This is a genomic window from Verrucomicrobiota bacterium (assembly GCA_027622555.1).
Classification (GTDB): domain Bacteria; phylum Verrucomicrobiota; class Verrucomicrobiia; order Opitutales; family UBA2995; genus UBA2995.
The window spans coordinates 1-41,578 of record JAQBYJ010000046.1; the positions used below are offsets into that span (position 1 = coordinate 1).

A 41,578-nucleotide genomic window follows, 5' to 3' on the forward strand; every position below is an offset into this window, starting at 1 on the left:
TCCTCAATTCGTTGTGCAGAGGATGGAGGCTCTGCAGGCCTATACGATCATGTCAATAAGCGGACATGGTGAGATTGCCCCGAAAAATGGAGACCCGTTGTGCTTAGGTTATTTTATTATACCGTTATTGTCGGGGTATCAATCTGGTTTGGTTTCTGGAAAGAACTGTTAGTACTCTGGATAATTCCCTTGTTGATAGTGTTACCGGCTATTGTTCGGTTCAGCGCGATTTGTGAACACAAGTACGATATTGCAAGCGGTAAAATCGAAGAATCAACCGCAACGATAATCCCTTTCTGGTGGGAGCGATTATTGTTCCCACGGCTTCATTTCAATTACCACATCTACCATCACTATTATCCCGGGGTTGCATTCACGCATTTACCGGAAGTGCATCGCATTTTTCAAAAGGAAGGCCTGGTTGATGAAAGCAATATTTTTCGAGGTTACCATGCCTATTTCAAGCACCTGCTTGAACGCTAGTTTCTCCGGCCCCTTCTATTTGTGAAGGAAATGGACCGTTTCCATTATTTACACGGAACACAAAAGGAACCTATAGTTTCTAAAAATTTACCCTATGGATCGAAGAAATTTTGCAAAACTGGCTGCTTTATCCTTGAGCTTTGGCTCTAAAAAGGTGTCTGCAGCGGACAGAAAACGTCCCACCTGGACCAGGCCCTTGTCTGTGCATATCTTTTCAAAGCACCTTCAGTTTCTGGATTATCCTGAAATGGCAAGCGTGGTAAACAAGCTCGGCTTTGATGGTATTGAACTATCAGTTCGCCCTGGAGGCCACGTGGAACCCGAACACGTTGAGCGCGACTTGCCCAAGGCGGTAGAGGCGATCAGCGATAAAGGCTTACTTTCAGTGATGATGGCCTCGGGGATCAACAATGCCTCCGACCCTTTGAATGTTCAGGTCCTGAAGACGGCTGCCGATCAAGGAATCAAATACTATCGGATGGCTTATTATGATTTTGCAGCTGGGAAGTCCTGGAAGGAAAACCTGGATGGTCATCGCAAGGACATGGAAGCCTTGGCGGAGTTCAATGAGAATTTGGGCTTACATGGTGCCTACCAAAATCATTCAGGTGCACATGTGGGATCCTATATTCCCGACATTGTCTATCTTCTGGATGGTCTGGATCCTCGATGGTCGGGATGTCAGTTCGACATTCGTCATGCCACTGTCGAAGGGGGTAGGGCTTGGCCTATGGGTGTTGAATGGCTCAAAGATTACCTATCGACCATTGTAATCAAGGACTTCATCTGGGCAGTCAGTCCGAAGACCGGGAAGTATTCTGTTCTGAATACACCGTTGGGAGAAGGTATGGTGGACTTTGTCAGCTATTTCAAATTGCTTCGCAAACTGGGCGTTCATCCAACTGTTTCCATGCACGCCGAATACGACCTGGGCGGTGCGAACCACGGCGATCGTGAGATCACTATCTCTAAAAAGCAGGTTTATAAGGCATTAGAGAAAGATCTGAAGGTACTTAGAGATCTTTGGCAAAAGAGTGCCGAAGCGTGACTAAAATCTACATGAGATTTTTTTTAATCTGCCTTCTGTTACCTGTCTTTCTTGATGGCGAGACCTACCATCTACGCGACGACAAACCGCTCTATACCGAGTTTCTCGACAAGGACTTTCCGTTTCTTGAGGCAACGGTGGATTTACGCGGAATTGCTCCGGCAGGAAACAAGGATAATCTGGTTCCTCGCGCAGTCATTCTTCCATTGGAAGACGATATTTATGTGTGTTTCGATACCGAACTTCTACGCGTGGCCGCGATATGGCAGGGCGATTTTGTGACTTTGGATGGCTTGGCTATTTTATCTTACGAGGTTCCGTTGCGCAAGATGGGCGGGGGGCAAAAGAAACTTCCCAAACCGATCGGGAAGATGATCGCATCCACGGGTTTATACCCCGGTTGGTTTAAGAAAGGAGAAGAGCGATTTGAAGATCCGCGCTCTCGCTGGATAGATGAGAACGAGCTCGGGAGGGGTCCTCTTCCACCTGAGTATGGGGAGTGGATCGGGGTGGAAGATTTAGGCGATTCAGCGTTGCTTCATTATTCGCTATTTGGAGGGGAGGTAAGTGAACATTTCCGCGTCGAAAATGTTGGCAATGAATTTGTTGTTGTTCGCACGCTGCTTTTGGAAGGTGTTAAAGAAACGGTCAGTTTGGTGGTTGATGACAAGGGGACAAAGTCGGATGGGCCCAGCCTCACCGAAAGTTCTGGTGAGGGTGTTTCCAAGGAACTCATGATGGTTAGCTATCCGGTGAAGCAGAAAGATGAAGGCTATCCTCGCTTCGCTCCTTTTGATTTCAGCACAAGTAAATTCACCAAGCATTGGCCTGACTCCATCACTACGGAGATGGAACCGGGGAAAGCACAAGGTTCTTATGCGGTGGATCATTTGCGGATTCCTTACCCCAATCCCTGGGAGCGTCGTGTTCGACCCTATAGCATCGATTTTTATCCGAATGGAGATGCGATCGTGGTTACTTATGATGGAGATGTGTACCGCTTGGCCGGGCTCGGATCCCATGACGATGCAGTCGGATGGACCAAGATCGCCGCAGGGTTCCACGAGCCCAATTGCATTAAACTTCGGGGCGACGATATTTTTGTGTTTAGCCGACTAGGTATTACCAAATTGGAAGACCTGAATGGAGACGGCGAAATCGATTTCTATCGGATGTTCTGCAATCGCTTTACTCAAAGTGGCGATACTCGTGACTTCCCCATGAGCCTGGTGCTTCGGCAGGACGGGAGTTGGATCATCAATAAAGGCGGCCAGCAGGAGACGGCCTACTCGCCGCACAGCGGACGGGTGCTAAAAGTTTCTGCCGATGGAAAGCAGATCGATCTTTGGGCCTATGGTTTCCGTAATGGATTTTTGAATTCAATTCCTGAACGGGATGACCTGATCGTTGCCAGCGACCAACAAGGTAATTGGGTGCCAACCACTCCTTTCCACATTGTCAGAGAAGGAAGCTTTTTGGGATTTCAACCGGGGAGCCCTGCAAAGGAAACTCCCATTCAGCCACCCGCATTGTGGCTGCCTCACCGGGTTGCCCAGTCAGGAATTGATCCGCTATGGGGTAGCGACTCTCGATTGGGTGCCCTCTATAAATCCATTCTTTATATCGAATTTAAACGACCCAGCCTCATAAAAATCTTCATTCCTGAAGAAGGGGAAATCATTCAAGCCGCCGGAGTTGCAATGGGTCTCGATTTCGAGGTGCCGCTATTAAAAGGAGCGATTAGCCCTACCGATGGAATGGCGTATATGGTTGGTTTCCAAATCTGGGACTGCTTTGCTCCGCGACTGGAGGGAATCTGCCGCTTGCGCGTTTTGAAATCCACCGATGAACATCCGACCCAGGCCAAGGTTTTTAAAGAGGGTGTCTTACTTCGTTTCGCCGATGAACTCGATCCCCAGGTTGCTCTTGATCCTGCCAGTTTCAATGTTAGCTCATGGGAATACATTCGCAAACCTGACTACGGTTCAGCCCATTACAAAGCGGACGGAACCACCGGCGCTGATGTTCGTTACGTGCATTCGGTTCTTTTGACAGCGGATAAAAAGTCAGTGTTTATCGCCATTGATAACATGACCACAACCATGCAATTGGAGGTTCAACATCTTTTGACCGGAGAATGGAGTTCGGTGTATTTTACCATTCATGAATTGTCCGGGGTTTCTCTCGTTGATGAGGGCTTTCCTTCCACTAACTTTCAGCAGCTCTTTGCCTCGGCACCTACTCCTCGGGATGTTAGCACTAAGAAGGCCGTTGTATCGGAGGCTCGAGGACTCGAAGTTGCGACCCTCTACGGATGCATCGGGTGCCACTCCTTGGATGGATCCACCGAGGGGAAGAGTGGACCGACCTGGGCAGGACTCTGGAGAAGTAAACGAACTTTGACGGATGGCCGTAAGGTTGAGGCAATGGAAGAATACCTTCGAGAATCCATCCTTGATCCGGTTGCAAAGATGGTGGCTGGATTCGATGGCGCTGAGGCCGGTATGCCGCCTTACCAAGGAATTCTTTCCGATGAGGACGTCGAGTCCTTGGTGATTTACATTCGGTCACTTCATCGGCTATAAACCAGGCTTATGAAAAAGCCCCTGGCACTATTCTCCTTCTTTCTGATTCTCTACCACCTTGGCTTTGCGGAGCTCCATGTCGTTGAGACGGATGCACACATTGAAATCACAAGCGATGGTAAAACAGTCCTGACCTACCACAAGGCGATCATGCCTCCGCCTGAGGGTCAGCCGAAGATTTTTGAGCGCAGTGGATTTATCCACCCAATCAAATCTCCGCTGGGAGGAGTGGTTACCGGGATTCATCCGGACGACCATATTCACCACATGGGTCTTTGGCATGCCTGGGTGGAGACGTCTCACAACGGACGAAATCTGGACTTCTGGAATTTAAAGGAGGAAACCGCCACCATCCGTTTCGTGAAGACTCTCAAGATGGTTGAGAATAAAAACCGCGTGGGCTTCATCGTCCGACAGCATCATGTTGCGTTGGCTTATGAGGGCCATCCCGAGCAGGTCATCCTGGAAGAAGATTTCTCGATTCTCGTCAGTGTTCGGCAAGGCGCGTATGTGATTGATCATAAAACCAGGCAAACCAATGTGAGTGATCACGCCCTTGAGTTGCCAGCCTACCGCTACGGAGGACCACTCGCTTATCGTGCACCTGGCGCTTGGGACAAGACTAACAGTAATTACCTTACTTCAGAAGGTATGGATCGTAATAACGGACACGAAACCCGAGCCCGTTGGTGCGCGATGTATGGACCTACCGACTATGGCGATGCGTCCATTATCATTATGGGTCATCCAGAAAACCACGACGCTCCGCAACGCCAGCGAATCTGGCCGGAAACGAGTAATAATGGAGCCATCTTTTTCAACTGGGTGCCGATTCAGGAATTTCCCTGGAGTTTAGAACCCGGAGTGAAGAACGAATCGAATTACCGGATCCTGGTCACCGATGGTAAACCCGACAAAGAACGAATCGAAAGAGCATGGAACCAATACGCTAAAAATTGATGCGCTATCTACTTATACCCTCACTTGTTTTTCTCTCCGCCAGCATGTTGATTGCCGGCGACGTCTCCACCGCAGTGCGTGCGGCAGTTGAGCCTTTCATCGATGCCGGGGAAATTTCCGGTGCCGTGACCTTGGTCGCGCATAAAGGCGAAATAGTCAGTTTTGAAACGATGGGGGTCTCCGATCTAAATTCCGGACGAGCCATGAGGAAGGATGACCTTTTCTGGATTGCTTCCATGACGAAGCCGATGGCTGGAGCAGCCTTAATGATGTTGGTCGAAGAAGGAAAGCTAAGTGTGGATGATCTCGTCGAAACACATCTCCCGGAATTTAAAGACCAATGGATGATCGGTGAAAAGTCCGATGACACGATGACTTTAAAACGACCCGCCAGGAAGATTACGGTGTTGGATATTCTGACTCACACCGCGGGTGTGCCCAACACGGACGAACCGCGAGGACATACTTCCCTCGCTCAGTTGACGGCGCTGGTGTCTCAAAGACCTCTGGAGTTCGAACCTGGGAGTCGCTGGAAGTACAGCACCGCAGGCACCAACACCGTAGGACGCATTGTTGAAGTAGTCTCCGGCCAGCGTTTTGAAGAATTTCTGCAAGAGCGAATTCTTAATCCCCTGGGAATGACGGACACCACATTCTTTCCTTCAAAGAATCAGGTCAAGCGCCTGGCCAAGTCCTATTTGAAAAATGATGAAGTTAGGGAGCTGACCGAAGTAAAGGTCCACTTTGTGATGGGTGAGCTGTGGGATACGAAGCGGACGGTTAAACCGGGAGGCGGCCTTTTTTCTACCGCAGACGATCTTCGGCGCTTTTACCAGATGATGTTGAACGGAGGCATCTACAACGGACAGCGTATATTGTCGAAAGTATCGGTTCGGGAATTAACAAGGACGCAAACAGGCGAAATCAAAACAGGGTTTACCGATGGAATGAGCTGGGGACTCGCCTTTCAAGTGGTCAAAGATCCTCAGGGAGTAACTGCGATGCTGTCTCCGGGTACTTTCGGCCATGGTGGAGCGTATGGGACACAAAGCTGGGCGGATCCTGTAACCCAAACGATATACATCCTTATGATTCAGCGCCGCGGGTTTAACAACGGGGATAACTCGCCCGTGCGCAAAGCCTTCCAGGAAGCTGCTTTCAGGGCTCTTCATTAACTTTCCCGTCTACCAATTTATAAGGGTAAGAATGACTTCCAGGTCATTCTTCGGGTGCATTGGATTTATTGGAGGAAAAGAATCTCTCTACTCTAAAACCGCTCAATCAATTGCGGTCGGTAGTAATCAAATACTGCCGGGATGTCTTCGTGTTTCTGCGTCAAATTTCGAGCTTCGTCCGGAAGCTTCACTCCCTGATCTTTGAGGTGTTCCAATGCATTGAGGGCGTGAACCGTTAAAAACAATTCGTTACCGGGAAAGGCGGCGTATTGAAGAAGGGTTGTTAAGGCCCTCTCCTTGTGCGTTTTTCTAGTGGTCATTGAGCCAAGACATTCTGCGGCGGCTACGGCAACAATTGGTTCCGGATCCCTCAAGGCCTCGACAATCAAATGTTCGTGCTCCGCATAAACCGCCGTGTTTTTCGATCCGAGCATTTGCATGATTGCCCAGTAGCGAACAGGTGAATACGAGTGCTTGAGCTTGGCTGCAAAGTCTTTACCAAGATCAATTTCTTTCAACACCGACACACCGAAACCTGGTGCATTTTTCAACATGGCCCGACCGGACGCGACTGGAGAAATGCCTTCTCCGGCTATTGCTTCCTTTTGGATTAAAGCCTCTGGAATAAATCCTAAATCGGCCGTTCGGGTCAGATGTTGATCAAGCGCCTTGCTGAGTTTTCGTTTGATCGCCTGGTGGTCTTTCGAATTCGCCAGGTTATGGATGCTGTGGTAATCGTTATCCAGGTCGAAGAGTTCTTCCCGTGGGTGTGGTTGCCAGAATTGGGATTGAACCTCATTGAGTTGTCCGTCCTTGAACATCTGATTCCAGACTGCGGTGGTCGGCGTCCTTTGCTGATAGAGCACATACTGTCCGTGGGGGATGTGGGTGTAATGATTTCGGATATAAATATAACGACCGTCCGTAATGGTACGAGACGAGTCCGGGCGTTCGTCCATCCGACCGCGAAACCCGAAAGAATAATCGGGATCCTCAGTTTGCTGTTCTCCACCGAATGCGTGGCCGTGGTAGTAATCTGGAATGGTTACTCCTGCGAGTGATAAGAGGGTGGCCGGAAAATCTATGAATCCAACCAGACGGTCAGTGGTTTTCCCCTCCGCGTATCCTTTGGGAGCCAGGTGTTTCCATTTGTCGGGGAAATGAACAATCAACGGAACATGTAATCCACTCCAGCCCGCATATCGTTTGCTGCGCGGCATACCCGAACCGTGATCGGCCCAGTACCAGACGATGGTGTCGTCCGCTACTCCGGCCTCTTCCAGCTCCTTCATTCTTGCGGCAAAGAAATTGTCCGCCTCGGTCAGTCGATCATAGTACTGTGCCCAGTCCTTGCGAACTTCGATGGTGTCGGGATGGTAGGGTGGAAGTGGCACCTTGGCTGGGTCGTGATGCGGATTCTCGTTGTCGTTTCGAATTTGGCTTTCATGCGTCTTAGTATAATTGAAGATCGAGAAAAAGGGCTTTCCGTCGGGCCGGTTTTTCCAGTGGGCTGTGTTTGACGAATCGTCCCAACCTTTGTTGTCCGTGGTAAGGTTGTAATCCTCCTTCGAATTGTTGCTGGTGTAGTACCCTGCCTCTTGGAGGTAGTTTGGGTAGAACTTTAACCATTCCGGAGCTGGAACTCGCGAGCGCATATGATGACTGCCGGTTGATGGCGGATACATGCCCGAAATGATCGTTGTCCTGGCCGGTGCACAGACGGGAACATTCGAGCTGGCTTTGGTGTAACGAAACGCACGCTTCGCAAAGGCGTCCAAGTTCGGTGTGGTCGCATACTCATCTCCGTAGCTACCCAAATGCGGACCGTGATCCTCGGTGGAAATCCAAAGGATGTTGGGTTTTTCTGCCCCAAAAGTTGGAATAAATCCTGCCAGAAGCAGAACAAAGAGGAAAGCTATTCGAGTATGCATTTTTGGAAAGGCTTGAATTAGATAGCGATCCTCAACGCCTGTAAAACGGGAAAACTAAAAAACCGCTTTTGAATGTTCCGTTACTTTTTAGAACTCCAAACAGTGAGACATTCCAGATTGGCAGGTCTTACATTGCGGATCCTACTTATTGTGTAGGCCAGAGCGATAAAGGTTCCATTTACAAGTGCCGCTACCCAGTATGTATGAATATTCAAAATGAGTGCTTTGGGAAGCAGCCCCAAAAATCCTAGTCCGATATAGATATTCAGTAGGATGGCAAAGGACATGGCAATTGTAGCAGATCTTCCATCCACTCGATTCGAAAAGAATCCCAGAATAAACAATCCCATGAGGCAGCCTCCGAAAATGCTCGTTACAATGAGGCTCACGTCATTCATACTTTCCTTCTCAATTTTGCTGAAGATGATAGCGCCCAAAATCACAAGTGTGGTGACGACCCCAGCGATGAGCCGGGCTGCGACCAGATAATAACGATCGTCTCGTTTTTTTGCTAGATGAGGCTTCATCAAATCAATAACTGAGACCGTTGAGATGGCATTGATTCCGGAGTCGAGACTACTCATGGCCGCGGCCAATACGGCTGCGATTACAATCCCGGCTACGCCTGCCGGAACTTTGGTGAGAATGAAATAGGGCAGGACCTGGTCGGCCTCGAGGGCTGCCACCGTTTGATCCGGGAAGGTGGAGTAATAGACAAAGAGGGAAGTGCCCACAAAGAAGAACATGATCCACATGGGAAGTGCGATGGCGGAATAGATTGCGGTTGCCTTTCGCGCCTCGCGCATGGACCTGGCTGAAGCATAGCGTTGCACAATGTTTTGATCGCCACTGTAGATCATGAGCCAGTTGATGATACCCAAGATGGCCACGGTCCAGAAGGTCCGTTCGTACAGATTCCAATCGAAACTGCCGAGACTAAATTTGTTATTGGCCTGACCCACTTCGATGATCTGACCAAATCCTCCTGGTAAGTCGAATGCAATCAGGATAAAGCAGACCAATCCTCCGACCATGAGAATGACGGCTTGTATAACATCCGTCCAGATGACTGCTTCAATACCGCCGGCAATCGTATAAAATGCTATAAATAGGCCGGCGCCAATGATCACCCATTCGATGGGTGCCCCGGTCAGGAATTGAATCGGTAGTGAAACAAGAAAAAGAATCTGGGCCATCCGTATCAGTTGCAGCACAATGAAGCTGAAGGTTCCGTAAAGACGCGGGGCCGTCCCGTACCTCTCCCCCAGATACTCAAAAGCAGACGTGAGTTTGCCTCGTCTGAAAAACGGAATGAAAATCACAATGGCCAGAATAGCCACGAACGGCAGCATGAGGTTAATGGTCAGTTGCCGCCAATCCAATACATAGGCCGCAGCGGGCAGTGCCAGAAATGTGGCGGAGCTCACGATGGTTCCCAACATGGATAGTCCAATAACCCAGCCCGAGAACGCACGGTTGCCTACGAAGTACTTTTCGGTCGTGTCGTTGCGTCGACTAAAAAATATCCCCATCACCACCATGCAGATCAAGTAGATCGCTACGGCGGTAATATCCAGGGGTCTGATCGCAATATTCATTCAATGAGTGTTCACAAATTCCAGGTTGAAATTGTGGAGTTGTCTTTAGATTCAATTAGCAGATATTTGTTTTATATGGAACGTGAAATTTGTAACCGGGCGACAGGCTGCCCTGGATTATTGTGAGTTGTTTCAACGGGAGCCTATGGCGATTACTCGATTATCGATTTCACTATTTTGCTTTCTGGTTACAAATTTACTCTCTTATTATTTTGAGTTAGTCTAACCAAAGTACAGGATCATGTGTTATAATCGAAGGTATTCCACCATGTTTGCATAGAGGATAAATGAAGGTACTAATAATAGGTGGCACCGGCCTCGTCAGCACTGAGATAAGCAACCAGCTTCTTGCAGGCGAGGTCGATCTCACCGTTTATAACCGGGGTGAAACGAAGTCGCGATTAGTCAGCGAGCCAAAAACTATCCGGGGTGATAGAACGGATCACGCACGTTTTGAAGAGGCAGTTCGGAAATACGGCCCTTGGGATTGCATCATTGACATCCATTGTTCGGATCCTGCTGACGCGGATAGCATGCACCGGGCCGCTCGAGGCGTTGCCACGCAGTTGATATTTTGCAGCACAACCAATGTTTATCCGAAGCCGGCCGCACGCTATCCGGTCAATGAAGATGAACCCCTCGGTGCCAAGTTTAAAAACGGCTTGGACAAAGCTCAGTGCGAGGCCATTCATTTCGTCGCACACCAACGCGGTGACTACAATGCGACGGTTTTGCGACCAGGCCACACTTATGGAGATATTGGCATGATTCTGCATTCATTGGGGAGCAACAGCAGTTTTTTAGATCGGATGATGAAAGGGAAACCGATTTGCGTTCATGGCGACGGTTACGGGTTGTGGTCAGCGTGCCACGCGAGCGATGTCGCGCGGGGATTTGTGTCAGCGTGTAATAATGAGAAAAGTTACGGTGAAGTTTACAACGTAACGAGTGATGAGTGGATCACCTGGAGGCAGTATTACGAGGTTATCGCTGAGTGTCTCAAAATCCCGGAACTGCATATTATCTACATTCCTACCCACGTTCTAACCGAGATAAATCCCCAGCGATCAGCCCAATGCGAACGAAGCTTTCAGTATCCCGGAATTTATGACAATTTACGGGCGCGTGAAGATCTGAAATTCCGTTGCGAAATTTCGTTGCGGGAAGGATTGGAAAGGAATCTGAGATGGTTGATCAGTGGACAGAAAATAGTGCCATACGAAGAGGACCCGGAGTATGATGAGATACTAAACACATTTCTGGAAGGCAGGTGGAAGTCAGTGGTTTGAAAATTGGTTGAAAGAATCGTCGTCCTTGGCGGGCGTAAACGCGTTCTTTTAGGAGGTCCTTGAAAAAGTCGGCAAGCCTCCTTTAATTATTTTGTAATCTACGATACTCTCCCGGCGTTGCTCCATAGCGTTCGCGGAAGCACTTGATATAGTATTGAAGATCGGTATAGCCGCAGAGCGCAGCTATATCGGTTATGTTATAACTGGATGAATCCAGGAGTTCCATACTTCTTGATAGTCTCACTTCATTGAGAAAGGAAATGTATTTAGTCTTTCCGTAAGTTTTGAAGATACGGGATATGTGATTGGGGTGGACGTGGAAGTGGTCGGCCAACTGTTCACGCGAAAGGGTGGATTCCGACCAGTGCTCCATGATGTACTCGCGAATCGCTTGCCACAGTCCTTGCGCCTGGGCCGGTTGATGCGCTTCGCTTGCCAGCAAGGCGTCCCAGGTGAGATACAAGATGATTTCCAACAAGTTGCTTACATAGCGTTCACCCAGGCTCGAGGGATTGGGTTGTTGCAGCAACTGGAGTACGTGATCTTCCCGGATATGAAGGACTCGATTGCTTTGCCACTTGGCGAGGTATTTGAGATTCACTTCTCCGTTTTTTACGGTTCGTTGTGTGATGGTTAATCGAAGAAAAGATTGACCAAAAATAATACCCAAAGATTTGTATGTGACTTCCGGGATACAGCTAATCCAGGTACTGGAAGCCAGGAAAATGCTGTTGCCGCGACTGATTTCGAAAGTAGATTCTCTTCCACCCTCGATAGTGAGGAACTTACCTTTCCCGGAAAGTCCCAGAATAAGTCGACAGGCCCGGCCTTCCGTATAAGCGGTCGATTCGTTGCTGGGCTTCTTGCCTTCGAAGATTTGATAACAGGATCCCAGTCGATTCGGTTTCAAGAATGGGCTTAAAGCGCTTTTGATCAACGCCAGGTGATCCGTTTTACTCTGCATGGGATGGGTTATTGATAGGGCATAAACTCAATTCAAGACTATTTCATTTCCCCTGTTTTAAATAAAAATAGCCTGCGTGTTACAAATTTCACTGCTGGATACTTTTTTTACTGCCTACCTTTTCAAGGAAAACTGCATGTAACTTTAACTCTGCTTTTTACCCGGCTCAGAAATCTTTGATAACTTCAATGAGGTTATTTAAATACAAACGAGCAGTGGATTATGAAGCATTCAGGATCATCAGTTTCTAACTCGTTACTCCAAAAGACCTATTCTAATTCTTATCAAAATGAAAAACTACAATACCCTGTTTCATCGAATCGTATTGCTTTCGATACTGTTTGTCGCCCTATCCGGGCTTGCTCACTCCGCATTTTCTCAGAGTGATGAAAATGAAATTGTGGATCTGGATCCATTCACCGTCTCTGACAAAGATGTGTTGGGATATTCTACAACCTCATCTTCATCTGCCTCCCGTATTGCTGTTCCAATCACGGATATTGCGGGATCTGTTGTGACCATCAATGAAAAGCTGATTGAAGACACGGCAGCGGTGACGCTGGGAGACACGTTCAATTTCATAAGTGGCGTAACTGCGGGAAATGCCGGGGGAGGACTGCAGGAAACCAAGTCGATTTCGCTTAGAGGTTACACAACCACCGGTGCTTTGAGGGATGGAATTCCAGATTTCAATTACACGAACAATGGCGGTTTCGATTATTCACTCTTACAACGTGTGGAAATCGTGAAAGGACCTGCCGGTGTTCAGTTCGGGCAGCACAATCAAGGCGGGGTAGTTAATATCGTTAGTAAGCGTCCTTTGCCTGTTTCCATGACGAAGGCGGATGTGATGTTTGGTTCCTTTAATTCATGGCGGGCCAGCGTGGATCATTCAAACGTGATCGAAAAAGATAATGGCCGCCTTGGTTATCGGGTATCCGCCGCCTTTACCAATACCGATGGTGCCGTCGGCTTGGCTTCCGAAACGAATAAACCTGAATCTTATTTCATTAATCCAAGCTTTTCCTACCAATTTGAAAACGGATTGAACCTGTGGGTTTCGGGGATCTTCGTCGATGATACTTCCAGTCGAGTTGCCAATACCGTATTCATGTTTGGCACGCCTGATGGTAAAGGCGCAGCCATTAAGGATTTTGCCGGAAGTGCCAGCGTAGCGGTGCAAAACCTTCAATTTAACGAGTATCAGACCTATGAGGCTGGCTTAACCAAAAGTTTCGATATGGGCGAGGTCTTAGCCGACTTTCGCTTTGTTGCCCGGTCTGGACATCGTGAGGATACGGGGAACAGGACGCGAGCCAATGGAAATACCGTGTTTATCGACAAGAATGGAAATCGGATTCCCGATGGCCGCCCCAGTGTGGGAAGAGATCCTACCATGTTTGGGCAAATTAATAACAATCTTTCCCGCTTTGGTCGTCAGGGATTGCGCTACAATGCCGGTGGGCCGACTGAAACCGACTGGTCGGTTTTTGCCGCCGACTTGAATCTTTCCTTCGATATTGGCCCCACCAAACACAAGCTCCTTTTTTATTCCCAATTGCAAAGCGTGGATAGTAAAGGCGAGGGTCAGGATATCCGTATCAACAATGTGGGCACCTTACCTGCCGACATTCGTCAGCAATTCAACTTTGATACCGGAATTCCGGGGCAAGGTATTGTTGAAATCTGGCCGAATGTTCCAGCCGGCCTGGGGGACTTGAGGGAAATTGCGTTGGAGTACTATGATGTCTTCATCACCAATTCAAATGATAGCGAGCGCGATTTGTGGAATGCCGCTGTTATTGATAGGATGTATGTATTCGATGATAGACTCATCCTGTCTGCGGGTGTTCGTTATGATGAAGACGAATCGTTCTCCAAAAGCACTGTAAATAACAACGTACGCGCCCCGGTAACAGAAAAGGATAACACAAACACCACAAACTACGGTCTCGTCTACAAGCTCTTGCAGAACGATGACAGCCAGATCTCTTTTTTCTACAACAATGCGGAAACCTTCGTCCCCGTGTTTGCCATTGATCGGCGTTTGGCTACATTTGGGCAACGGTTTCCCAATCGCACCGTTGGGACCGATGAACTGGGGTTGAAATTTAATTACTTCAATAGCCGTGTGGTCGCCACATTGGCCTATTTCGATACAGTGGAGGACAATGTACTTGTGGGTATCCGTGACGAAGATGGCAGCGTTACAGGAGTAAGTGACACATCCTACAACGCGCCAGCCGGAAGTCAGTCTACCAAGGGTTTTGAAATGGATGTCGCAATCAACCCGGCACCCCAATGGAATATTCTCTTTTCCTATTCCGACGTGGATTCCACGATTTCCTCAGATGGATTACCGCTTTGGGGGGTGCCGGATTCCACCTTAGCAACGATGGTAAGGTATGAGTTTGCTGATGGTCCTCTGGATGGATTCTCAATAGCAGGTATGTATAATTATTGGGGGGACAGTGTCCTTAATCGTGCATCGAACTTCTCCATCCCATCGGGCGATAAGCTCGGTGTGGTCTTCGGCTACGCAATGGACAAATGGACGGTTCGTCTGCGAATAGATAATCTGGAGGATAACGTCGACCTTCTGCCGAGCACTTGGTGGACAGGTGTTGGAGCTAATTGGGAACGAAATTGGCGTCTGAGTTTATCTTATCGGTTTTAAGAATGTTGCTGATCCTTCCTTTAAAACCAGAGCCGGTCGCCTAATCCGATGTACTCCCTATAGGCCAATTACTGGCGGATAATTGCGAGTTTATTTACTACTCCCACTGGTAACGTTGCTTGTGTAACAATTGATTCTATTGCAAATTTGTAAGCAGCCATTCTATGATGCCAAATACACCTCAATCTGAACAATCGCTCATGGAAGACAGGTATGATATAGTAGTAGTCGGAGCTGGAATGGCTGGAATCATGGCTGCCCTTGCGGCGAAGACTTCTGATAACCGCGTGTTAATTATTGAACCAAGCAATGTGCTGGGTGGCCAGGGAACAGTCGGGGGGGTAGCGGGTTTTTGCGGAGATTCGGAACGAGTGAACCATGAATTTGCCGAATTGATAAACCGCTTGGGAAAACATGGTTTGATAAGTAAGTATAACCCTACTGCGGATAGGCGCGAATATGACTTGGAGTGGTGTGCTTTTTTTCTTCAAGAGATTGTCTTAGAAAAGGGTATCGACATCCTCCTTCATTCCAGAGTGATCAACGCCTGGGTGGCTGATGGCAAAGTCGATCGTCTTACTCTTTCCACGGCCGGGGGTATTATGGAATTTACTTGCGGATTTGTAGTAGATGCGTCCGGGCAATGTCGAGTGGCTACGCTTTCTGGATTCCCCGTTGTTCATGAAGGGGCGAATAAGCAGTTACCCATGAGCCTTTATTTCACAATGTGGGATACTGGGAAAATGGTTGAGCCCTTTCTTTCTGCGGATTCCGTCGTATGGGAGAATGAAGAGGAAATTCCGATGACTTCTCTGCATGTTTTTCCTACTGGTAAGGTGGAGGTGAAAATGAAGGTGGTTGGATTTGATGCGGCGGATGGATTTAGCCGATCCAAGGCTGAAATGCATGCCCGTCGTCACATGATGAGCCTCATTTACTTCTTGCAGACCAAAGGTTATGGAGGTGTTAAGCTGGACCGCCATGTGTTGGCATCCGTTTCCCGGAGCATCGGCATACGTGAAGAAAAGCGCATTGTGGGAGAGCATGTTCTCACTGAAGACGAAGTGAGCCGTGGAACCGTCTTCCCGGATGCAGTTGCGGTAGGGACTTACCATTTCGACTATCATTGGCCGGATAAAATGCAACGCGCCGGTACAGGAATCACCGCCATGGTTGAACCCTATCATATTCCGTTGTCCTGCATGGTTCCCAAAGGATCGAGGAATTTGCTTGTTACAGGAAGAGCCGCGTCGGGCGATCAACTTGCACTGAGCTCCTTCAGGGTTATGGCAACCGTGGCCCAGATGGGTTTTGGTTCGGGGCACGCAGCGAAATTGTGTGTCGAACGATCCTGCGATCTGAACCAATTGGATTTTGCGGAATTGCACCAACGGATTGAGAGTGGGGGTCAGTCTCTCGACTTATCAAGTTATGGCGACTACCTGCGTCAGAGTCTTTTGACCCATGAATATATTTTCAGAAAACCCCAGGTGTTTGAAAAGTGCCATGCTCCCACCTTATTGTTGTTGAAGAACAACCGATTCCTCACCGCATGGTTTGCCGGATCTGGAGAAGGTCATTCGGATGTCGGCATTTGGCTTTCAGAACGTTACCAGTGCGCCTGGTCCGAGCCCCGTCTTGTGGCCAAAGTCAATGATCAGCCTCACTGGAATCCAGTATTATTCCAAGCACCCGATAGCTGCGTGCATCTTTACTTCAAGACTGGTGTGAGTCCACGTGATTGGAAAACCTGGCGAATTATTTCTACGGACGAAGGAGCTTCATGGAGCGCTCCAGAAGCGTTGGACAGTAAGGAAAATCTCAACAGTCCGGGGCCGGTGAAGAACAAGCCGATCATTTTGGCCGACGGAACCTGTCTTGCTCCCAATTCGATTGAAGATGAGAAGACCTGGTCGGTCTTCGTGGATCGCAGTCACAATGGAGGAATGACATGGGTCCATTCACCGCTTCTCTCTTGCACTGATAAAAACGCTCTGCAGTCAGCGATTCCCTCACAACCTCCTGAAGAAATCGACCCGGTCAGTTTACCCGGCGAGGGTTTTATTCAACCCACGCTTTGGGAATCAGCACCTGGAACTGTTCACATGTTGGTTCGATCCAGCTATGGAAAGGTATATCGCAGTGATTCCCTGGATAGAGGTAAGACTTGGGCGCCCCTTTATCGGACCGATTTACCCAATAATAATAGCGGGCTGGATGTAGTGAAGTTGCAGGACGGTACACTGGTTCTGGCATCGAACCCCATATCAGGCAATTGGGACCAAAGGACACCGCTTAGCCTGGTTGCTTCATTTGATAATGGAGAAACCTGGGCGCATCGTCTGGATCTCGAATCTGCTGAAGGTGAGTTTTCTTACCCAGCTATTATTTCCACCGGAAGAGGCATCGCCTTAGCCTACTCCTGGAACCGTGAAAAAATCGCATTCTGGCATGGATCCATTGAGCAGATGACGGACCCTGAGCTGGTTGAAATGCGAAATAAAATTCTTCATACCGGAGTAGTTTCCATGGAGGCATGAAACAGCCAATCATTTTCGAATTTCGGATAAATTGAATGATACACCAAAAGAAAAAACAACGCCATCAGCACCATGAGTCACAATCTGTTTAAAGATCCCATTCGTGGAATAATCACGCCTTTACTTACTCCGTTGGATTCAAACGGGATCGTTGATTTTCCGGCTTTCGAGAAACTGGTGAATCATGTGGTTGATGGTGGAGTTGACGGGGTTTTTGTGTTGGGGACCACTGGGGAAGGGCCATGCCTGAATTTGTCCCAGAGATTCGAAATTATAAAAGCGGCCAAGCAATTCGTTTCTGGAAAGGTGCCAGTCCTGGTGGGCGTAACCGATACCGTCTATGACACGAGTGTTCGATTGAGTCACTTCTCTCAAGAGATGGGCGTGGATGCGTTGGTGATGACGCCGCCACCTTATTTTTCATCCTCTCAGGACGAACTTCTCGGACACTTCAAGACTTTATCTTCCGTCTCCGAATTGCCCTGTTATCTCTATAACATTCCGTCTTTAACCAAGACGGTGATTGAGCCCGAAACCATAGTTGAGGCCAGCAAACTTCCCCGAATTGTAGGCGTCAAAGACAGCTCCGGCGACCTGGCCTATTTCAAAAAAGTCAGGCAGGCGACAAAAGAGCTCGATGGAATCTCTCTGTATATGGGACCGGAAGAGTATCTGGTCGAAGCCATTGGGGTAGGCGCAGACGGAGGCGTGCATGGCGGTTCCAATCTTTTTCCGCATTTATATACCTCTCTTTACCAGGCAGCGGTTGAGGGGCAAAAGGAGCGTGTGGAGGAATTGAGTCGCATCGTATTAAATATCGGCTCTCAGCTGTACGCGCTTAGCCAATTTGAAAACCTCTGTATCCGGGTGGTTAAATTTCTTCTTTCGCGCTTCGGAATCTGTGGCGAAACCATGGCGCCTCCCTATTTGGGGTTAAGTGCCGAAAGTAAACGCCTCGCTGAAATCCGATTAGAAGAAATCCTCTCGGAATTGGAAAAAGCCGGTATCCCCGTACCTTCCCTGCCCGCAGCAAAATGTTAAATTATCCAACGAAGGTTCAACATTCCCCATGACCTGTTTAAAATCTACTTTCTTTTACTCCGCACTATTAGGGCTTTTGTTTCTAAGTATTTCTTGTGGCAAGAAGGACCCCAATTATCCGCATCCTGCCAGCAATCCCAACTCTGCCCTTATGTTGAGCCTTCCGGATGTTGGCCTCGAAACTGAAAACATCGATTACTCGCAACTGCCTCAATTGACCGGAAAGCACGCCGTTGTTTCCCGTGGAGACAAGGTCTGGCACTACCGCCTGCATACTTACCTGGTTTATTTTGCGGATCGCTACTGGTGCATGTGGAGCCATGGGCCTATTGTGGAAGACAAGCCAACTCAACATATCCGATTTGCCACCAGTAAGGACGGAATTGCATGGACCGAGCCAGACATTTTAGTGGGATCATCAGACCAGCCGGGATTCCGGCATATCGCGCGAGGCTTTTGGCTTCGGGGAGATGGGAACTTGCGGGCATTGGCCAGTCATGATGAGGCGCTTAAAGATGGGCACACCCACTTCTTTGGGGAAAGCCTGGATTTGCGATCCTACCTGTGGAATGCGAATGAAGGCCGGTGGGATTTTGAAGGAATCGTTTTTGATGATACCATTAACAACTTCCCCCCGAAGAAGTTGAAAACAGGAGATTGGATGATGACTCGAAGAACTTCCAGCCGGTCCATCTCTTTCCTGGTAGGCGGGCAACACTCGATCAGTGATTGGCGGGTCGTTCCCTATTCGATCAAGGATCGGGAGGATGGTCTGCAACCCGAAGAACCTTTCTGGTATGAACTTCCTGATGGACACCTGGTTGCTCTTGCCAGGGACAATGCCAGGTCCGGTCGGTTACTTCGATCGTTCTCAGTTGACGATGGCAACAGTTGGACCGCTCCGGTTCGCACGAACTTTCCCGACGCCACCAGCAAGTTCAATGTCCTCCGGATCAGCACGGGTCAGTACGTCATGGTAAACAACGCCAATCCCGAGCGGCGCAATCCCTTGTGCTTATCCGTCTCCGAGGATGGCCTTGTATTCACGGCACTGGGCATTTTGCCCATTCCGGATCATATAGAGGGCGTCGAATGGGAAACCGATTCCAGTTACAGTTCGACCACTTACGAATCGCTTCAGTATCCTCATGTGATTGAACATAAAGGAGAGTTATTGATAGCTTTCTCCCGTAAAAAACAAACCGTTGAAGTGGTTAGCATTTCCTTGGCCGAAATCGAAAAACTCCTGCGAAACTAAAACCGCATACGCCATGATTATCCTATTTCCTCCCGGCAAGTCATTTCAGTGGGTCGCCCTTATGCTGGTTGGATTGCTTCTGGGGCTAATGGGTTGCAAGCCACCTGCCGGTGATGTGAAGAGCATGGCTGCCAAGCCAAACTTCGTTTTAATCGTGATTGATGATCTCGGGTACGGTGACCTTGGCAGTTATGGAAGTAAGCTCCACAAGACACCCCATATCGATCAACTGGCGGAAGAAGGCATTCGGTTTACCGACTTTCACACCAATGGGCCGGTTTGCAGTCCCACGAGGGCGGCCTTGATGACGGGTCAATACCAACAGCGAAGCGGTATCGAATCGGCTATCGGGTTTGTAAAAGATGAGGGAGTTCCACTCAGCAAGGTTACCATTGCTGAAATACTTTCAGAGCATGGATACGCTTGCGGTGTGGTCGGGAAATGGCATTTGGGTCATGTGGATAACTTCGGCCCCAATGACCAGGGGTTCGGCCTCAGTTATTGTTCAAACAACAGCCCGGACTACCATTCCCACGTTTCAAGAAACGGCGAGGTGGATTGGTATAAGGATCACGAACTTCATCCGGAACCAGGCTACATAACGGATTTGGTCACGCGTCATTCAAATGAATTCATCGAAGCACATAAAGAGGAACCATTTTTCCTCTTTGTGTCGCATCCAGCGGTGCATTTCCCTTTTCAAGGACCTACAGATCCTCCCTTCCGCAAAGAGGGAAAACTCTGGCATGGCAACGAGCGCGTTACAGGACAGGTTCAGCCTGATAGCAAATACGGACCGTTGCCGCCGGAGAATTATAAGCGAGCCTACAAAGATATGTTAGAATCCGTTGATAGCAGTGTGGGCGCTATTGTTGAAAAGATAGACGAGCTGGGTTTGCGCGAACGTACTCTGATCGTGGTCACCTCGGACAACGGCGCCTATTCCTGGGTGGGAAGCAATGGTATCTACCGCGGGCAGAAAGGGGATCTGTTCGAAGGTGGTCACAGGGTGCCCGGCATTTTTAATTGGCCGGGAAAGATTCCAAAAGGATCCGTGAGCGAAGAGATCACAACGACCATGGATTTGGCACCCACCTTTGTGTCGCTGGCCGGAACTCCGGATTCAGAGAAACAGGCATTTGACGGAATTGATATCAGCCCTGTCCTTTTCGACCAGGTTTCGCTTCCACCGAGAACTATTTTTTGGAGGTTCAACAATTCTTACACCGATAGCCATGCCAGAGCGGTGCGCGAGGGTAATTGGAAATATGTCGTCGAAGAAGGCGAAACATACCTGTTCAACCTATCCGGAGATCCGGGTGAGCAGGTGAATCTTGCCCTAGCGAATCCAAACTTGGTTGGGCAAATGGAAAAAGCTTACCTGTCCTGGGAACAAGACGTAACCAATGGAACGCCGGCAAATTAGCGTGGATATCCCTATTTCACAGTCTCATCGCGATCAGTATCGGAAGGAGGGCTTTTTTGTCCTGGAATCGGTTCTTTCGGAAGCGCATCTCAATTTACTGCGGACCACTGCGTCCAAAGCGGTTCAGCAGATGGAAGCGCAGATGGATCGAGAAGGTACAGATACACTCGGCATCAATCACCGTGGAAAACGGTACTTTGTTGGGCAGACCTATGCCGATCATCCGGAACTAGGTGAGTTTATTTTTAGTGATCTGATGGCTGACATCTGCCGAGCCACTTTCGGAGATACCGCCTACTTTCATAGCGATCAGTTTGTAATCAAATGTGGGGAAACTGGCATGAGCTTTTCCTGGCACCAAGATGGGGCTTATGTGAAGGCGCGCATCGGTGATCACACGGAGTGTATCACCTGCTGGTGCACGCTCGACGATGTCAACGAAACCAATGGGACAGTCTATATCCTGCCGGCGAGTCGGTTTGGAAAGCGTGAGCTCGTTGACCATGTGCGTGATCCCCAGACTAATGATCGTATTGGCTATCACGGTGACGATCCAGGTGATCCTATCATCGCGTCGGCTGGAAGCATAGCGGTGTTCTCCAGTTTGGTTTTTCACCGAAGTGGGGCGAATTTAACCGGTCAACAACGACGTGTTTATTTGGCCCAATACGCTCCCGAAGCGATTCGAAACAAAGCAGGTGAATGGCCTCAGTATTTTGCAGAACCGTTTATTAAAGATGGAAAGGCCTTAAAAAGGTAGTGCTACTTTAGATTCGTCTCAGGAAGTCTTCCCGATAACCCAGAGGTTTTAACTCCTAACCACAACGTGTATGATCTTGATTCCGAAGCCCAAAATTATGCTGTTCATAACTGACCCCGGTTTCCTTTTCCAGTCATTCGTTGTGTCCGGAGGCATGCAATGAGCCTTAACTGCTACAGAAAGTTCGGCCGATTGCCTGCTCTGATCCTTTTGCTTTCATTGGGCTGTTCAAGCGGAACAGCTTTGTTGCCTCCCATGCTGGATTTACCAGGTGTTGGCACAGCGACAGAGAAAATAGATTTTAAGACATTACCGGTGTTATCTGGGCAGCATGGATTGGTCAACAAAGGCGAGGCACCCTGGTTGTTTCGTTTGCATAGCTACCTGGCATTTTATGACGGCAAGTACTGGTGCATGTGGAGCCATGGCCCGGTTGTGGAAGATAAACCTTCCCAGCATGTGCGCTATGCCACCAGTGCCGATGGCCTGCATTGGAGTCAGGATGATTTCATAGCTCCTCTACCTGCCGGGAAAGGGGAGCGCTACATTTCCCGGGGATTTTGGCAGCGTGATGGTAAGCTAATCGCCCTTGCCACCCTCGATGGGAAATTGCCCAGGCACAACACGCCCTGGTCGTCCGATTTAAAATTGCTGGGTTTTGAATGGGATTCGGCAAATGCTGCCTGGAAGGAGCCCATCGTCATCTTTCCCGACACCCTGAGTAATTTCCCTCCCGAAAAAGTGGGCGATGGAAAATGGTTGATGATGCGCAGAGATCACAAGCGTTCTGTTTCCGTGTTGTTTGGTGGTCTCGAATCTCCATCCGATTGGGAGGTGGTGCCTGCGGTTAATTACAAGTTGGAAGGCAGTAATTTCCAGGCGGAAGAACCGGACTGGTGGGAACTTCCAGATGGGCGATTGATGGGCGTTTATCGCGACAACAGCAACTCCATGCGATTACATCGCGCTATTTCCACCGATATGGGCCGCAGTTGGTCCAAGCCCGAAAAAACAAATTTCCCGGATGCAACTTCCAAATTCTTTGGAATGAGAACTTCCCGTGGATTTTATATCCTTGTCTCCAATGCCAACCCGATTACCAACGCGAGTCCTTTGGGGAGAAATCCACTCTGTCTTTCGGTATCCGACGATGGCATCACATTTACCCGGATGGCTCGTCTGCCGATACCGGTCACACCCGAAGGAGGGCCTTTCGATACCGACCACACATCCGGCACATTGCAATATCCGCACGTATTGGAAAAAGACGGACACCTTCTCGTTTCTTATTCACGGCATAAGACGGTTATCGAGACTGTAAGAATCAGCCTAGATGAAATCGAACGGTTGCGCAGTGGAAAACTGGCTTACTGGCCCTTGAAGTAGTCTTAGCCCAATCATCATTGTTAACTCGTTTAAAATAAATCGACTCCCCATGAACATCTACCCTGTATTCAAAATCTCGATGAGCTCCCTGTTCATCTTTTTCTTCGGCAATCTACTCATAGCTGCTGCGTCCGATCTTTCTTATCCGGACGCAAAGACCAACTCCAAAAGTGCCTTGATGCTGGACCTGACTACAAGCGGCAAAGACCCCGATGCCATTGTGTATGAGAATCTGATCCACCTCCCGGCCCAACCTTCAGTTGTAAGTGACGTGCGCTTAGCGGGAGGATTACGCGTCAATCAACACGCTTATCTGGCCTATTTTGGTGGGCGTTTCTGGGCTATGTGGAGCGATGGGCCGGGCGAGCCCAGGGTGTCTCCGGAAAAGCACTGGAATGTGGTACCCGGACACGACCGTCCCTTCACGAGAGTTTCGTATGCGACCAGCAAGGACGGATTAAACTGGAGTGAGGTTAAGGATCTTTCCGGGCCGCCACGAACGAATGGCTTTGGCTGGATTGCCCGTGGGCTGTGGGAGCGCGATGGCCAACTGATTGCCTTGGCCAGCCACTTCAATGCTCCCGGCTACGATGGGGAAGGACTGAGTCTTGAAGGTTGGCGATGGAATAATGGTTTCATGCGCTGGGAGGAAATCGGGACGGTTCTCGACGATGCCATGAACAATTTTCCCCCGAAGCGATTGCCCAACGGAAAATGGATGATGACGCGGCGGGATCACCAACGGCAGGTATCCGTGATGTTGGGTGGAGTTAGCTCACATAGCGATTGGACCATCAAGCCATTGGCAACTTACGATGGAGCAACCCAGCAACCTGAGGAGCCTTACTGGTATGTGCTTCCGGACGGGAAAAACCTCGTGGGGCTCTTTCGCGACAATGCGCAATCGAAACGTATTATGCGGGCCTTTTCCACCGACAACGGAGAAAGCTGGACGCCTTTGGTTACCACGAATTTTCCTGATGCCCGGAGCAAGTTTTTTGCTCTAAGAACGTCCCACGGGTACTATGCATTGGTATCCAATTCCCGGCCCGAGCGTCGCGATCCCCTGACCCTGGCCATCAGTCGGGACGGATTGGTTTACACTCACTTGTTTTATTTAGTTGGAGGCAGGCATATCGACTATCCTCATATGATCGAGCACGACGGCAACTTGTTTATCTCCTTCTCAGGTGCCAAGCAGACAGTGGAAGTTCTCAAGGTGTCGCTCGATGCCATTGACCGATTAATCGAATAGGTATTCAGTAGTCTGTGGGGCGAATGGTTTCCCGCGGCGTCTCAACTTTGTGTCTCAAAAAAACTGCATTTGCCGGGCGTCGGTTTGTTTGGGTGTGCCTGGAGTTGGGGTCGGCTTAAGGGAAACACCGTCGAACAGTTTTTGGCTTTTGGCTTGGGTCGATTTGTTGAATCGGGCCGCCTCTGCGCGAAATTCTTCTGCCGTGCGTTGAAGCCAATCCAAGCGGCCTTTCAGGTCCCTTTGAATGTATTTGAAATCGTTGCGGATTTCGCGGGCAAGTTTGGTGGTATCGGCTTTGGAGAAAGCGAAGGCTATGTGGCGTTTGGCTGCTCGCAACGCCTGGCGAATGGGACGGAGGTGGGATTGATGGTAAGCGGCCAAGTCATTCAAGCGGGCCAGGCCAAGCGAAGCATTCAGGCCCGTTTCATCCATGTCGCACACCGCTTCTATCCGTTGAAGACCCTCCAGGTCGCCTTGGTGGTAGGCAGTTTGCAATTCGTTCCAGCGACGATCGCGTATACCTTCTTCCATATCCGAACGATCGGGATGCAGACGCTTGGCGAGCGTTCGAAACAGGGTCTTCAAGGAACCCTGAGTGTCGCGATGCGTTCGCGGCTTGGGCGCGCGGATGTGTCTTGTGCGGCGGGATTCAAATTCTTCAAAGTCATCGTCCTCCCAGTCATCGTCATCACCGAAAATGTCCTCGAACACCGAGTCAAAAGCATCGCGCAGCTCTTTGTCCATTGGATCCTCCAATTCCTCGTCTTCTTCCCCGTCGTCCGGTTCAGGCGGCACAAACAGATGTAAGGTGCCTTCCTTCTTCCGGCGGAAAAGTTCCTCGTGAACCTCCATTAGTTTTTCGGGAATGTAAAACTCGCACATCCGCAACTGCTCGACGATGAAGTCGAGGTTACCCATCTCCTCCTGCAACTCGCGGATGCGGGTGAGGTCCACCCCGAAATGGGAATTCAGCCAGCGAGTGTAAGCGTTGGTTTCGACTTCCTCAAAGTGGGTCAACCGCTCCTGTTTCTTGCGGAGTTCCGTGCGCAGACGGCGACAGGTGGCCAGCGCTTTTTTTATAAAAGGTTCCTGATCCAGGGTAAGCAGGGCTGTTCCGTTCGGATGGGATTTTTTCCGCTTGTGGGAACGTTGTTTCGCCTTCTTCCGGGCAGGACGTTTTCGTCGGGACATGGTCGTAGGTTTGAAAAAGAAGGAATTGAGTTCAACCGGAAAATGGGAACGGCCTGAAAAAACCATGTTCTCCTTGTTCGGTGGGATTTGAGTCTCCTCGATACAATAAGAAATCCGGTAATTGCATTAAACTTGAGTTCGATGCAATAAGCGGTGGTCTTTTAGAATGCAAACTTGATTCCACCGACCGGAATTTCTGGACTTGCTGCTAATTCTATGACCCCCGATCTTGCAGTTCACCTTCGAACCCTCTGAACTAGTCACCTATGGCTCAACTGGAACATATTGAAGCGATTGAGAAACGGCTTTGGTCGGCGGCGGATACGTTGCGGTCGAATTCCAATTACGCGAGTAACGAGTATTTTATGCCGGTCATGGGGTTGATCTTTTTGCGGCATGCCTATAGCCGGTATCTGGCGGTGAAGGATGGGATTGAGGCCGGGCTGCCAACGGAGGCCTACGAAGCGGCGATCCGGCAGGTGGTGGGTTCTTTGTCCACCCAGTCGCTGGTGGCGACGAACAAGGACAAGTATGCGCTGATCCGCGACGGGGTGCAGGTGAGCTTTCGCAATGAGATGGGCGAGCGGGTGAAGGAGCGGCTGCGGTTGATCGACTTCGAAGATCACCGGAACAATCATTTTCTCTGCGTGCGGGAGTTGTGGGTGCGCGGCAGTCTTTACCGCAGGCGGGCGGACATCGTGGGGTTCATCAACGGATTGCCGCTGTTGTTCATCGAGTGTAAAAACATCCACCACAACCTGAAGGCGGCGTTTGAAAAGAATTTTTCGGACTATCTGGACACGGTGCCACACCTGTTTCACCACAACGCGGTTGTGCTCTTCGGTAATGGCGAGAAAGCCAAGGTGGGCTCCATCACCAGCAAGTGGGGGCATTTCCACGAGTGGAAGCGTCTGGCCGAGGAGGAGCCGGGGGTGGTCGATATGGAGACCCTGTTGAAGGGCGTGTGCAAGCGGGAGAACCTACTGGACCTGGTGGAGAATTTTATCCTCTTCGACGAGTCGTCGGGCGAAACGAAAAAGATCCTGGCGCGCAATCACCAGTTTCTTGGAGTGAACCGGGCGCTGGACGCGGTGCGCGGGCGCAGGGAACGCATGGGAAAGTTGGGGGTATTCTGGCACACGCAGGGCGCAGGCAAGAGCTACTCGATGGTCATGTTTACCCGCAAAGTGCACCGGAAGCTGGGCGGCAATTTCAGCTTTGTCGTTCTGACCGACCGGGACGACCTGGACACCCAGATCTACAAGACCTTTGCCGGTTGCGGGGTGGTGGACCACGACCGCGATCCCTGCCGGGCGGCGAGCGGGAGGCACCTGGGCAGCCTGATGCAGGAGCACAAGGCCTATGTGTTTTCGCTGATTCAGAAGTTTAACCAGGAAGTGGACCGGAAGGTGGGCTACACGCCGCGGGACGACATCATCGTGATCACCGACGAGGCGCACCGCACCCAGTATATATTAAGAGATGATGCGGAAGCGCTGGTTAACACGGTTAATTGTGTGGGCGTAATGGGTCGTGGTATTGCATTACAGTTTAAAAATCAGTTTCCAGATAACTTCAAAGCCTATGCAACCGCTCATAAGGATGGTCTGCTAATGCCAGGCCGAATGTTTATTCACGAGACTGGGGAACTGACGAATCCCAAGTATATCATCAATTTTCCCACCAAAAGGCATTGGCGTGGTAAAAGCCGGATGGAGGATATTGACTCAGGGCTAGAGGCACTAGTTGCGGACATTCGGCGTTTCAATATTAGATCCATTGCCATTCCTCCTCTGGGGAGCGGACTTGGCGGATTGGACTGGAGTGATGTCAGACAACGGATTGAAGTAGCCATGCAGTTCATTCCTGAGGTGGAAGTGCGACTCTATGAGCCGAGTGGCGCCCCGGAAGCTGACAAGATGGTCCGTAATCGGGAGGTGTCGAAAATGACTGCTGGGCGTGCTGCGCTCGTGGAACTCATTGATCGCTACCTGAGTGGTTTGTTGGACCCGATGATATCTCTTTTGGAAGTGCACAAGCTCATGTATTTCATGCAAGAAGCTGGGCAGCCGCTTCGTCTGAAGTACGAAAAAGGTACCTACGGCCCATATGCTGCCAATCTGCGACATGTTCTCAATCATGTGGAAGGTCACTTGGTTTCGGGCTATGCGGACGGAGGTGACAATCCTGAGAAGCAACTAAAATTGGTTCCTGGAGCAGTTGAGGACGCACGGAATTTCTTGGAAGATGACAGCGCCACCCGTGAAAGATTCACAAAAGTATCTGAGCTTGTAGAAGGTTTTGAATCGCCCTTCGGGCTCGAGTTGTTGGCTACTGTACATTGGATAGCTAAAAACGAGAAGGCCAATTCGTTCATAGACCTGCAGAAAAAGACCTATGACTGGAATGATCGCAAAAAGCAATTCAGTCCTCGGCAGTTGGAGTTAGCCGCAAATGCTCTATCGCGGCATGGATGGATTTCGGATTTTGGGAGGAATTAAAACGGGTCAGAGGAATTAAAACGGGTCAAACTCACAATCCTAACACGGGTTCCATCCTCCGGCCAGCTTTTGAAGTGGTTGGTTTTTCAATTTTCGATTGAACCACCTGGTTTTCCCTACAGCAACGAAGTGGGATTGCCTGTTGAGTCGTATGATGAAACCGAATTTCAACAGCGAGCTGAGGAAATTTTCCGGCATGTCTTTAGAGCTTATCCGGAGATACCTTCGCCGGTATACCACTCGGATTCGGCGGCATGACTGGCAGCGTAAATAAAAAAGCCCTATTCGGAAAATTTTAGGGCTCGAATTGAAGGATAATTATTTCTCGCTGTTGGTGGATATTACCGCAGTATTTATTGAATGAATGATGAGTCATTTCATTTGGAGAATGCTCCAATCATTGAGGCAATAGTCGACATCGATTGTGATTTACGGCCCGATTTTGACCTGGCTGTAAACGGGCCAGCCATTAGAGAAGTTCTAAAAGACTCCTATCCTAAGATGCGGCATCAAATTTTCCAGGAGCATAAGGTTTCGCACTCTCAGAATTCTCCTCCAAAAGTTGACGTTCGCAAAGGTGTAAAGGCTTTACAGTTCCAAAGTGAAGACGGGAAACAACTCGTTCAGTTTCGCACGAATGGATTCTCTTTTAACAGGCTGGCTCCCTATGACGGATTGGACAAATATTTACCTGAGGTTAAAGCAAAGTGGGAACTTTTCTCAGAGTTGGTGAAGCCAGTCCAAATTCGGAAAATTGGTCTGCGTACCATAAACCGTATCCTCCTTCCACTTGAGGGTGGAAAAGTTAAGCTAGATGACTTTCTTAAGGTTGGACCTCGATTGCCGGATGAAGATACTTTAACCTTTGTTGGGTTTCTGAATCAGCACATGGCGCTGGAAGCTGGAACAGGGAACCATGTTAATATTGTCCTAACAACCCAGCAATCCACAAAAGAAGGATTACCTTTAATTCTTGATATTGATGCGTTCCGCCCATGTCAGTCAGATCCACCACCTTGGGAGAAAATTTTGGAAATAATCACTTCACTTCGGAGCTTGAAAAATCGCGGTTTCCGAAACACCTTAACAAAGAAATGCCTGAACCTTTTCTAGCTATGGCTTTGGCCGGATACGCCGCACTTCAACCACTTAGGCGGTCTGGCTCCGCTGTGTCACTTGAAGCGAAGGCCGCAAAAGAGTATGCCTCGGTTGTGTATGACCATGTCGAAAGCTCTTGGGCGCTTTTTGGGAAAAAGGAAGCGATCATTACCAAAATTCGAGAATTTGGGATCGAATGTGCTGAAGCCGATTGGGATGGTTACGATGCTGAACCTGTAAGTCAAAATGCGCTTGAACGGGCAGAAGTTTTTATCCGCTCTCTGCCTGAGAGTATTTCAATGCCTGAAGTCTCTGTGGAGCCAGATGGAGATCTTTCATTTGATTGGAATCCGACTTCCACCAAGACTTTCTCTGTTAGTGTAGGTTCGTCAGATCGTTTTGCGTACGCATGGTTCGATGGCACCGATCGTGGACACGCAGTGGCTCGTTCCAGTAACGGAGAAGTGCCTGCCCGCATTCTAGAGGAAATCCAGCGTATTACCTGAAATGAGCCTTCCTTCCGGGTTGCCTGAAGAAGTTGCGGATGAGGAGCCATTGGCCCGTTTCCTTACTTCCTCAGGGCATTTTAGTAATTTGAAAGTAAAGCAGGCAGCTTTTCTTCCAAGCCCCAAGGATGGCCGCACGTCTGTTTTCCGCCATGGGGTGGAACCTAAAACCGGATTAGAGTCCATTGGGCATCTTGAGATTGGAAGTGAACGGAATTTGTATGGTGCCGGTATCGTTAAAGCGAGTGATGTCCGAGCAGTGAAGCTGGATGTCGAAGCGATAGAACCACCGCCCCGTCATGCGGATATTTTCGATTGGCCTTGGATGAAGGATGATCGTGAGTTCGGGAAGGCGCAACGAAAGGAAATGGCAATATTGCTGGCACAGAAGTCTGACTTGGTGCGATTTTCCGAATAACCATTTAGATTGGCGCTGGTCTGGTGGTGTCGTTCGTGTGGCTGGTTATGAGGTAAATTTTGACGCCTTGTTGAATTAAACTCCCGCTCGATGCAATAAAACCGGGCCTTATTTTATCGAAAGACCGTTGGATGCATTAAGAATTCTAAAAGTAGATTTCGATTACCCCATCGGGTAGGGGTACTTCTCCGAAATCTTATCGATTTCAGCAAGTGCATCTTCGCTTAAGGTCATGCCTTCAACTTTCAGGTTCTCCTCCAATTGCTCAAGGTTGTTAACTCCGAAAATGGTGGATGGCACGAAGTCGTGTTGCTTCGACCAGGCTAGGGCGAGTTGGGGGAGGGTGATACCTTCTTTTTCGGCGACACCTTTGAGTTCCAAAGTGGTGGCCAGGCTTTTGTCGTTTACGAACCGTCGGGCCATTCCCTTTTGGCGTTCGTCTCCGCGTTTGATGTAGTGAGTGAAACGGATGCCGTCTGGTAGTTCTTCCACATTGTATTTACCTGTCAGTACACCTCCCGCGAGTGGAGAATAGGGGAGAAGTCCGATTTTTTCCCGTCGGCAGATATCGGCGAGGGCGTCCTCAAAGCGACGGTTGTTGATGGAATAATTGTTTTGAATGGTTTGATAGCGCGCAAAGCCATTGGCTTCGGAGACGGCACGAGCCTTCATGGTGCCCCATTCGTTTTCGTTGCTGCTGCCGATTATGCGGACCTTACCCTCGTGAATGAGTTCGGTCATGACTTCGAGGATTTCTTCGTACCCTGCATCGTGATCGGGCCAGTGAATTTGATAGAGGTCAATGAAGTCGGTTTGCAAGCGCCGGAGGCTTCCTTCGATGGCGGTACGAATGTTATGGCGATCAAGTGCGGTTTTGCCGTTCCGGACAGGAGGAACAAACCAGGCATGCCCGGCTCCGGTGACTTTCGTAGCAAGTATGAGTGAATGGCGCGGCTTGTCTTTTAACCAGCGGCCCACGATTTCCTCGGTTCGATGCACCCATTTTTCTTCTGGAGGTACGGGGTATATTTCGGCTGTATCAAAAAAGTCGACACCGGCTTCGTAAGCACGGTCCATGATTTTGTGTGCCGTGGTTTCGTCGCAGGACGAACCGAAGGTCATGGTTCCGAGGCACAATTCAGAAACAACAATGCCGCTGGTTCCTAATCGGTTTCTTTTCATTATAAAGATGGTAGTAAAGTTTGGAAAATCTTGTGTTTCACCCTACTTCCTTTTCTAACCCAACCGAACCAAGAGGTTGGTGAGTTCTTCCTTTTTCGCAACCGACTCAGCAAGCTGGGCTCTCGCTCCCTCGACAATATTGGCGGGAGCATTGCTCATGAATTTCTCATTCTTCAACTTGGACTCTCCTGCCATAATGGCTTTGTCGATTTTCTGAATTTCTTTTTGCAGGCGCTCTTTCTCGGCTTCGGGATCGACCGAACTGGTCAGATCGAGATAAACGGTTCCCAACTCTGATACACTGGCAGGAAGATCTTTGTCTTCGGAGCTTGCTTCAAAAGATTCCGCTCCGATTTGCTTCAGAAGCGAGCCCTTGTTTCGCTCGATCAAGGCAGATGCGGTTTCTGAAGATTTGTAGAATAAGGAAACATCACGTTTATTGCCTAGATTGAACTCGGCTTTGAGTGCCCGCGTTTTGGAAATGAGTTCCTCCAATTTGTCCACCTGGCCGGCCGCTTCTTTGTCCAGGTGAAGTGCACCTGCGGCAAACAGTTTACCCAGCTCCTCGGATGTTTCGATTTGGTTTTCCTGGAGCAGCTTGTCGTTTTGTGCGTAACCCAACTGACTCCATAATTCTTCGGTGATAAAGGGAGTCAGGGGTTCGAGCATCAACAACAGTTGGCGTATAATCAGATCCTGAATCCCTAGGACGTTTTGCTTCAGGTCCTCCTGAGAAAGCTTGGACTTGGAGACCTCGACATAGGTATCGCAAAAATCACTCCAGAAAAATTCATAGAGAATATGAGTGACCTGATTGCATTCGAAGAGGCGATAGCTATCCGCCAACTTTTGGTTGGTTTCGAGCAATCGACTCAAGATCCAATGATCATAATCATCAAATAAATCTCCGTTGATTCGATTCAAAATAACTTCAATGGACGAGTTGTCGAAACTCGCTCCGCTCATCTGACGGAAGCGGCAAGCGTTCCAAAGTTTGTTGCAAAAGTTTCGGCCGATTTCGATGCGTTCTTCGCTAAAAAGGATATCCTGACCACTCGGTGCTATATTGATTATCCCGAAACGGACTCCATCTGCTCCGTATTTTGCGATAAGATCGAGCGGGTCTGGGGAATTCCCCAAGGACTTGGACATCTTACGTCCTTTTTCGTCGCGGATGAGGCCTGTTATGTAGACATCCTTGAACGGAATGCGGGCGCGGAGCTCCTCTTCGGTGAGGGATTTTTTTTCATCACCCATGAATTCGAGGCCAGCCATGATCATACGGGCCACCCAGAGAAAGATGATGTCAAATCCCGTTGCGAGCACGCTGGTTGGGTAGAAAAACTCCAGGTCCTTCTTTGTGTCCTCGGAATCGCCGGGCCAGCCAAGTGTAGCGAACGGCCATAGCCAGGACGATGCCCAAGTATCCAGGACGTCTTCCTCCTGCTCCCAGTTTTCGGGATCGGAAGGTCCATCCACAGAGACGTGGATGTGATCCGGGTTATCGAGGTCGACCTCAGATCGGTCGATACCTTTCTTGTACCAAACGGGGATACGGTGTCCCCACCAGAGTTGTCGGCTGAGGCACCAGTCGATGTTGTTTTCCTGGCCATGGTTTAGCCAATGAAGGTAAACATTCTCCCAGCGTTTGGGATGGAAATTTATGATACCCGATTCAACGACCCGTTTTGCTTCATCCACCTTCGGGTAGCGCAGCCACCATTGTTCGGTGAGGCGAGGTTCAACCGGGACATCGGCGCGTTCCGAGAATCCGACATTGTTGTCGTATTCTTCCTCACTAACAAGGAGACCCTGTTCATCCAACATTTTGACGGCCAGTTTCCGTGCGGCAAACCGGTCAAGACCCACGAAAGGTTCGCCTGCCAATTCGTTGAGGGTTGCATCCGGATTGAGTACGTCGATGACTTCTAGGTTATGACGTTTACCGATATCGAAATCGACCTGGTCGTGAGCCGGTGTGACCTTCAAACAACCGGTTCCGAATGTTTTGTCTACGGCCGCGTCGGCGACTATGGGAATGGGTGTCTTGGGAAATGGACGGTAAACGAAGGTACCAATGAGATGTTGATAGCGCTCGTCCTCCGGATTCACCGCAACCGCTGTATCGCCCATAATGGTCTCTGGACGGGTGGTGGAAATCTCCAGGTGAGTCAGGGGAGAACCATCTGCCTTGGTTGAAGGGTTGACCAACTCATAGCGCATCTTCCACAGCTTACTTTTTTGTGGTTTCATGATGACTTCCTCATTACTGAGGGCGGTCAAACTAACCGGGCACCAGTTGCTCATACGCAGGCCGCGGTAGATATAACCGCGTTGGTAGAGCTTAACGAAGGCGGTAAGTACTGCGCGCTGATAGCCCTCGTCCAGAGTAAAGGCAGTTCGGTCCCAGTCGCAGGATGCGCCGAGCTTGCGCAATTGGTTCAAAATGATACTGCCGTGCGTTTCCTTCCATTCCCAAACTTTATCTACGAATTTTTCTCGTCCGAGATCTCTGCGATGAAGTCCAGCCTTACGGATTTCCTTTTCAACTTTCGTTTGAGTCGCAATTCCAGCGTGATCGGTCCCGGGTTGCCAGAGTGCGGCTTTACCTTCGAGTCGGGCACGCCGGATGAGCATATCCTGCAGAGTATTATTGAGGATGTGGCCCATGTGTAGCATCCCCGTTACATTCGGAGGTGGAATCATGATTGCAAATGGTTCACGGGAATCATCGCGTTTGCCTTTAAATGCACCTGTTCTTTCCCAGGTCTCGTACCATTTGGATTCGACGGAGGAAGGATCGTAAGCTTTGGAAATCTCAGCCATAAGTTGTATAAAAAATCGAGGACCTTAGCGAAAGGCGTTCTTCCTTTTAGTCAAAGGAAATTAAGGGGCGATGGGCCTGCTCAAGACGGTTCGCGGATTAGTATCTGCAAATCGTAACCGTCCTTGGCCCTGCGAATTTTTACCAGACCTCTGTGTTTCTTAATCGTCTGGCAGGCCTTAAAAAATTTGAGACTGATGGCTTCCGGCAGCGTCCTGGAATTGGATGAAGGAAACGTTTTTTCTTCTTCGATGCCAGTGCCTCTTACAGTTATTTGGGCCCCTTTACTTAATTTCCCTTCAACCAGAATGTTCAGCTCGCCGTTCTCTTGCTTCAGGGCTTTATACATATGATGGATCATGTCTCTGAGCCCCTCTTCAAGTTTCATGGCATCCCCGTTGAAAGGGTTAAGGTTCGCCCCATATTTTACGGTGACCTGGTTGAGATTGAGGTCCTGGACAATGCGATTGATGATCATTCGAACGTCCGTGGACTCCAGGTTCTGTTTACCCATATCATTGAGTCCGAATAAATCGTCTGCCACGTTTTCAAGGCGACCAACCTCTGCCTGAATGGTTTTGATAAAATCTGCCGGGATCGGTGCGTCTTTGTCTTTTACGCCGAGAAGTTGTGCGAAGGTTTTTAAAGAAACCAGCGGATTCCTGAGTTCGTGAGAAAGGATGAGTCCCAAGGTATTGAAAACGGTATCCAGTTCACCGACTTGCTCTTTTTTGTTGATATTGAGCCTTTCGGTTATGTTTTCGTATCCACCAATTATCCGATATTCGGAGTTGGAGTAGGGGAGCACTCGAGTGAAGATACGGAAGCTGGATTGTTGCGCCTCAGCGATTGAATCGCTCGCCCTGCCTGTTTGGGCGGCCTGGTAAAGAGCTTCTTTCAGGCCTAGAGGAATGGGATCTCCTACCTGCGTTTGCCAGACCACTTCGCCTTGTGCATTTGCGATGACCCATTTCCCTGGAACAGACTGAAGAAGAAGCTGCGCTCGCTGTATATCGTGTTGAATGGAATTCTGACGGCGACTCAGGTTTAGGCACGCTCCAAACTGCTCAGCAATGTTTTCCAGATCTTCGAGTATTTCCCGGGAATACTTTTCCCCATCGTTTCGTTTGCCGGTGAAAATCCAACCATTTAGTCCACCATCAAAGAACAGTGGAAAAACCGCTTCGGCCTGCATTCGCTTGAGGTTATCGCGTAAAAATAATTTGTCGGGCTCGTCCAGAATGTTCTCAACTGTGTGAAGCCGAAGAGTGATCAAATTCTCCCTTAGCCATACTACAAAAGGATGGGTGTCTGAATAGCTTAAGCCATTTACATCTCCGAAGACCAAATTGCCGGCGAGGAGTTCAAATTTTTCGCCGCTCTTAATGAAGGCTCCGGACCTTGGTATGCGGAGATGGTTTTGAATCAGCTTTAGAAAGTGAGTGCCAAGTTCTTTCTCGCTGCCAATCCTGGCCAAGATTTCACTCGCATAATCGAAAGGACGATAGGGGGGAGCTGAATGGGCAGGTTTTTCAACCTCATTCAAGGTTTCCAGACGAATTATTTTGTCATGAAGGAATCTGTTTTGTTCTTCCAGGTTAAGAATCTTCTGGCTGTGTTGAGTGATCTCTCGGAGTTGTACCTCCTTGGCTTCCTTGTCGACTATTGCAAAGTAGTTGTTCTCAACCGCTTGTTGGTAGGGCACCGTTCCAGGGGTTCCGACTGCGATGATGTGAATTCCACTGCCGGGTTCCTGATAGGGCGGTGATTTGTCCTGAAACAGATCATACACAATGGTGCATGGTCTTAGTCTTTCAGCCATTCCACGAATGTCCTGTGAACGAGATACCTCAACGTCGCCAAGGTCGTCCAACAACCTTGACCAAGTATCTCTTAGTTCGCTGTCAGCTGTTACTAGGAATATTCGTGGCATGGGTTAAAACCAATCGCAAATTTGGTGCCTACTCCGGGTTCGGACTCGATACGTGTAATCGCGTCGTGCTCATTGAGGATTTCCCCACTTACAGTGAGGCCTAAACCGAATCCGTGTGTTTTTGTAGTATAAAAGGGTTTGAAGACATTTCTTCTGATTTCTTCCGACATTCCTTTGCCATTATCCTCTACTTCAATCCATACTTTTTCCTGACTACTGTAGACACGAACGATTATTCGTTTCTTGTTTTGGTCCTGATCAATGGCGTCGATCGCATTCAGTAAAATGTTTAGCAGCACTTGTCTGAGTGAACTTGGATCCGCCATAACCGAGTCTACATCGACAACAAAATCCTTGGTCATTTCGATCCCTTTTTGGCGACCCTTGGAGGTTACCAGGTCTAGCGCGGCAGATCCTATTTCGCCCAGGGATACAGCGGTCATCGTGCCTACCGAAGGTTTGGAACTGTCGAGCAGGCTCTGACACAGGTCTTCAATTCTCTGAACTTCTTCCTGAATAATTCCTGAGAACTCCTCACGGAACGAAGGCTCGTTATAGCGGACAGGAAGTAGCTGAAAAAATGTTTTAATGGCAACCAATGGGTTGCGGATCTCGTGAGCCAGACTGGCTGCAAGTAGGCCAACAGATGCGAGCTGTTCGGAGTTTCTAACCTGACGAACGATTTGGCTATGCTCCAATAATGGCCGGAAAGTTTCGCACAACAATTTCAGAGTCTGACCATCGGAATAAGTGTATGGATTTTTGGATGCCGGTCGGCCCAAGCCTACCATAAAGGCCACGTTTTGTTCAGCATCTTCCAATACCACCAGCATGATTCGAAGATTATTTTCTTCAAAGAAAGTCTTCAGGCCCTTGACGGCCCCAATTTCCCGAACGCGCTCCATGCTTTCATAGGATTCCCAACCATGCTGAACGAGGTGATTAACTTCGTTGCTGCTCATAGCCATTTTGACGTTCTCATACTCGAGATATTCTTCATTCGGCATAAATACAGCCGCATGGTCGGTGCCAGCCCATTCCATCAGAATTTCCTGGAACCGTGCCTTAATCAATTCTTCATCCGCGTGTTCTTTTCCTAAATCGTATATGCGTTGAAGCGCGAGTTCGTTGGAGGATTTCTTCTTCTCTATAAAACGTTCCAGGAATTGCTCCAATAAATTGTTTCCCGGATAGATGCTCAATAGAACCACAACCAAGGCGAGTACCTGGGCGTAATCGTCGGAAAAAACTTCACCCGTTATTCGTTTGATCACAAGAAACTCCAAAATTCCTGCAGCCAGGATGACCAAATATTTGATCGAGGTTGCGGTTAGGTACCGCGGCTCGTAGATCCTCCGATTGGTCATGGTGAATCCCGAGATGCTGTAGTATCCAACTACCAGGATTGGGGCCAGTTTCATCAGTTCGGTAGCGCCCATGGCTCCACTTCCAGTGGTGAATATGAATGCCCCCAGGGCGAACAAACATCCGGTCGCGAATACTTTTAGGTCTAGTTTCACAATACCGTCAGCGACCTTAAGGGCGCGGTAGGATTGAACGCCTAGAAATATGAGTGAAACCAGAGAATATATCCCATGAATGTACCACCCCCAGCCGAAAAGAAGGCCACCTCGCACAGACCCAGGCTTTAAAAACCAATCGGTTTCAGTCAACCAGAGGCCCGCCAGTCCAATAATAAAGTAGGGGGCGGTTTTCTTGAAGAGCCCACCCAGGTTAATATTGGGCATTACAATGGATTCTTTCAGACAGAAAAATGCCCATGGCACCATTCCGCCGAATCCCACCATCTTCCGAATCCAAAACACAGCCTCTGTTGCCGACGAGTAGTTGTGAGCGGTAAATGAGCCCACCCAGAGGGTTGTGATAATACTTAAAAAGCCAAAACTTCGATTTATTGCCCGGTCCGGATTGGCCAAGAATATTAATAGCCCCACCAGGACGTTGGTGCCGGCCGCCAATACTAAAATGATTATAGATTCAAACGAAGTCACAGTATGTAAAGTATCTAGTCAGCAGTTAGAACGACGGTCGAGTTATTGTTTCCAATTCCATGGCAATTCATGATGGCCGTTTTGGGTTTGAGCAGGCGAGGAGTTTTTGACAGGACGAGGGAACAATCAGGATCTTGAAATTCCAGATTGGTGGTGGGCGGTATGAGGCCTGTTTTAAGTGTTATCGCGGTACTAATTAATTGAATGGCACTGGCTGCTCCAAGAGGGTGCCCGATCGTGCCCTTGATCGATCCAGCGGGTATTGAATGGATCCAGTTTCCAAATACCGATTCAAGCGCCTGGGATTCACTGATATCCAGTATAAAATGTCCAGGCCCCCAGGTGGAAATATAATCGACAGATTCCGGTCTCATGCAGGCGTTGTTTAATGCATTTTCGATGACCCAGGCGTAACCGTCTCCTGGCGCATTCCCGAGATCTTTCCCCGAGGAGTATCCGCGTATAGTCGCATAGGAAGGGCGTGGACTGTCCATCGATTCTAAAATCACATAACCTGCACCTTCACCTATAACGCCTAATTCACGAAACACGTCGAATGGTTTTCCAGAAGTTGCGGGATCCTCATACTCAGGAGAAGTCAGTCTCGCAGTCGTTAATTCGGCCATTGGGTGCAAGATCAGTGGTGCTTCTGCACCACCACAAATCGCTATTTTTGCCTGGCCGGATGCGATCAGCTCTGCCCCGGCACAAATCGCATCGCCTCCTGAACAGCAAGCATTCTGAACGGCGGAAATCCTTGTTCGGGATGGAATGAATCGCGCAATGGATTCGGAAATGGCAATGGGGGAATAAGAAAAAGTAGTAAACGGCATAGCCGCCTTTACTCCCTTTTCAGGAACCCGTCGTATGGTCTTAGCGACATGGTCTAAATCCATAAGGGCGGTCCCCGTTATGATCGGAACTTGTCCGACGTTTTCCCATTCGGCCGGACTTATAGCAACGTCTTTCAATGCCATTTCCGCTGCTGCAAGGCCGAGTTGAGTATGACGCGGGAATCGGTTGATCTTTGCTTCCGCTCTTACATATTTGTCCGGGTCAAATCCTTCCACCGGGCATCCGATCGCTTTTTCCAGGCCAAGTTCTTCCAGGTGCGGCAAGTATTTGGCGGTTGATTTTCCTGAGATCAACCCGTTCCAGAATGCCTCGAGGCCAATTCCGCAAGCAGCGATGACTCCAATGCCGGTAATTTTAACCTGCTGCCTCATGAATATCGACCGGGTGCTATCAAATTCAAGGGGTCAAAGAAGTCTTTGAATTTTCGAATTAGCGGCGGCATTTCTAAATGTTCCATCTGGTCTATTCCAGCGCGGTAGGGAGGGAATCCCTTTTCAATGAGGGCTTTTGTCAGTCTTTCCAGTGCATTCCTTACTTTATTTGCTTCTGTGGTTTCAAAATGTAATGTGATGATGGCACTAACCGATCGTTCCACATTCACTATATAGGTGATAGAATATTTATATCCTTCACTGTCGAAAAGTGCTCTTAATTCCTTGGTTGCATTCTTCGATGGAGGGAGCGTTGCATTTAAATATACCGCTAGTTCTTTGGAAAAGTTTGGGTTATCACCCGGCATTTTTAGGCTTAGAAGTCCGATGTTTGTCGGATTGCCTTCGCTCAATGCGTGTAATTCGCCCAGAGAGTCGAAGAAGATTCCTAGATTCCGAATGAAGGGAATTGGTATCCGTTTACCCCATGTGACAATTTGGGCGATTTTTTCCGGGGAAAATGAGTCGAGTCTCGTGGATGAGGAGATGAGCTTTTTCATTTCTCGAATCATCGCCTTAGTAACAGCTTTGCGCCCATGGATAGCAGCAACCGCCTGAAACCCGGCGGAGCCAACTTGATTGATGACTTCGTTAATTTTACTGTCTGGGAGTTCAGGAAATTTAGTGGCAATCAATCCCTTCATAACATATTCTTTTCTTCCAGGATCGCCTATGTGGGTAATTTCGTTAAGAAGCTTATTTCGATAAAGTGTCTTCAGGTCGTCTATCAGGACATCGAGGTCAGAATTCTGTATAGACAAAAATGTGCCTGACTCCTGTTTGGGAAATATCGAAAACCATCCTCCGAGGACTATCCCGAAATTTGATTGAAAGAAGAGTCCTTCCCAATTGGGCCCAATTCCGTCCGGATGAGACTTGGACCACAATCGGCTGTCTTGCCGAATAATAGTACCATCAATGGTAAGTATCTCTAAACCGTGAAGGTCGTTCGAACGTGTTCGATAGTATCCGATTCCTCGTTCCAGACAATTTCCAATAATACTGGTGTCACTACCGCCGGCCGTAACGTTGAAAGTAAACTCAGGATAGTTGTTTTTTAAATACGTATAAAGATCCTTCTGAGAAACTCCTGGCTCAACATAGACTTTATTAGAATCTGGCTCGCAGGGGCCCATGGTTCGAAGTCGTTCAAGGCTTACAATCACACAGCCATCCCTTACGGGAAGGTGTGCTCCATAACCCCAGTTTTTTCCGCGACTGACAGGGTAGAGAGGAATCCCGTTTGTCTTTGCGATAGAAACTACCTGAACGAGGCAATCGCGTGTACCGGGTTTGAGGAGACAAGGAACTGCCCTGGTCGTCCCGCTTAGTGTCGGCTCAATCTGGTCGGGTGGTACGATTTCCAAATCATCAACCTCTGCCCAGATGTGAAGCTGACTCATCAATTGGGGTTCCATGTTTTCAAAGACAGGCAAATGCTTGTACCCAGGCCTTCCTCAGATTTTACGGAAATGGTTCCGCTATGAGCCTCTACGATGCGTTTACAGATGATAAAGCCTAGCCCGGTTCCTTTTTCGCCCTTAGTTGTGAAATTGCCCTGCTGCATTTTGTTTATGGTTTCCTGGCTCATTCCACTACCGTTGTCTGTGACAGAAATGACCGCTTTGTCTCCCCCTGATTCCACACTAATTTGTACGGTGGTTGGCTCATCGTCCCCCGGTTTATTTGCGTCTAAGGCATTACCGATAAGGTTTTGAAAGAGTCTGGATATTTCCGAGATACTGCCTGAGAGCGAGAGGCTGCTATCTCCCTCTATTATTATGTTTTTGCTGTCGAAGAAGATGTCGGATTTTACTTTCTTAACGGCGTCTATAATTGAGAAAATTTCAGCACCTTGGTTCCCCTTGCAAACTTCTTTCCAAGATTGTGCCAGCTCTCTGCAGTAATTGGCATTTCTTTCCAGTGTCTCCGCATAAGCCAATGCATTTTCCAAAGGAATTCCTTTAGCTTCATTTGCGTTTTTTACTTCGTGTAACAGGAGAGAGCTATACCCGAGTGAGCCTGCCCCGAAAAATGGGAGACATGTTGTGCTAAACAATGCATAAAATGAGAACAATGAGTCAAAGACGAAAGTATACGAAAGAATTCAAGGACAACGCCGTATCGCTGGTGTTATCGGGACGAGCAGCGATAGAAGTGTCGCATGATCTTGGAATCGACATTTCCACGTTAAACCGCTGGAAAAAGCTATATCTGGATGAGCAGGATATCAAACACGATGGCCTTGGCG

Annotated in this window: 30 protein-coding genes; 19 read left to right on the forward strand and 11 right to left on the reverse strand. The window is 49.0% G+C overall.

Features of this window, described 5'->3' with window-relative positions; genetic code table 11:
• Window positions 1-99: 99 nt before the first annotated feature.
• From O3C43_13050 to O3C43_13070, 5 genes are all read left to right on the forward strand, one after another.
• Window positions 100-483, forward strand: a complete 384-nt coding sequence (locus O3C43_13050; GenBank protein ID MDA1067420.1) for a fatty acid desaturase — start codon at window positions 100-102, stop codon at window positions 481-483.
• A 94-nt stretch (window positions 484-577) separates the two neighbouring features.
• Window positions 578-1,531 carry a TIM barrel protein gene (locus O3C43_13055; GenBank protein MDA1067421.1) on the forward strand — a complete coding sequence of 318 codons (954 nt, stop codon included), beginning with the start codon at window positions 578-580 and terminating at the stop codon, window positions 1,529-1,531.
• 11 nt (window positions 1,532-1,542) lie between these two features.
• Entirely contained in the window at window positions 1,543-4,116 is a 2,574-nt protein-coding gene (locus tag O3C43_13060; protein MDA1067422.1) for a cytochrome c, read from the forward strand.
• A gap of 9 nt (window positions 4,117-4,125) precedes the next feature.
• Window positions 4,126-5,076, forward strand: a complete 951-nt coding sequence (locus O3C43_13065; protein MDA1067423.1) for a PmoA family protein — start codon at window positions 4,126-4,128, stop codon at window positions 5,074-5,076.
• Window positions 5,076-6,251: a serine hydrolase gene (locus O3C43_13070; GenBank protein MDA1067424.1), complete on the forward strand. Its 1,176-nt coding sequence runs from the start codon at window positions 5,076-5,078 to the stop codon at window positions 6,249-6,251. The genes O3C43_13065 and O3C43_13070 overlap by 1 nt, the downstream gene beginning before the upstream one ends.
• A 92-nt stretch (window positions 6,252-6,343) precedes the next feature.
• Here O3C43_13070 and O3C43_13075 read toward each other — a convergent pair whose 3' ends face one another.
• Window positions 6,344-8,182, reverse strand: a complete 1,839-nt coding sequence (locus O3C43_13075) for a sulfatase-like hydrolase/transferase (protein ID MDA1067425.1) — start codon at window positions 8,180-8,182, stop codon at window positions 6,344-6,346.
• A gap of 80 nt (window positions 8,183-8,262) precedes the next feature.
• On the reverse strand, window positions 8,263-9,780 hold the full coding sequence (locus O3C43_13080) for a sodium/solute symporter (protein ID MDA1067426.1): 1,518 nt from the start codon (window positions 9,778-9,780) through the stop codon (window positions 8,263-8,265).
• A 287-nt stretch (window positions 9,781-10,067) separates the two neighbouring features.
• Between O3C43_13080 and O3C43_13085 the strand changes: the two genes are divergently transcribed.
• Entirely contained in the window at window positions 10,068-11,069 is a 1,002-nt protein-coding gene (locus tag O3C43_13085) for an NAD-dependent epimerase/dehydratase family protein (protein MDA1067427.1), read from the forward strand.
• Window positions 11,070-11,151: 82 nt separating this feature from the next.
• Here O3C43_13085 and O3C43_13090 read toward each other — a convergent pair whose 3' ends face one another.
• Window positions 11,152-12,033 (reverse strand): helix-turn-helix transcriptional regulator, encoded by an 882-nt coding sequence (locus O3C43_13090; GenBank protein ID MDA1067428.1) that lies wholly within the window; start codon window positions 12,031-12,033, stop codon window positions 11,152-11,154.
• 289 nt (window positions 12,034-12,322) lie between these two features.
• Here O3C43_13090 and O3C43_13095 point away from each other — a divergent pair, with 289 nt between their 5' ends.
• The 8 genes from O3C43_13095 to O3C43_13130 all read left to right on the forward strand — a co-directional run bounded on the left by O3C43_13095 (window position 12,323) and on the right by O3C43_13130 (window position 24,376).
• Window positions 12,323-14,710 (forward strand): TonB-dependent receptor, encoded by a 2,388-nt coding sequence (locus O3C43_13095; protein MDA1067429.1) that lies wholly within the window; start codon window positions 12,323-12,325, stop codon window positions 14,708-14,710.
• A gap of 164 nt (window positions 14,711-14,874) precedes the next feature.
• The gene (locus O3C43_13100) at window positions 14,875-17,250 is read left to right on the forward strand and encodes an FAD-dependent oxidoreductase (GenBank protein ID MDA1067430.1); all 2,376 of its coding nucleotides are present in this window, start codon (window positions 14,875-14,877) and stop codon (window positions 17,248-17,250) included.
• Between the two features lie 72 nt (window positions 17,251-17,322).
• Window positions 17,323-18,291 (forward strand): dihydrodipicolinate synthase family protein, encoded by a 969-nt coding sequence (locus tag O3C43_13105; protein MDA1067431.1) that lies wholly within the window; start codon window positions 17,323-17,325, stop codon window positions 18,289-18,291.
• 28 nt (window positions 18,292-18,319) lie between these two features.
• The gene (locus O3C43_13110) at window positions 18,320-19,549 is read left to right on the forward strand and encodes an exo-alpha-sialidase (protein MDA1067432.1); all 1,230 of its coding nucleotides are present in this window, start codon (window positions 18,320-18,322) and stop codon (window positions 19,547-19,549) included.
• Between the two features lie 13 nt (window positions 19,550-19,562).
• Window positions 19,563-20,975: a sulfatase gene (locus O3C43_13115; GenBank protein ID MDA1067433.1), complete on the forward strand. Its 1,413-nt coding sequence runs from the start codon at window positions 19,563-19,565 to the stop codon at window positions 20,973-20,975.
• The gene (locus O3C43_13120) at window positions 20,956-21,735 is read left to right on the forward strand and encodes a phytanoyl-CoA dioxygenase family protein (protein MDA1067434.1); all 780 of its coding nucleotides are present in this window, start codon (window positions 20,956-20,958) and stop codon (window positions 21,733-21,735) included. Before O3C43_13115 ends, O3C43_13120 begins: the two co-directional genes overlap by 20 nt.
• Before the next feature lie 159 nt (window positions 21,736-21,894).
• On the forward strand, window positions 21,895-23,121 hold the full coding sequence (locus O3C43_13125; protein MDA1067435.1) for a sialidase family protein: 1,227 nt from the start codon (window positions 21,895-21,897) through the stop codon (window positions 23,119-23,121).
• A gap of 49 nt (window positions 23,122-23,170) precedes the next feature.
• A complete protein-coding gene (locus tag O3C43_13130; protein ID MDA1067436.1) occupies window positions 23,171-24,376 on the forward strand; it encodes an exo-alpha-sialidase in 1,206 nt (401 codons plus the stop codon).
• 54 nt (window positions 24,377-24,430) lie between these two features.
• Here the strand turns inward: O3C43_13130 and O3C43_13135 are convergent, their stop codons facing one another.
• Complete coding sequence (locus O3C43_13135) at window positions 24,431-25,567, reverse strand: hypothetical protein (protein ID MDA1067437.1); 1,137 nt, start codon at window positions 25,565-25,567, stop codon at window positions 24,431-24,433.
• Between the two features lie 365 nt (window positions 25,568-25,932).
• Between O3C43_13135 and O3C43_13140 the strand changes: the two genes are divergently transcribed.
• The 4 genes from O3C43_13140 to O3C43_13155 all read left to right on the forward strand — a co-directional run bounded on the left by O3C43_13140 (window position 25,933) and on the right by O3C43_13155 (window position 30,090).
• Entirely contained in the window at window positions 25,933-28,068 is a 2,136-nt protein-coding gene (locus tag O3C43_13140; protein ID MDA1067438.1) for a type I restriction endonuclease, read from the forward strand.
• A gap of 360 nt (window positions 28,069-28,428) precedes the next feature.
• Window positions 28,429-29,181: a TIGR04255 family protein gene (locus tag O3C43_13145; protein ID MDA1067439.1), complete on the forward strand. Its 753-nt coding sequence runs from the start codon at window positions 28,429-28,431 to the stop codon at window positions 29,179-29,181.
• On the forward strand, window positions 29,163-29,672 hold the full coding sequence (locus O3C43_13150) for a hypothetical protein (GenBank protein MDA1067440.1): 510 nt from the start codon (window positions 29,163-29,165) through the stop codon (window positions 29,670-29,672). The genes O3C43_13145 and O3C43_13150 overlap by 19 nt, the downstream gene beginning before the upstream one ends.
• Window position 29,673: 1 nt before the next feature.
• Complete coding sequence (locus O3C43_13155) at window positions 29,674-30,090, forward strand: hypothetical protein (protein ID MDA1067441.1); 417 nt, start codon at window positions 29,674-29,676, stop codon at window positions 30,088-30,090.
• A gap of 162 nt (window positions 30,091-30,252) precedes the next feature.
• Here the strand turns inward: O3C43_13155 and O3C43_13160 are convergent, their stop codons facing one another.
• The 7 genes from O3C43_13160 to O3C43_13190 all read right to left on the reverse strand — a co-directional run bounded on the left by O3C43_13160 (window position 30,253) and on the right by O3C43_13190 (window position 41,281).
• Entirely contained in the window at window positions 30,253-31,272 is a 1,020-nt protein-coding gene (locus O3C43_13160) for an aldo/keto reductase (GenBank protein ID MDA1067442.1), read from the reverse strand.
• Window positions 31,273-31,326: 54 nt separating this feature from the next.
• Window positions 31,327-34,098, reverse strand: coding sequence for a valine--tRNA ligase (locus tag O3C43_13165; GenBank protein MDA1067443.1), 2,772 nt, complete (start codon window positions 34,096-34,098; stop codon window positions 31,327-31,329).
• A gap of 80 nt (window positions 34,099-34,178) precedes the next feature.
• Window positions 34,179-36,029 carry a hypothetical protein gene (locus O3C43_13170; GenBank protein ID MDA1067444.1) on the reverse strand — a complete coding sequence of 617 codons (1,851 nt, stop codon included), beginning with the start codon at window positions 36,027-36,029 and terminating at the stop codon, window positions 34,179-34,181.
• Complete coding sequence (locus O3C43_13175) at window positions 36,011-38,041, reverse strand: ATP-binding protein (protein ID MDA1067445.1); 2,031 nt, start codon at window positions 38,039-38,041, stop codon at window positions 36,011-36,013. Before O3C43_13175 ends, O3C43_13170 begins: the two co-directional genes overlap by 19 nt.
• Before the next feature lie 14 nt (window positions 38,042-38,055).
• Complete coding sequence (locus O3C43_13180; GenBank protein MDA1067446.1) at window positions 38,056-39,267, reverse strand: beta-ketoacyl synthase N-terminal-like domain-containing protein; 1,212 nt, start codon at window positions 39,265-39,267, stop codon at window positions 38,056-38,058.
• Window positions 39,264-40,745 carry an FAD-binding protein gene (locus tag O3C43_13185; protein MDA1067447.1) on the reverse strand — a complete coding sequence of 494 codons (1,482 nt, stop codon included), beginning with the start codon at window positions 40,743-40,745 and terminating at the stop codon, window positions 39,264-39,266. Before O3C43_13185 ends, O3C43_13180 begins: the two co-directional genes overlap by 4 nt.
• Window positions 40,730-41,281: a HAMP domain-containing sensor histidine kinase gene (locus tag O3C43_13190; protein ID MDA1067448.1), complete on the reverse strand. Its 552-nt coding sequence runs from the start codon at window positions 41,279-41,281 to the stop codon at window positions 40,730-40,732. Before O3C43_13190 ends, O3C43_13185 begins: the two co-directional genes overlap by 16 nt.
• A gap of 122 nt (window positions 41,282-41,403) precedes the next feature.
• Between O3C43_13190 and O3C43_13195 the strand changes: the two genes are divergently transcribed.
• The coding region (locus tag O3C43_13195; GenBank protein ID MDA1067449.1) for a transposase at window positions 41,404-41,578 on the forward strand (175 nt) is incomplete at its 3' end.

Excerpts from the sequence above, each read along its gene's own strand:
- O3C43_13055 (MDA1067421.1), top strand. The coding sequence starts at position 578 with ATGGATCGAAGAAATTTTGCAAAACTGGCTGCTTTATCCTTGAGCTTT.
- O3C43_13060 (MDA1067422.1), top strand. The coding sequence starts at position 1,543 with ATGAGATTTTTTTTAATCTGCCTTCTGTTACCTGTCTTTCTTGATGGC.
- O3C43_13065 (MDA1067423.1), top strand. The coding sequence starts at position 4,126 with ATGAAAAAGCCCCTGGCACTATTCTCCTTCTTTCTGATTCTCTACCAC.
- O3C43_13070 (MDA1067424.1), top strand. The coding sequence starts at position 5,076 with ATGCGCTATCTACTTATACCCTCACTTGTTTTTCTCTCCGCCAGCATG.
- O3C43_13075 (MDA1067425.1), bottom strand. The coding sequence starts at position 8,182 with ATGCATACTCGAATAGCTTTCCTCTTTGTTCTGCTTCTGGCAGGATTT.
- O3C43_13080 (MDA1067426.1), bottom strand. The coding sequence starts at position 9,780 with ATGAATATTGCGATCAGACCCCTGGATATTACCGCCGTAGCGATCTAC.
- O3C43_13085 (MDA1067427.1), top strand. The coding sequence starts at position 10,068 with ATGAAGGTACTAATAATAGGTGGCACCGGCCTCGTCAGCACTGAGATA.
- O3C43_13090 (MDA1067428.1), bottom strand. The coding sequence starts at position 12,033 with ATGCAGAGTAAAACGGATCACCTGGCGTTGATCAAAAGCGCTTTAAGC.
- O3C43_13095 (MDA1067429.1), top strand. The coding sequence starts at position 12,323 with ATGAAAAACTACAATACCCTGTTTCATCGAATCGTATTGCTTTCGATA.
- O3C43_13100 (MDA1067430.1), top strand. The coding sequence starts at position 14,875 with ATGATGCCAAATACACCTCAATCTGAACAATCGCTCATGGAAGACAGG.
- O3C43_13105 (MDA1067431.1), top strand. The coding sequence starts at position 17,323 with ATGAGTCACAATCTGTTTAAAGATCCCATTCGTGGAATAATCACGCCT.
- O3C43_13110 (MDA1067432.1), top strand. The coding sequence starts at position 18,320 with ATGACCTGTTTAAAATCTACTTTCTTTTACTCCGCACTATTAGGGCTT.
- O3C43_13115 (MDA1067433.1), top strand. The coding sequence starts at position 19,563 with ATGATTATCCTATTTCCTCCCGGCAAGTCATTTCAGTGGGTCGCCCTT.
- O3C43_13120 (MDA1067434.1), top strand. The coding sequence starts at position 20,956 with ATGGAACGCCGGCAAATTAGCGTGGATATCCCTATTTCACAGTCTCAT.
- O3C43_13125 (MDA1067435.1), top strand. The coding sequence starts at position 21,895 with ATGAGCCTTAACTGCTACAGAAAGTTCGGCCGATTGCCTGCTCTGATC.
- O3C43_13130 (MDA1067436.1), top strand. The coding sequence starts at position 23,171 with ATGAACATCTACCCTGTATTCAAAATCTCGATGAGCTCCCTGTTCATC.
- O3C43_13135 (MDA1067437.1), bottom strand. The coding sequence starts at position 25,567 with ATGTCCCGACGAAAACGTCCTGCCCGGAAGAAGGCGAAACAACGTTCC.
- O3C43_13140 (MDA1067438.1), top strand. The coding sequence starts at position 25,933 with ATGCCGGTCATGGGGTTGATCTTTTTGCGGCATGCCTATAGCCGGTAT.
- O3C43_13145 (MDA1067439.1), top strand. The coding sequence starts at position 28,429 with ATGAATGATGAGTCATTTCATTTGGAGAATGCTCCAATCATTGAGGCA.
- O3C43_13150 (MDA1067440.1), top strand. The coding sequence starts at position 29,163 with ATGCCTGAACCTTTTCTAGCTATGGCTTTGGCCGGATACGCCGCACTT.
- O3C43_13155 (MDA1067441.1), top strand. The coding sequence starts at position 29,674 with ATGAGCCTTCCTTCCGGGTTGCCTGAAGAAGTTGCGGATGAGGAGCCA.
- O3C43_13160 (MDA1067442.1), bottom strand. The coding sequence starts at position 31,272 with ATGAAAAGAAACCGATTAGGAACCAGCGGCATTGTTGTTTCTGAATTG.
- O3C43_13165 (MDA1067443.1), bottom strand. The coding sequence starts at position 34,098 with ATGGCTGAGATTTCCAAAGCTTACGATCCTTCCTCCGTCGAATCCAAA.
- O3C43_13170 (MDA1067444.1), bottom strand. The coding sequence starts at position 36,029 with ATGCCACGAATATTCCTAGTAACAGCTGACAGCGAACTAAGAGATACT.
- O3C43_13180 (MDA1067446.1), bottom strand. The coding sequence starts at position 39,267 with ATGAGGCAGCAGGTTAAAATTACCGGCATTGGAGTCATCGCTGCTTGC.
- O3C43_13185 (MDA1067447.1), bottom strand. The coding sequence starts at position 40,745 with ATGGAACCCCAATTGATGAGTCAGCTTCACATCTGGGCAGAGGTTGAT.